General features: G+C 75.4%; 37 protein-coding genes and 4 pseudogenes. 22 read left to right on the top strand and 19 right to left on the bottom strand.

Translation table 11 applies throughout. From position 1 onward, the window contains the following. A partial coding sequence (locus KME75_RS14910; RefSeq protein ID WP_219415245.1) for an ROK family transcriptional regulator occupies positions 1 to 918 on the bottom strand: 918 nt, incomplete at its 3' end. A 46-nt stretch (positions 919 to 964) separates the two neighbouring features. On the opposite strand from KME75_RS14910, the gene KME75_RS14905 reads away from it, so the two are divergent. Then, positions 965 to 1615, top strand: coding sequence for an HAD-IA family hydrolase (locus KME75_RS14905; RefSeq protein WP_308282789.1), 651 nt, complete (start codon positions 965 to 967; stop codon positions 1613 to 1615). 13 nt (positions 1616 to 1628) lie between these two features. Beyond that, positions 1629 to 2826, top strand: a pseudogene (locus tag KME75_RS14900) (epoxide hydrolase family protein). A gap of 40 nt (positions 2827 to 2866) precedes the next feature. Here KME75_RS14900 and KME75_RS14895 read toward each other — a convergent pair. Together KME75_RS14895 and KME75_RS14890 are read right to left on the bottom strand one after the other, a co-directional pair. Further along, positions 2867 to 3358: an NAD(P)/FAD-dependent oxidoreductase gene (locus tag KME75_RS14895; RefSeq protein WP_219415237.1), complete on the bottom strand. Its 492-nt coding sequence runs from the start codon at positions 3356 to 3358 to the stop codon at positions 2867 to 2869. After that, positions 3355 to 4149, bottom strand: coding sequence for an FAD-dependent oxidoreductase (locus KME75_RS14890; RefSeq protein ID WP_219415236.1), 795 nt, complete (start codon positions 4147 to 4149; stop codon positions 3355 to 3357). The genes KME75_RS14895 and KME75_RS14890 overlap by 4 nt, the downstream gene beginning before the upstream one ends. Here KME75_RS14890 and KME75_RS14885 point away from each other — a divergent pair. Next, positions 4148 to 6805: pseudogene (locus KME75_RS14885) on the top strand (helix-turn-helix transcriptional regulator); the annotation flags it as partial. The gene KME75_RS14890 and the pseudogene KME75_RS14885 sit on opposite strands and share 2 nt — an antisense overlap. A gap of 36 nt (positions 6806 to 6841) precedes the next feature. On the opposite strand, the gene KME75_RS43140 reads toward KME75_RS14885, so the two are convergent. Then, positions 6842 to 7309: an FAD-dependent oxidoreductase gene (locus KME75_RS43140; RefSeq protein WP_246632128.1), complete on the bottom strand. Its 468-nt coding sequence runs from the start codon at positions 7307 to 7309 to the stop codon at positions 6842 to 6844. 61 nt (positions 7310 to 7370) lie between these two features. Between KME75_RS43140 and KME75_RS14880 the strand changes: the two genes are divergently transcribed. The 5 genes from KME75_RS14880 to KME75_RS14860 all read left to right on the top strand — a co-directional run bounded on the left by KME75_RS14880 (position 7371) and on the right by KME75_RS14860 (position 9870). Further along, entirely contained in the window at positions 7371 to 7940 is a 570-nt protein-coding gene (locus tag KME75_RS14880) for a TetR/AcrR family transcriptional regulator (protein WP_219415233.1), read from the top strand. Positions 7941 to 8012: 72 nt separating this feature from the next. Continuing rightward, positions 8013 to 8348 carry an ArsR/SmtB family transcription factor gene (locus tag KME75_RS14875; RefSeq protein WP_219415232.1) on the top strand — a complete coding sequence of 112 codons (336 nt, stop codon included), beginning with the start codon at positions 8013 to 8015 and terminating at the stop codon, positions 8346 to 8348. Beyond that, entirely contained in the window at positions 8341 to 8787 is a 447-nt protein-coding gene (locus KME75_RS14870; protein WP_219415231.1) for an SRPBCC family protein, read from the top strand. The genes KME75_RS14875 and KME75_RS14870 overlap by 8 nt, the downstream gene beginning before the upstream one ends. Further along, positions 8784 to 9437 (top strand): DUF899 domain-containing protein, encoded by a 654-nt coding sequence (locus KME75_RS14865; RefSeq protein ID WP_219415230.1) that lies wholly within the window; start codon positions 8784 to 8786, stop codon positions 9435 to 9437. The genes KME75_RS14870 and KME75_RS14865 overlap by 4 nt, the downstream gene beginning before the upstream one ends. Next, complete coding sequence (locus KME75_RS14860; protein ID WP_219415229.1) at positions 9427 to 9870, top strand: DUF1579 family protein; 444 nt, start codon at positions 9427 to 9429, stop codon at positions 9868 to 9870. Before KME75_RS14865 ends, KME75_RS14860 begins: the two co-directional genes overlap by 11 nt. 5 nt (positions 9871 to 9875) lie before the next feature. On the opposite strand, the gene KME75_RS14855 is transcribed toward KME75_RS14860, so the two are convergent. Both KME75_RS14855 and KME75_RS14850 read right to left on the bottom strand, forming a co-directional pair. Beyond that, positions 9876 to 11465 carry a bifunctional 3'-5' exonuclease/DNA polymerase gene (locus tag KME75_RS14855; RefSeq protein ID WP_219415228.1) on the bottom strand — a complete coding sequence of 530 codons (1590 nt, stop codon included), beginning with the start codon at positions 11463 to 11465 and terminating at the stop codon, positions 9876 to 9878. Further along, positions 11462 to 13018, bottom strand: coding sequence for an FAD-dependent oxidoreductase (locus tag KME75_RS14850; protein ID WP_308282788.1), 1557 nt, complete (start codon positions 13016 to 13018; stop codon positions 11462 to 11464). Before KME75_RS14850 ends, KME75_RS14855 begins: the two co-directional genes overlap by 4 nt. A gap of 168 nt (positions 13019 to 13186) precedes the next feature. On the opposite strand from KME75_RS14850, the gene KME75_RS14845 reads away from it, so the two are divergent. Beyond that, complete coding sequence (locus KME75_RS14845; protein WP_219415227.1) at positions 13187 to 14026, top strand: LLM class F420-dependent oxidoreductase; 840 nt, start codon at positions 13187 to 13189, stop codon at positions 14024 to 14026. Between the two features lie 127 nt (positions 14027 to 14153). Here the strand turns inward: KME75_RS14845 and KME75_RS14840 are convergent, their stop codons facing one another. Continuing rightward, positions 14154 to 15644 (bottom strand): MFS transporter, encoded by a 1491-nt coding sequence (locus tag KME75_RS14840; RefSeq protein ID WP_219415226.1) that lies wholly within the window; start codon positions 15642 to 15644, stop codon positions 14154 to 14156. 357 nt (positions 15645 to 16001) lie between these two features. Here KME75_RS14840 and KME75_RS14835 point away from each other — a divergent pair, with 357 nt between their 5' ends. From KME75_RS14835 to KME75_RS14825, 3 genes are read left to right on the top strand one after another with little or no spacing between them, the layout of a single operon-like run. After that, positions 16002 to 16925: a L,D-transpeptidase gene (locus tag KME75_RS14835; RefSeq protein ID WP_219415225.1), complete on the top strand. Its 924-nt coding sequence runs from the start codon at positions 16002 to 16004 to the stop codon at positions 16923 to 16925. Positions 16926 to 16969: 44 nt separating this feature from the next. Beyond that, positions 16970 to 17320, top strand: coding sequence for a BlaI/MecI/CopY family transcriptional regulator (locus KME75_RS14830; RefSeq protein WP_219415224.1), 351 nt, complete (start codon positions 16970 to 16972; stop codon positions 17318 to 17320). Between the two features lie 19 nt (positions 17321 to 17339). Beyond that, on the top strand, positions 17340 to 18245 hold the full coding sequence (locus tag KME75_RS14825) for a M56 family metallopeptidase (protein ID WP_219415223.1): 906 nt from the start codon (positions 17340 to 17342) through the stop codon (positions 18243 to 18245). A 7-nt stretch (positions 18246 to 18252) separates the two neighbouring features. Here the strand turns inward: KME75_RS14825 and KME75_RS14820 are convergent. Further along, positions 18253 to 19288 (bottom strand): annotated as a pseudogene (locus tag KME75_RS14820) (fatty acid desaturase family protein). 185 nt (positions 19289 to 19473) lie between these two features. On the opposite strand from KME75_RS14820, the gene KME75_RS14815 reads away from it, so the two are divergent. Next, on the top strand, positions 19474 to 20325 hold the full coding sequence (locus KME75_RS14815; protein ID WP_219415222.1) for an FAD:protein FMN transferase: 852 nt from the start codon (positions 19474 to 19476) through the stop codon (positions 20323 to 20325). A 69-nt stretch (positions 20326 to 20394) separates the two neighbouring features. Here the strand turns inward: KME75_RS14815 and KME75_RS14810 are convergent, their stop codons facing one another. Together KME75_RS14810 and KME75_RS14805 are read right to left on the bottom strand one after the other, a co-directional pair. Next, on the bottom strand, positions 20395 to 21729 hold the full coding sequence (locus tag KME75_RS14810; protein ID WP_219415221.1) for an MFS transporter: 1335 nt from the start codon (positions 21727 to 21729) through the stop codon (positions 20395 to 20397). A gap of 48 nt (positions 21730 to 21777) precedes the next feature. Further along, the gene (locus tag KME75_RS14805) at positions 21778 to 22818 is read right to left on the bottom strand and encodes a zinc-binding dehydrogenase (protein ID WP_219415219.1); all 1041 of its coding nucleotides are present in this window, start codon (positions 22816 to 22818) and stop codon (positions 21778 to 21780) included. A 176-nt stretch (positions 22819 to 22994) separates the two neighbouring features. On the opposite strand from KME75_RS14805, the gene KME75_RS14800 reads away from it, so the two are divergent. Then, entirely contained in the window at positions 22995 to 24329 is a 1335-nt protein-coding gene (locus tag KME75_RS14800) for an ATP-binding protein (RefSeq protein WP_219415217.1), read from the top strand. Further along, positions 24322 to 26271 carry a vWA domain-containing protein gene (locus KME75_RS14795; protein WP_219415216.1) on the top strand — a complete coding sequence of 650 codons (1950 nt, stop codon included), beginning with the start codon at positions 24322 to 24324 and terminating at the stop codon, positions 26269 to 26271. The genes KME75_RS14800 and KME75_RS14795 overlap by 8 nt, the downstream gene beginning before the upstream one ends. Positions 26272 to 26366: 95 nt before the next feature. Here KME75_RS14795 and KME75_RS14790 read toward each other — a convergent pair whose 3' ends face one another. Genes KME75_RS14790 through KME75_RS14775 form a run of 4 tightly spaced genes read right to left on the bottom strand, consistent with a single transcriptional unit; the run spans position 26367 to position 30221 of the window. After that, complete coding sequence (locus KME75_RS14790) at positions 26367 to 27002, bottom strand: TetR/AcrR family transcriptional regulator (RefSeq protein ID WP_219415214.1); 636 nt, start codon at positions 27000 to 27002, stop codon at positions 26367 to 26369. A 59-nt stretch (positions 27003 to 27061) separates the two neighbouring features. Further along, on the bottom strand, positions 27062 to 28240 hold the full coding sequence (locus KME75_RS14785; protein ID WP_308282786.1) for an N-acetylglucosamine-6-phosphate deacetylase: 1179 nt from the start codon (positions 28238 to 28240) through the stop codon (positions 27062 to 27064). After that, positions 28237 to 29259, bottom strand: coding sequence for an SIS domain-containing protein (locus KME75_RS14780; protein WP_219415252.1), 1023 nt, complete (start codon positions 29257 to 29259; stop codon positions 28237 to 28239). Before KME75_RS14780 ends, KME75_RS14785 begins: the two co-directional genes overlap by 4 nt. Before the next feature lie 32 nt (positions 29260 to 29291). Further along, entirely contained in the window at positions 29292 to 30221 is a 930-nt protein-coding gene (locus KME75_RS14775; RefSeq protein ID WP_219415213.1) for an N-acetylglucosamine kinase, read from the bottom strand. A gap of 103 nt (positions 30222 to 30324) precedes the next feature. Between KME75_RS14775 and KME75_RS14770 the strand changes: the two genes are divergently transcribed. Both KME75_RS14770 and mshC read left to right on the top strand, forming a co-directional pair. Then, positions 30325 to 30492 (top strand): hypothetical protein, encoded by a 168-nt coding sequence (locus KME75_RS14770; RefSeq protein WP_219415211.1) that lies wholly within the window; start codon positions 30325 to 30327, stop codon positions 30490 to 30492. Positions 30493 to 30563: 71 nt separating this feature from the next. After that, entirely contained in the window at positions 30564 to 31808 is a 1245-nt protein-coding gene (mshC, locus tag KME75_RS14765; RefSeq protein ID WP_219415208.1) for a cysteine--1-D-myo-inosityl 2-amino-2-deoxy-alpha-D-glucopyranoside ligase, read from the top strand. 6 nt (positions 31809 to 31814) lie between these two features. On the opposite strand, the gene KME75_RS14760 is transcribed toward mshC, so the two are convergent. Together KME75_RS14760 and KME75_RS14755 are read right to left on the bottom strand one after the other, a co-directional pair. After that, entirely contained in the window at positions 31815 to 32645 is an 831-nt protein-coding gene (locus KME75_RS14760) for a trypsin-like serine peptidase (protein WP_246632116.1), read from the bottom strand. A gap of 77 nt (positions 32646 to 32722) precedes the next feature. Beyond that, a complete protein-coding gene (locus KME75_RS14755; RefSeq protein WP_219415207.1) occupies positions 32723 to 32878 on the bottom strand; it encodes a hypothetical protein in 156 nt (51 codons plus the stop codon). 61 nt (positions 32879 to 32939) lie between these two features. Between KME75_RS14755 and KME75_RS14750 the strand changes: the two genes are divergently transcribed. After that, complete coding sequence (locus KME75_RS14750) at positions 32940 to 33338, top strand: hypothetical protein (RefSeq protein ID WP_219415206.1); 399 nt, start codon at positions 32940 to 32942, stop codon at positions 33336 to 33338. 52 nt (positions 33339 to 33390) lie between these two features. Here KME75_RS14750 and KME75_RS14745 read toward each other — a convergent pair whose 3' ends face one another. Both KME75_RS14745 and KME75_RS14740 read right to left on the bottom strand, forming a co-directional pair. Next, on the bottom strand, positions 33391 to 34545 hold the full coding sequence (locus KME75_RS14745) for an MFS transporter (RefSeq protein WP_219415205.1): 1155 nt from the start codon (positions 34543 to 34545) through the stop codon (positions 33391 to 33393). A 15-nt stretch (positions 34546 to 34560) separates the two neighbouring features. Next, positions 34561 to 35442: a PAC2 family protein gene (locus tag KME75_RS14740; RefSeq protein ID WP_219415204.1), complete on the bottom strand. Its 882-nt coding sequence runs from the start codon at positions 35440 to 35442 to the stop codon at positions 34561 to 34563. An 84-nt stretch (positions 35443 to 35526) separates the two neighbouring features. Between KME75_RS14740 and metH the strand changes: the two genes are divergently transcribed. The 4 genes from metH to hisG all read left to right on the top strand — a co-directional run bounded on the left by metH (position 35527) and on the right by hisG (position 41194). After that, positions 35527 to 39093, top strand: coding sequence for a methionine synthase (gene metH, locus KME75_RS14735; protein WP_219415249.1), 3567 nt, complete (start codon positions 35527 to 35529; stop codon positions 39091 to 39093). 67 nt (positions 39094 to 39160) lie between these two features. Beyond that, entirely contained in the window at positions 39161 to 39814 is a 654-nt protein-coding gene (locus tag KME75_RS14730; protein WP_246632118.1) for an HAD family hydrolase, read from the top strand. A 175-nt stretch (positions 39815 to 39989) separates the two neighbouring features. After that, complete coding sequence (locus KME75_RS14725) at positions 39990 to 40253, top strand: phosphoribosyl-ATP diphosphatase (protein WP_219415246.1); 264 nt, start codon at positions 39990 to 39992, stop codon at positions 40251 to 40253. Positions 40254 to 40285: 32 nt separating this feature from the next. Continuing rightward, positions 40286 to 41194 (top strand): ATP phosphoribosyltransferase, encoded by a 909-nt coding sequence (hisG, locus tag KME75_RS14720; protein ID WP_219415200.1) that lies wholly within the window; start codon positions 40286 to 40288, stop codon positions 41192 to 41194. Positions 41195 to 41202: 8 nt separating this feature from the next. Here hisG and KME75_RS14715 read toward each other — a convergent pair. After that, positions 41203 to 42007: pseudogene (locus tag KME75_RS14715) on the bottom strand (thioesterase family protein). Positions 42008 to 42436: the final 429 nt, after the last annotated feature.

Genomic DNA, 42436 nt, shown 5'->3' with positions numbered 1-42436 from the left:
GCCGGGGGCGAGGGCGTTGACCAGGCCGGCGACGCCCGCGCCGAGGCTCGCCGCCGCCGCGTCGACGGCGGCGCGGGCGGCGGCGTCGGGACGGGCGAGCACGGCCCGGGCGTACGTGCGGGGATCCCGGGGCGGGGCGTCGCCGAGGTGCCGGGCGAGCGCGCGGCCGTCGACGGTCAGGTCCCAGCACCCGAGTGCCCCGCACGGGCAGCGCAGCCCGCGGTCGCCCAGCGGGAGGTGCCCGAACTCGCCACCCGCGCCGGTCGCCCCGCGCAGCGGGCGGCCGTCGACGACGAGCGTGCCGCCGATGCCGACCTCCACGGTGATGTGCAGGGCCGTGGCCGCGCCCGCCGCGGCCCCGCCGCGGGCCTCGGCGACGCCCGCGAGTGTCGCGTCGTTGTCGACGACCATCGGCACGCCGACGCCCGCGGTGAGCGGGCCGAGGTCGACCGGGCCCCAGCCGAGCGACGCGGCCTGGACGACCCGGCCGCGTTGCACGGTCGCGGCGACGGCGATGCCGACCGCCTGGACGCGCATGCCGTGGACGTCGTGGATCTCCTCGACCGCGCGGCGCACCGCCTCGATCACGTGGTCGGGCTCCCGGCTGGCGTGCGCGCCGGCCGCGACGATCTCGGGGCGGCCGTCCAGCGGCGTGACCGCGCAGCGCCAGTCCTCCTGCCGGAGGTCCACGGCGATGACGACCGGCCCCTCCGGGTGCGGCCGGAGCACGGTGGTCGGACGGCCGCGCCCCGTGGTGGCGGCAGGCGCCTCGGTGACCAGGGCCAGCTCCCGCAGCCGTGCGGTGATCTCCGTGGCCGATCCGCTGCTCAGGCCCAGCCGCTGGGCGACGGCGGCGCGGGTGACGCCCGGGTTCCGGCGCATCTCCGTCAGCACCGCGATCGGGCCGTGCCACCGCATGGCATCCTCCTTTATGCTCGACCACGAGTTTAATCGGGAGGCTGCGGTGCGACGACCCCTGGACCCGGCGACGATCGCCGCCGTCCTGCTCGACATGGACGGCACCCTGGTCGACTCCGATGGCTCGGTCGAACGCGCGTGGACGACCTGGTCGCGTGAGCACGGGTTGGACCCGGCGCCCGTGCTCGCGGTGGCGCACGGCAGCCCGTCGGACCGCACCGTGCGCCGGCTGCTGCCCGCCCTCGACGACGCCGCGGTCGCCGCAGCCGCGCAGCGACAGCTGGACCTGCAGTACGACGACCTGTCCGACGTCGTCGCCGCGCCCGGGGCGCACGCGCTGCTGGCCGCGCTGGACCGGCTCGGCCTGCCGTGGGCGGTCGTGACGAGCGCGGACGTGCGCCTGGCGAAGGCGCGGCTGGGAGCGGCCGGCATCGCCCCGTCGCTGCTCGTCACCGTCGAGGACGTGCGGGTGGGCAAGCCGGACCCCGAGGGCTACCTCCGGGCCGCCGCCCGGCTCCGGGTCGACCCGGCTGCCTGCCTGGTCGTCGAGGACAGCGAACCGGGGCTCGCCGCGGGCCGCGCCGCCGGGATGCGGACCGCCGCGCTGCGCGGGCTGGACGGCGACCTGCGGCTCGCCGACCTCGGCGAACTGACCGACCTGCTGGCGCCGCTGCACGTCCGGGGGAGGAGGACCTGACGTGTCCGAGGCCGTGACGCCGTTCCGGCTCGAGGTGCCCGATGCCGACCTCGCCGACCTGCGCGAGCGCCTGGCCCGCACCCGGTGGCCGGAGGCCGAGACCGTGGACGACTGGTCGCAGGGCGTGCCGCTGGCCTACCTGCGCGAGCTGTGCGACCACTGGGCGCACCGATACGACTGGCGGGCCACCGAGGCCCGGCTGAACGCGCTGCCGCAGTTCCGCACCGAGCTCGACGGGCTGAGCATCCACTTCCTGCACGTCCGGTCGCCGCACCCGGACGCGTTCCCGCTCGTGCTCACCCACGGCTGGCCGGGGTCGGTTGTCGAGTTCCTCGAGGTGATCGGCCCGCTCACGGACCCGCCCGACCCGCGCGACGCGTTCCACGTGGTGTGCCCCTCGCTGCCCGGGTACGGCTTCAGCGACCGGCCGGCGCGGCGGGGCTGGACCGTGCAGCGGATCGCCGCGGCGTGGACCCGGCTGATGGCCCGCCTCGGCTACGCCCGCTACGGCGCGGTTGGCGGCGACTGGGGTACGAGCATCACCACGTTCTCACTGGTGGCTGTCCGCCTGCTTCGCGACGGCGTTCAGCCACCAGACATGCATAGGCCACATCGGCATCCAGGACCCCGAGCACGTGGCCGGCATCCACCTCAACCCGCCGCTGGCCGCCCCCGATCCGGCCACCTTCGACGACCTCACCGCCACCGAGCGGGCCGCCCTCGCCCAACTCGAGCACGGCCGGGAGTGGGAGGACGGGTACTCGCTCGAGCAGTCCACCCGCCCGCAGACGATCGGGTACGGGCTGGTCGACTCGCCCGCGCTGCTCTGCGCGTGGATCGTCGAGAAGTTCTGGGCGTGGACCGACCACCGGGGGCACCTCGAGAACGTCCTCGGCCGCGACGCCGTGCTGGACAACCTGATGCTCTACTGGCTGCCCGGCACCGGCGCGTCCGCCGCCCGGCTGTACTGGGAGAGCTTCAAGGACATCCAGCGGACGTTCAGCACCGCCACCACGGACGTCGTGCGGGTCCCGACCGGCTGCTCGATCTTCCCTCGCGAGAACCCGCGGCCGTCGCGGCGCTGGGCACAGAAGCGGTTCCCCGACATCCGGCACTGGAACGAGCTCGACCGCGGCGGCCACTTCGCGGCCTTCGAACAGCCCGAGCTGTACGTCGACGAGCTGCGCGCCTTCTTCCGGCTGGTGCGCTGAGCGGCGCCCGTGCTGTGACGGCGGGCTGCGACGGGCCACGTCAGCCCGGGGCGACGTCGGAGCGGGCCGGCGCCGGGCGCGGTGCCGGCGGGGCGGGGGCCCGGCGCGCCACCCACGCCGAGCGGGCGACCACGGCCGGGTTGAGCAGCTCGGTCACCGGCGCCGCCCGCATCGCGAACCGGTAGACCCGGCGCGCCACCCACGGATCGTGGACGGCGGCGGTGCGGATCGCCCGCTGGACGGGGTTGGGCGGCTGCGCCCTGGCCTCGTCGCGGTCGAGGCGGTCGTGGCGCTCGGCGAACCGGTGGGCCCGCCGGTAGCCGCGCAGTGCCCGCTGCAGCGCAGCGTCGGACGCGCCGTCCCGCAGCGCGGCGGCGGTGGCGTCGGCGAGCCATTCGGCGGACCGGAACGCCCACCCGCAGCCGACCGCAGGCACCGGGTCGCCGACCATCGCGGCGTCCCCGATCAGCGCCAGCCCGGGCCGGGGGAGCGGGTCCCGTCGGACGATCGGGTGGTCGGCGGTGCCGATCACCGCGGAGACCCGCCGGGGCCGGACAGGTCGGGCCCGTCGGGCAGCCGGCGCAGGAACGCCTCGAGTCCGCCGGCGAGGTCTGGCCGGAACGCCGGGAGGTGGTCCTTGGTCGGGAAGGCGCCGAGCAGGGTCAGGCCGTCGTCGGTGGGGGTGGAGACCACGACGTCCTCGTCGAGCTGCCAGATCTGCGCGTGCCCGGGGCCGCGGGGGACGACGCCGCGGTAGTAGGCCCAGTACAGGAACCGGCCGTTGGGGGCGACGTCCTCGGTGGCGCGCGCCAGGCGCGCGACCGTCGAGCGGTGCCCGTCGGCGCCGACGACGAGCCGCGCGGTCAAGACCCGCTCGGCGGCGTCGGCCGCGCGCACCCGCAGCCCGGTGACGCGGGGACCGTCCGCGAGCAGGCCGGTGACGGCCGTGCCGAGCAGCAGGTCCACCCCGGGGGTGGCGGCCGCGGTGGCGCGCAGCAGCGGGTCGAGCCGACTGCGCCGCAGGCTGATGGTGGGTGGCAGGTCGTTCCCGGTCGCGACCATCCACCCGGCGGCGCCGCGGACCGCGGGGGTCCCGACCGCGGCACCCGCCTCGACCATCCGGTCCCACAGCCCGAGCCTGCGCAGCGTCGGGCCGGTCCCGCCGAGGATGGAGTGTCCGCACAGCGCCTTCGCCGTGCTTGCGCTGCGGTGCTTCTCCGCGAGCGCGACCCGCAGGCCGGCGCGCCCGAACAGGATCGCGGCGGTGCAGCCGGCGATGCTCGCACCCGCGATCGCGACGTCGTAACCCCTGGTCTCGTCCATGCGGCGACGGTCCACGCCGTCCGGCCGACGGGCCTCCGCATCCGGTTGCGTAGTTCCCGCCCGCCGGGCTGCCGAGTACCGTCTCCACCTCATGGGATGGCCGATGGTCGGCCGCCGCGAGGTGCTCGACCGGCTCCTGCGCGCGATGTCCGCGCGCGCTGGACCGGCCGGCGTGGTGATCACCGGGCCGGCCGGGGTGGGCAAGACGCGGCTGCTGGTCGAGGCGCGCCGTCGGGCGCTCGCCGCGGGCGCGCACGTCCCGCTCGCCGTCGCGACCCCGGCCACCGCCACGATCCCGTTCGGCCCGCTCGCCCACCTGCTCCCGCCCGGTGCGGCCGGCGACTTCCCGGCGGTCGTGGCGGCGGCCACCGGGCACCTGCGCGGGGACGGCAGGCGGGCGGTCGTGCTCGCCGTCGACGACGCGCACCTGCTCGACCCCGGTTCGCTCGCGCTGGTGCAGCACCTCGCCCTCGGCGGTGCCGTCGGCGTGGTCGCGACCGCCCGGGCCGGCGAACCGGGCGCCGACGCCCTCGCCCCGCTGTGGCGGTCCGGGCTCGTCGAGCGGCTCGACCTGGCCGGGCTGGACGACGACGAGGTCGCCCAGGCCGTCACGGGCGGGCTCGGCGGCGCGGTGGAGGGCGTGCTGCTCGGCAGGCCCGCGGCGCTCAGTGGGGGCAACCCGCTGCTGCTGCGCGAGCTGGTCGACGCGGGCGTGGCGGACGGGGCCATCGCCGAGCGCGGCGGGCTCTGGCGGGCGACGGGGCCGCTGGTCGGAGCCGGGTCGCTGCCCGCGATGATTGCCGCCCGGCTGGACCGCCTCGACGCGCGGGCCCGCGCCGCCGCCGAGCTCGTCGCGCTCGCCGAGCCGATCGGCGCCGGCGTGCTCGAATCGCTGCTGCCCGCCGACGCGGTCGCCGCGCTCGAGGACGCCGGCCTGCTCGCCCCGGTGCCCGACCGGCGCCGCCAGCAGGTGCGGCTCGTCCACCCGCTCTACGCCGAGACGCTGCGGGCCACCGTCCCGCCGCTGCGCGCCCGCGAGCACCGACGCAGGCTCGCCGACGCCCTCGCGGCCACCGGGATGCGCCGGCAGCGCGACCGGGTGCAGGTCGCGCTCTGGCGGCTCGACGCCGGCCGGCGCGACGACCCCGACCTGTTCCTGCAAGCGGCCCGCGAGGCGTCCGGTGCCCGCGACCACGCGCTCGCCGCCCGGCTGGCCGAGGCGGCAGTGGCTGCGGGCGGCGGGTTCCCCGCCGAGCTCGCGCTGATCGCCAAGCTGCCCTACGAAGGCCGCGCCGAGGAGGCCCTGTCCCGGCTGGCCGCGCTCGAGCCCCTCGCCCCGGACGAGGCCGCGCGGGCCCGGATCGCCCAGCTGCGCGCCCACCTGTACCTGCTGCGCGGCGACGCGGCGCGCGCAGACGCGGTGCTGGCCGCCGCCGTTGCGTACGCCGCTGACCCCGAGCAGGCCGACTGGCTCCGGGCCGACCACGCCGGGCAGGCGTTCGCACTCGGCGCGGTCGCCCGGTCGCTGGAGCTCGGGGAGCCGGTGCTCGCCCGGCCCGCGGCACACCCGGGTGCGGTCGGGCTGCTGGTCTGCAGCCGGGTGCGGGCGCTGTGCTGCGCGGGCCGCCCGCTTGACGCGCTCGCGCTCGTCGACCACGGCCTCGACCTGGTCGACGACCTCGGCCCGCGCGGCGCGGCGCGGGCCGCGGAGCTCGAGATGACCCGGCTGCAGGCACTGCCCTACGCGGGCCGCCCGCGCGAGGCCCTCGTCCTCGCGGGCCGCCGGGTCGCCGACTGTCGCTCGGGCACCGACGCGGCCCGCCTCCCGTACTGGGAGCTCGACCTGGGCCACGTGCTGCGCATGGTCGGGCACGCGGCCGAGGCACGGCGCGCGTTCCGCGAAACCCTCGCCACGACGCCCGTCGACGGCGTCCCCGCCAGCTGGCAGCTGTGGGGCCTCGACGGGCTCGCTGAGGCATGCGCGCTGCTCGGCGCCGACGCGGAGGCCGCGGCGGCGGTGGCCCGGCTGGAGGCGGTCCTGCCGGCCGGCGTCCACGCGCTGACCCGCAGCGGCACGGTGTGGACGGCCGCGGCCCGCGGCGAGCTCTCCCTGGCCCGCGACCTCGCCCGCCGCTACGCCGACGAGCTGGGCGAGGCCGGGGCGCTGATGCAGCGGGCGTGGACGTTGCACGACGCCGCCCGGCTCGGCGCCGACGTCGTGGCCGAGCTTGCCGACGTCGCCGAGCGGTGCCAGGGCCCGCTCCCGAGCCTGTGGGCGGCGCACGCGGCCGCGCTCGCCGCGGGGGACGCGGCCGGTCTCGACCGGGTCTCCGCGGCGTTCGACGAGCGCGGTTTCGACCTGTGGGCCGCGGAGGCGGTCGCGGCGGCGGGCCGGCTGCACCGCCGCGCCGGGCGCACCGGGTCCGCGCTCGCCGCGGAGCTGCGCGCCGCGGAGTGCGCGGCGCGCTGCCCCGGGGTCCGCACGCCGCTGCTGGCGCAGCGCGACGGGTCCACCCCGCTCACCGCGCGGGAGCACGAGGTCGCAGGCCTCGCCGCGCGGGGGTTGTCCGACCGGGACATCGCCGCGCGCCTGCACCTGTCGGTGCGCACGGTGCACACGCACCTGCACCAGGCCTACCGCAAGCTCGACGTGGCGGGCCGCGCCGAGCGCGCAGCTGCTGGGCGGCGAACGCTAGCGTCGTGGCTCCGTCCGCGGGAGCGGCGGCGGGTCGAACCGGAACTGCGCCGCCAGCGCCCGCGTCGCCAGGGCGGCCGGAACCCGGCGCAGCGCGGCGTCGCGCAGCCGGGCCCGCGGGCCGCTCAGCCCGAGCAGGCGGTTCGCCCGGCGTGCCGCCCGCTGCAGCGTCGCGACGCGGCCCGCGCGCCGGGCGTCGTAGGCGCGCAGCGCCGCCGGCACGTCCGCCGCCCCGGTCAGGACCGCCCCGAGCACCGCGGCATCCTCGAAGGCCTGTGCCCGCACCGGCTCGCCCAGCCCGAGTGCGTCGAGCGCCAGTACGCCGTTGGGCATGATCCCGATGCCCGCGCCGGTCTCGCGCACGGCCGGGGCCCGCTCGAGCACGGTGACGGCGTGCCCGGCGCGGGACGCGGCGACTGCTGCGGCCAGACCACCGAGGCCCGCCCCGACCACCACCACGTCCATGGACCACCTCCTCTACTCTTGTAGAGACCCTGCCGCATCTGGCTCTACAGGAGTAGAGGACGTGCCCGACCGCCGCACCGAGATCCTCGACGGAGCGCTGCACGTGCTGGCCGAACACGGAATGCGCGGCCTCACCCACCGCGCCGTGGACGCCGCCGCCGGCATCCCGCCGGGCAGCACCTCGTACTACTTCCGCAGCCGCGCCGCGCTCGTCGCCGGGTGCTGTGACCGGCTGCTCGAGATCGACCTCGCCGTCGAGGTGCCCGCGGTGCGCGCCGCGGCCGACCCCGGCGCGCTCGCCGAAGTGCTCGCCGCCGTCGGCGTCGCGATGGCGACGGCGCAGCGGCACCGGACGCTCGCCCGCTACGAGCTGAGCCTCGCCGCCGTGCGCGACGCGGCGCTGCGCGAGCGTCTGGTGGAGGGCGGGAGCACGATCCGCGCGCTGGGGGCGGCGGCGCTGCGCGCGCTCGGCGCCACCGACCCGGACGTCGCGGCGGACGAGCTCGCCGCGACGCTCGACGGCCTCGTGCTCACCGCCCTGGTGCGCGGTCCGCGCGACCCGTCCGCGCTCGCCGCGCGGCTGCGCCCGCCGCTGGAGCGCATGCTGCGTGCGCAGCCGGGCGTCGGCTGATCGGCCTTCGAGGGCTTGACGGCGACCCTATGCTGAACCTTGTCGTTAATTAACCGACAGGTTTGGCAGGTCATGGCAGACGATCCACTGAGCCTGACGTTCGCGGCACTGGCCGACCCCACCCGCCGGGCGATCCTCGGGCGGCTCGCCGCGGGGGAGGCGAGCGTCACCGAGCTCGCCGAACCGTTCGCGATGAGCATGCCCGCGGTCTCCAAGCACCTGAAGGTGCTCGAACGGGCCGGGCTGATCACGCGCGGCCGGTCGGCGCAGTGGCGGCCGTGCCGGCTCGCGGCCGAGCCGCTCGCCGACGTCGCCGAGTGGGTGCAGCACTACCGCGCGTTCTGGGACGGCAGCTTCGACCGCCTGGACGACCACCTCCGCGAGATCCAGGGGGCGACGGATGGGTGAGCGCGAGTTCACGATCACGCGGGTGCTGGACGCTCCGCGCGAGCTGGTGTTCCGCGCCTGGACCGATCCGGCGCACCTCACCCGGTGGTTCGGCCCCCGTGGGTGCACGACCCCACGCTCCACGATCGCCACGGACGTGCGCGCCGGCGGCAGCTGGCGCGCCACCATGATCCGCGACGACACCGGGGACGAGTACCCGACCGGCGGGTTCTACATCGAGGTCGCCCCGCCGGAGCGGCTCGTCTTCACCTGGACCGAGCCGGGGGGCAGCGGCGGTGAGTCGGTGTGCACCGTCGTCCTCGCCGAACTCGGCACGCGCACCGAGATGACCTTCCACCAGTCCGGCTTCGTCAGCGACGCGACCCGCGCCGGAGTGCACGACGGGTGGTCGAGCGCCTTCGACCGCCTCACCGACCACGTGAAGGAGAAGGCCCCGTGAACACGTCCACCACCGCACTTCCGCCCGTCGTGACGGCCGAGGAGTGGGAGGCCGCGTCGGCGCAGCTGCGGGCCGCCGAGAAGGAGCACACCCGGGCGCGCGACGCGCTCGCCGCGCGCAGGCGGCGGCTGCCGATGGTCGAGTTCGGCCCCTACACGTTCACCGGCGCCGACGGGCCGGCGACGCTGCTCGACCTGTTCGAGGGCCGGCGGCAGCTCGTCGTCTACCAGTTCATGCGGGGCCCGGCGTGGTGCGAGGGCTGCTGCATGTTCACCGACCAGCTCCCCGAGCTCGCGCACCTGCACGCCCGCGACACGTCGCTGGCCGTCGTGTCGCTCTCGCAGTGGCCCGACCTCGCCGCCCTCCGGGAGCGCATGGGCTGGTCGGTGCCGTTCTACTCCAGCGCCGGCAACGACTTCGCCGCCGACTGCGGCACGGCCGAGGGGTTCGGCCTCAGCGTGTTCCTCCGCGACGGCGACCGCGTCTTCCGCACGTACTTCACCACCGGCCGCGGCGTCGAGGCGCTGGGCAGCGTGTGGACGTTCCTCGACCTCACCCCGTTCGGCCGGCAGGAGGACTGGGAGGACACCCCGGCGGGCCGGCCGCAGACGGCGCCCTACCAGTGGTGGCGGCTGCACGATGAGTACTGACGCGACGGGCACCGCCCTGGCGGCGCTCGACGTCCTCGTCGGGCGCTGGACCTCGTCCGGGCGGACGGTCGCACGGCCGGGCGAACCGTCGATCGCGATCACCGGCACCGACACCTACGAGTGGCTGCCCGGCGGTCACTTCCTGGTCCACCGCGTCGACGTGCGGGTGGGCGAGGAGCAGGTGGACGTCCTGGAGGTGATCGGTCGCGACGAGGACGGGACGATCGCGATGCGCTCCTTCGACCACCGCGGCGACAGCGCGGTCATGCACGCGAGCGTCGACGCGGCCGGGACGTGGACGTTCGCCGGCCCGGCCGAGCGCGCCCAGCTCGTGGTGGCCGAGGACGGCCGGTCCATGTCGGCGCGCTGGGAGCGGCGCGCGGGCAACGGGTGGGAGCACTGGATGGACATGGAGTTCCACCGGACCGCCTGACGCCGCTAGCGCTCGTCGTAGCCGTCGACGATCCGCACCTGCATCGGGAAGCGCACCGGCGTGTCGAACAGGCGGCGGCCGGCCGTTGCCGCTGCATCGTGGACGGCCTCGGCGGTGGCGGCGGCGGCCTCGGCAGGGCTGTGCAGCATCACCTCGTCGTGCTGGAAGAACACCAGCCGGGCCGGACTGCCGGCTGCCCGCAACCGCTGTCGCAGCTCGGCCAGCAGCACCAGCGCCCACTCGGCTGCGGTGGCCTGCACGACGAAGTTGCGGGTGAACCGGCCGCGGGCCCGTGCCGCGGCGGGCTGCTCGTGGCCGGGTCGGGCCGGAGGACAGGTGCGGCCCAGGTGGGAGCGCACCAGCCGGCCCTCCTCGCCCGCCCGGGCGGCGTCCTCGAGGTAGGCTAGCGCGGCCGGGAAGCGCCGGCGCAGCCCGGCCAGCAGCGCACCCGCCCCACCCGAGGTCTGCCCGTACATCGCCGACAGCAGCGCGAGCTTGGCCTTCGCCCGGTCGCCGCCGAACTCCCGCGCCGCGAGCGCCGTGTAGAGGTCCTCCTCGCCCGGGGCGAGCGCGTGGTCACCGGACAGCGCCGCGAGCACCCGCGGTTCGAGCTGGGCGGCGTCGGCGACCACGAGTCGCCGGCCCGGGTCGGCGCGCACGGCGGCGCGCACCGCCCGCGGGATCTGCAGCGCACCACCGCCGCGGCTGGCCCACCGGCCCGACACCACCCCGCCCACGACGTACTCCGGCCGGAACCGGCCCTCGCGCACCCAGCTGCGCAGCCACGACCACCCGTGCGCGGCGTGCAGCCGGGCCAGCTCCTTGTAGGCCAGCAGCGGCTCGACGGCCGGGTGGTCGACCCGCCGCAGCTCCCACGAGCGGGTCGTCTCCAGCTCGTGGCCCGCGCGGGCGAAGGCGCGCAGCACCTCCGCGGGGGAATCCGGGTTGACCGGGCGCCCGCCGAACGCGGCCGTGACCGCCTCGGCGAGCGCGGCGAGCTTGGGCGGACGGCCGCCGAGGACCGGCCGCGGCCCGAGTAGGTCGGTGAGCAGCCGGTCGTGCACGTCGGCCCGCCACGGCAGCCCGTGCGCGGTCATCTCCTCGGCGACGAGCGCACCGGCCGACTCCGCGGCGGCGAGCAGCCGCATGGCCGGGCCCGCCGCCGCCAGCGCGCGCTGCTGCGCGGCGTGCACCGCGACGACGCCGGCCAGCTCGTCGCCTGCCGGGCCGGCCTCGAACAACCCGGGCGGTCCGTCGCCGGCATCCGGCGGGTCGGGCTCGGGCTCGCGCCCCTCCAGCCGGGCCACCGCGGCGGCCAGGCCGTGCGGCTGCCCGTACCGCCCGGCCGCGGCGACGACCAGGCCCTCGACCAGCTCCACGTCGTGCGCCCTGGCCACCTCCACCCCGGCCTCGAGCAGCCGCCGGTAGGCGCGGGGGCGGGCGAACACCCAGCGCGGCGCGTGCTCCCGCTCCAGCGCGGCCACCGCAGCGAGGTCCGCCAGCACCTCCACGGGGCCGGCGGGCGCGCCGTCGTCGGCGAGGAGTTGCACCCGCGCGGGCCCGTCCCGCGGCCCGGGGTCGAGCGCGATCCTCACCGGTGGGACGCGCGCGCCGGCAGCAGCCCGGCGAGCAGCCCGCGCTGCGGCACCCCGCGGATCTCCTCCGGTCCCGCGCCGACCTCGGCGAGCACGTCGTTGGCCGCGAGCACACCGGTGACGGCGGCGCGCTCCATCAGCCCGGTGAGCAGCGGGGTGGCGACGAAGTCGCCGGCCAGCCGCACCCCGCGGGCGTCGGAGGTGACGCCGGGCCGGGTGCCGGCCGACCCCGGCGGGAAGGTGGGGGCGGTGGCCTCCATGCGCTGCTGCAGGTGCACGACGCCTGCGGCGGCCGTCTCCGGCCACAGCGCGGCGAGCTCCGCGCGCATCCGGGCCGTGGCGGTGTCGACGTCCGGTGCGTCGCACGCGTAGGAGTGCAGCTCGACGACCGAGCCGCCGGTGCGGGCCGCCCACTCCGCCGACGGGCGCTCCAGCCGCGAGTACACGGTGACCGAGTCGAGCGTGGGTTCCCGGCTCACCGCGTTGAACGTGGCCCGCTGCGGGGCGACGTCGCGGTCGAGCCAGAGCCGGGCGACCGCGAACGGCGGGGCGATGCTGAGCGCGGCGGCCTGCGCCGCCAGCCGCGGTGCGACGGCGGCCGCCGCGGGAGAGGCCGCGACCAGGTCGCGCAGCGCCCCGGGGTCGGCGGCGAGCACCAGGTGACGAGTTTCCAGGGGCGGCCCCTCGGACGGCTCGACGCGCCAGCGATGCCCGTCGACCGGAGTGATCGACCGCGCTGCGGTGCCCGTGCGGACCTGCGCGTCGTGCTTCTCCAGATAGGCGCGCAAGGGCGCCCAGATGCAGGTGAGGTGGTCGGTGTCGGGGGCGTCGAACCCGATGCCCTCGCGGTTGCCGAGGAAGTAGTAGTGGAACATCGCGATCAGCTCGGCGGCCGACAGCGCCCCCGGGTCGGCGAAGAACGACCGCGCGAACGCCTCGAACAGCATGGCCTGGGCGCGGTCGGACATCCCGAGCGCGGCGAGGAACTCTCCCGCCGGCACGGCGTCGAACGCCGCGGCGGTGCGCGCGCGGTCGTAGGCGAGCAGCTGCGCGGCCAGCGCCTGGTCGGAGCGCAGCAGATCGCCCAGCCCGAGGCTGGGGGAGCGGGCGAACAGCGCCAGCAGGTTGAGCGGCGGGGCGCCGGGCAGGCCGGTGAGATCCTCCGGCGGCCACTCGCGCGAGATCACCGGGTAGCCGCCGACCGGCCGGAGGAAGCCCAGCTGCGGGTCGATCCTCCGCAGCACCGACCGCCAGGTGTAGTAGTGCCGGAAGAACGCGTGGAACCCGTGCTCGACCACCTGCTCGGTGCCGTCGGGCAGCGTGTGCGGCCAGGCCCCGAGCCGCCCGCCGAGGGTGGGCGCGGCCTCCAGCAGCGTGACCGCGACCCCGCGCTCGGCGAGGACAACGGCCGCGCTGATCCCGGCCACCCCACCGCCGACCACCACCGCCTCGGTGTCGACCGGCGCGCCGCGGGGCAGGCGGGGGTCGGCGGGCACGAGCACCCGGGGACGCATCCGCAGCGGCGCGGCCCGCGTGGTCAGTTCACGGCTCACGGGCGGAACTGTATGTGCGCCCACCGACAGCGGCGCGCCTCCGCGCCGGCGCCCGTGCCTCCCGGCGCCGGCAAGGTGGCCTTACTGCCGTCCAGTGACAGTATTGCCACCTTGCTGGCGTTCGAGGCCTGACGGAATGGCGCCGCGCCGCGAGCGGTTGCCCGGATCATGAGCATTGAACTGGGCCGGTACGGCATCTGGCGGCACGCGGGCGGGCTCGACCCGGAGTTCGCGGTGGAGGCGGAGGCGCTGGGCTACGGCGCGATCTGGATCGGCGGGTCGCCGTCCGGAGACCTGCAGCTCGCCGAGGACATGCTCGCCGCCACCGAGCGGATCGCGGTGGCCACGGGCATCGTCAACATCTGGGCGACCCCGGCCGAGGAGGCCGCCGCCTCCTACCACCGCATCGAGGCCGCGCACCCCGGGCGGTTCCTGCTCGGCGTCGGCATCGGCCATCCCGAGGCGACCAGCGACTACCGCCGCCCGTACGCGACGATCGTGGACTACCTCGACCGGCTCGACGCGGCGGAGGTCCCGGTCGCCGGACGCGCGCTGGCCGCGCTCGGGCCGAAGGTGCTCGCGCTGGCCGGCGAGCGGACCGCGGGCGCCCACCCCTACCTGACCACGCCGGAGCACACCCGCCAGGCCCGGGAGCAGCTGGGGGAGGGGGCCCTGCTCGCCCCGGAGCAGAAGGTGGTGCTGGAGACCGACCCGGAGCGGGCGCGAGCGATCGGGCGGCCGCCCGTCCGCAAGCCCTACCTGGGCCTGCGCAACTACACGTCGAACCTGAAGCGGCTGGGCTGGACGGACGCCGACATCGCCGACGGGGGCAGCGACGCGCTCATCGACGCGCTCGTGGCGCACGGTGACGCCCAGGCGGTGGCGGCGCGGCTCACCGAGCACCTCGATGCGGGCGCCGACCACGTCTGCGCGCAGGTGCTCACCGAGGGGTGGACCGACCCCCTCCCGGCGCTGCGCGACCTGGCGAAGGCGCTGGACCTGGTCTGAGCCGACCGCGCCGCCGGCGCTGTGTTATTGATTCGCTCGCTGACGCTCGCTCAACGCTCGCCCTCGCTGGCGCTCGGGCGGCGCTTCGCGCGGGCGCTGTGTTGTTGATTCGCTCGCTGACGCTCGCTCAGCGGCGCGGGTGCACCTGCGGGCCCGTCACGCCGCAGTGCGCGCACTGCTCGATCCGGACGCGCCGTGGCTCCGGCCGGGGCTCCTGCGGCTCGCCGAGCGGCCGGCGGACCAGCACGAACGCCACCACGGCCGCCGCCGCGAGCAACCCCGCGCCGATCACCATCGCGGTGCGGAAGCCGGTGTCGAAGGCGGCGGGGTCGGTGTAGTCGGCCCCGCCGATGCCGGCCAGCCCGGGGATCACGGCCACGGCGAGCAGGCCCGCGGCGCGCGCGACGGCGTTGTTGACGCCCGACGCCGCCCCCGCGTAGCGGTCCGGGGCGGCGTCGAGCACAGCGGCCGTCAGCGGGGCCACGGTGAGCGCGAGGCCTGCGCCGAACACGAGCACGGCGGGCAGCAGGTCGGTCAGCCATGACGTGGTGGCGTCGACGCGGAGCAGGAGCAGCAGCCCGCCCGCACTGATCAGGGGGCCGAGCGTCAGCGGCAGCCGCGGGCCGATCCGGCCGGCCAGCGCCCCGGCCCGCGCGGAGAACACGAGCATGACCAGTGTGACGGGCAGCAGCGCAGTGCCCGCGGCGAGCGGGCTGAACCCGGCGACCGTCTGCAGTTGCAGCACCAGCAGCAGGAAGACCGTCCCGAGCGCCGCGTAGATCAGCAGCGTGACACCGTTGGCCGCGCTGAACGTGGCATCCCGGAACAGCGACGGCGGCACCAGCGGGTGCCGGGATCTCCGCTCCACCAGCACGAACGCGACGAGCGCCGCGACGCCGGCGGCGAGCCAGCCGAGCAGCGCCGGGTCCGGGCCGGTGTGGCCGAGCCCGGTGAGCGACCACGTCAGCGCGCCGAGCCCGAGCACGGCGAGGCCGGTGCCGGCGAGGTCGAGGCCGGGAGCGGACCCCGGGTCCTTGCTCTCCGGGACGTGCCGCAGGGCCACCACGACGATCAGCGCCGCGAGCGGCAGGTTGACGAGGAACACCGCCCGCCAGCTCCACTCCACCAGCCAGCCGCCGAGGAACGGGCCGACGGCGCCGGCGATTCCCCCCAACCCGGACCAGGCCCCGACAGCGGCGGCGCGGTCCGGGCCGTGGAACGACGCCGAGATCAGCGCGAGGCTGCCCGGGGTGAGCAGCGCGCCGCCGACGCCCTGCAGCGCCCGCGCCCCGACGAGCGTCTCGATGTTCGGGGCGAGCCCGCACAGCAGCGAGGCCAGTGCGAACCAGACGACGCCGGCGAGGAACACCCGGCGGCGCCCGAAGTGGTCGCCGAGGGAGCCCCCGAGCAGGATCAGCGCGGCGAGCGTGAGCGTGTAGGCGTTGACCGTCCACTGCAGGCCGGTGAACCCCGCGTCGAGCTCGGTGCCGATGCGCTCCAGCGCGACGTTGACGACCGTGCCGTCGATCATCACCAGACCGGAGCCGAGCACCGTGGTGGCGAGCACCCAGCGCCCGGCCGCCGTGCCCATCCGCAGTTCGCCGGCACCTGCCGTCATCGTCGCCTCCACCCGCCGGCCGCCGCCGGCCGCTGCCCGGTGGTCGATCGTGGCAAGGGTGCCGTCGGCCGCGCCACCGTGTTCGTCCGGTTTCTCACGCTGCGTTCACGCGCGGCGAAAGCGGTCCCGCGCCGGGTGCGCCGGGTCGAGCGGGCGACCACTCCGCGCTGCGAGGCCCGGACCAGCGGGAACGCCCCGCCGTCCGGATCTTGTGGTACGCGGCGGCCGGCGGGGGTGGGATCTCCGTGGGGCTGCTGTGGGTGACGGGAAGCTGCCACGTATGGTGAGCGGCGCGTGACCGGCCGTCACCTTCAGGGGTCGGGATCGTTGGTCCCGATGACCGAGGAGAGGACGTCGATGGGAACTCACGCACGATCCGGTGCGCGCCGCACGTCCGCCGTTCGGGCCGCCGGGGTGGCGGCGCTGCTGGCGGTCACGGCCTCCGTGCTGATCGGCGTGGGTTCTGCGCAGGGCGCGGCCGACGCGCCCGCCGGCCACGCCGACACCCCGCCGGCGGCCGGCCTCCTCGCTCCCGCCCTGGAGCCGCTCACCGCCGGGCCGGTGGAGGCGCCGCGGGCTGCGGTCGCCGCGGACCAGGCAGCCCCCGCGCCGAGCGCCCCCCGGCCGGCCCAGCCTGCCGAGTCAGAGCCCGCCGAGTCAGAGCGTGCCGAGTCAGAGCCTGCCGAGCAGCCGGCCCGGTCGCAGCCCGCCGGGCCCCTCGCCGGCCTCCCGGGCCTTGCCGCGCAGGATCCAGCCCAGGACCCCACCGAGGACCCCGCGCCGGAGCCCACCGCGGCACCGGCCGCCCCCGCCCCCGCCGCAGCGCCCGCGACCGCGGACGGCGCCGCGCCCACGGAGTCGCCGCTGCGCACCCTCCCGGTGCGCGGCGGGGCCGCCCCCGCCGACGCTCCGTCCACCCCCGGGCTCGTGACGGGCACGCCCTGCACGGCCACCGCCCGGGCGTGCGTGAACCTCGCCGCCCGGCAGGCGTGGCTGATCGACGCGGGGAAGGTGGTCCGCGGCCCGGTCCCGATCCAGACGGGCGACCAGGACACCCCGACCCCGCGCGGCACCTTCCAGGTCCAGTGGAAGGCCGAGCAGTACACCAGCCGCGAGTACCTCACCCAGATGCCCTACTCGGTCTTCTTCGCCGAGGGTGGCATCGCGTTCCACGAGGGATGGCAGGACACGCCCTCGGCGGGCTGCGTGAAGCTCGTCCACGCGGACGCCCTGGCGTGGTTCGACTTCCTGCAGGTCGGCGACGAAGTCCAGATCCACTGAGCTACCGCATGGACGCGTGCAGCTTCGCTTCTACCTCCAGTAGAATGGGTTCCGTGCCGACATTGGGTGAGCTCGAACGCGCCGTGATGGAAACTCTCTGGTCGGCTGCCGCGCCCGTCACCGCCCGCGACGTGCAGGACGCCCTCGCCAACCGCGACCTCGCCACCACCACAGTGCTCACCGTGCTCGGGCGCCTCGAGCGCAAGGGCCTCGTCACCCGCGAGCGCGAGGGGCGGGCCCACCGCTACCGGTCGGTGGCGAGCCGCGAGGACCACGTCGCCGAGCTGATGCGCGACGCGCTCGACGCGGCGCCGGACCGGGGCGCGGCACTGGCCCGGTTCCTCGGTTCGATCCCGGCGGACGAGCGCGCCGCCCTCCGCGACCTGCTCGACTGACGCAGGCGCCGGCCTAACCGTGGAGCTGACCGCGCTCGGCCTGCTCGTGCTCGGCCTGTTGCTGGCCGAGCCGGTCAGCCGGGCACTGTCCGCGGCGCACTGGCCCGCCCGCGACCCGGTCGGCGCGCTGCTGTTCTGGCAGGCCGTCGGTCTCGCGGGCGGGCTCGCGCTGCTCGGCTCCGGCGTGGTCTACGGTCTGGCGCCGCTCGGCCCGACGCTGTCGGACGCCGTCCCGAACGCGGTGGACGCGCTGGCCGAGGGCGAGCTGGGCCTGCGGCTCGGCCTCACCCACGTGCTCGCGCTGCTCGCGGCGCTGGCGCTCGCGCTGCGGCTCGTCGGCGTGCTGGTGGCGGTGACCGTGCGGACGCTGCGGGCCCGGCGCCGCCACCGGGACCTGCTCGACCTGCTCGGCACCCCGTGGCCCGCGGCGCCCGGGGCGCGGGTGCTCGACCACCCGGTGCCGGTGGCGTACTGCCTGCCCGGGCTGCGGTCGCGGCTGGTGCTGTCCGCGGGGGTCCTCGACGCGCTGGACCCGCCCGGGGTGCGGGCCGTCCTCGCCCACGAACGCACCCACCTGCGGGAGCGCCACGACCTGGTGGTGCTCCCGTTCGTCGCGTGGGGGGCGACGGCGCCGTTCGTGCGCGGCATGGTGTGCGCGCAGCTCGCGGTCGCGGCGCTGATCGAGATGCGGGCCGACGACGTCGCCGCCTCCCGGGTGGAGCCGGCCCAGCTCACCGGGGCGCTGCGGGCGATGGGTGGGGCGGCCCCGGCAGCGGCGCTGAGCTCGTTCACCGACGCGCTCGACCGGCGCCTGCACCGGATCGCCGCGCCGCCGCCGCCCCTGCCGCTCGGCGTGCGGGTGTTCGTCCGGCTGGCCGCGCTGGCGCTCGTCGCGGTGCCCACCGCGGCGCTGCTGCTGAGCTGAGCAGCGGTCACGCGCGCGTCCGCAGCGGGGCGCTGGCCCGGCGCAGCTGACCCAGCGACTCCGCCCACGACCGCACCAGCCCGGTCTCGTGGTAGGGCACCCCGATCTCCGCGCAGTACTCGCGCACGATCGCGCGCGCTCGGCGCACGTGCGGCGTCGGCATGCTCGGGAACAGGTGGTGTTCGATCTGGTGGTTCAGCCCGCCCATCGCCACGTGCAGCAGACCGTCGGTGAGTCGGCCGCCGCCCACGGGAAGTGAGCACCTGCTTGCGCAGGAAGTCGAGCTTCTCCTGCGGCATCGCCATCCCCTTGTGGTTGGGTGCGAAGATCGAGCCGAGGTAGACGCCGAACAGGCCCTGGTGGATCGCGAAGAACGCCAGCGCGAGCCCCGGCGGCAGCACGAGGAACAGCGCGGCGAGGTAGCCGACGGCGTGCGCGGCGAGCAGTGCGAACTCCGGCCACCGCAGCCGCACCCGGGCGCCGCGCTCTCCCATGAGGCCCTGCACGCTGGACTTGCGCAGGTCGAGGCCGGCGAGGGTGAGCAGTGGGAAGAACAGCAGGGCCTGGTGGCGGTTGACGAACCGGGTGACCCCGCGGCTCGCGGAAGCCTGCTCGGGCGTCCAGACGAGCGCGCCGGGGTCGACGTCCGGGTCGAGCCCCTCGTGGTTGGGGTTGGCGTGGTGGCGGGTGTGCTTGTCCTGCCACCACCCGTAGGACATGCCGATGCCGAGGTTGCCCATGATCCGGCCGGCGAGCTCGGACGCGCGCCTGCCGCGGAACACCTGGCGGTGGGCGATGTCGTGCGCGAGCAACGCGATCTGTCCGTAGGCGACGGCGGCGAGGGCGGCAACGAGCAGCTGCCACGGCGAGTTCCCCAGCAGGACGAACGCCGCGATCAGCGCGGCCACGCCGGCGCCGACGAGCGTGCAGCGGACCGTGTAGTAGAGGGGTGCGCGGCCCATGAGCCCGGCGTCCGCGACGCGCCGGGACAGGCGGGCGAAGTCGCTGCCCGCCCGCTGCGCTGTGGTGTCGGTGATCGTCATGGTGATCAGCCTTCGCCGGAGGGGCCGCCGTCGTGAGCCGGTGCGCCCCCCGGCACCAGGTGGGGCGCACCCCCGCCGCGACCTGGGGAGGTCCTTCTTCAGCGTCGTCCCGTCTTCAGCGTCATCACAGCGACGTCATGCCAAGGTGACGCGCCCGTGACCCGAGATCCCGGAGGCGCTCGACGATGACCGTCCCGCTGCACACCGGCGATCGCACCGTGACGGTCTGCTCCGAGTGGTCGGTCTGGGACACCCGCTGTCGTCTGGTGGTGACCGATCCGTGGGCCATGCACCGGGCCCGCCGGGTGCTCGAGGAGCAGCTCACGGCGGTGGATCGGGTGGTGAACCCGCGCCGGGCGGGATCGGTGGCGCGGCGGCTGCGCCGGGACGGCTCGGCGGTGCCGGTCGGCGTGCTGCTGGCCGAGCTGCTGGGCAGGCGCCCGACGGTCCGCACGGCCGAACCCGCGCCGTTCCCCTACGGGCTCGCGGCGGTCCCCGACGGGGTCGACGTGCACCATCCCGCGCTCGAGCCCTGGCAGCTGGCGTTGGACGCCCGCGACGGGCTGCACCTCGAGCCGGGGCCCTCGCCGCGGGCATGGACGGCGCAGCGGTGCGCGGAGCTCGTGGCCGAGGCCACCTCCTGCGGCGTGCTCGTCGCGGTGGGCGGCGATGTCGCGACCTCCGGCCTGGCCCCGGTGGGCGGGTGGCGCGTGCAGCTGCGGGACGCGCCTGCCGGCCCGGCCACCGTCGTCGCCGTCGACGGCGGGGCGATCTCGCAGATCACCACGGTGCGGGTGGGGCGTGGCCGCTCGGAGCTGCACCGGGTCGTCGTCCCGGCGACCGGCCGCACCGTCGTGCCGGAGTGGCGGTCGGTCGCCGTGGCGGCGGCCGACGGCCCGGCCGCGAGCGCGGCGTGCCGGGGGGCACTGCTGCGCGGCACGGGAGCCGCGGGCTGGCTGGCCGATCTCGGGCTGCCCGCGCGGCTCGTGGACCGCGCGGGTGAGGTGCATGCCGTGGGCCGCTGGCCGGTCGACTGAGCGGATCCTGCGGAGCGATCGGGCGGCGCTGAGCGGATCCTGCGCAGCGATCGGGCGGCGGCGCTGGGCCTATGCCGGGGCGACCTCCCGGTCGGGTCCGCCGGCGAGCAGCGCCACCAGCCCGGCCACGGGGAGCACCACGAGCAGGCAGAACGCGGCGGGGATCCCGACGACGGTGGCGAGCCCGCCGACGAGGGCCGCGCCGACGCTCGCGCCGGTGAGGAACACGAGCGTGGCGATGCCGAGCGCCACGCCGCGCTGCCCGACGGGCACGGCCCTGCTGACCGAGGAGATCATCGCGGGCTGCCCGGTGCCGAACGCGACGGTGACGAGCGCGACGGCGAGCGCGAGCAGGACCGGGGACGCGAATGCCCCGCCCGCGGCCGCCACGAGCAGCGCGACCACGGCCGTGGGGCAGGCCAGCGCGATGCAGCGGCGGGAGCCGAACCGCGTCAGCAGCGTGCGGGAGATCGACGGCGACACGAGGCCGACCGCCGCCGCCGGGACGAGCAGGAGGCCGGTCGCGAGCGGCGTCCAGCCCCACGAGGCCGCGGCGAGCGGCACCCCCAGCAGCAGCGCGAACCAGCTCGCCGGCACCGCGGCCGTCGCGAAGGCGCTGCGCAGCACGGTGGTGTTGGTGACGATGTCGCGGGGCAGGAACCCGTGCGGGCGGGCCCGGACGCGCAGCGCGAGCAGCGGTGCGCCCACGACGAGCAGCACCGCCCCGACGGTCCCGGCCACGGCCCCGGCCGACGGCGACTGGAGGAGCAGCACCAGCCCGGAGGCGGCGAGCGCGACGAGCACGGCGCCGATCCGGTCGATCCGCTCGCCGGTCCCGCCCGCGGGGGCCGCCCGCCACAGCGGGGGGATCGCGAGCGCGCCGATCACCGGTAGCGCCACCGCCCAGCGCCAGCCCCCGACCGCCTCGAGCGCGCCGCCGAGCAGCGGCCCGAGCGCGCTGAGGATGGCCGACACGCCCGCCACGCGGCCCAGCGCGGCCCCCTGGGTCGGCCCCGACCACCGCACGCTGATCAGCGCCGTGGCCAGCACCGGGATCGTGGCGGCCCCGGCGCCCTGCACGACGCGCGCGACCATGAGGACGGTGAAGTTCGGGGCGAGCGCGGCGACCAGCGCCCCCACGGACATCGCCCCGATACCGAGGCACAGCGGCAGCCGGATGCCGAGCATGTCGGCCAGCCGCCCGTGCGTGGGCGTGGCGACCGCGAGCGCCACGGCGTAGCCGCTGACCATCCACGCCGCCGTCGCCGCGCTGATCCCCAGATCCCCGGCGAGCTCGGGCAGCGCGACGGTGACCGCGGACGTCGAGGTGCCCGCGAGACCGAACAGGAGACCGAGGAGGACGGCGGAACGACCGGGGGATACCACGTGTCCGGGCAACACCATGATCGCTGCTCCTATTCCCTCGGCACGATGGTCGCTCCGCGGCTCCGCTCAGCGCCGAGGGGGAGTGGCAGCAAGGTGGCAATGCTGCCACTGGACGGCAGTACTGCCACCTTGCTGGCGTCGGGAACGCGCGCTGCTCAGGGGGCCAGCACCACCTTTCCCGTCGTGCGGCGCGACACGAGCGCACGGTGGGCCTCCGCGGCGTCGGCGAGCGGGAACGGCGGGTGGACCAGCGGCACCAGCCGGCCGGCGGCCGCCTCGGCGAGCGAACTGCGTCTCCAGCCTGCGCAGCCCGCCGTAGCGCTTCATCATGCGCGGCCCGGCGACCCAGACGACCGACAGGCTGCCCGCGGCGATGTCCGCGCTGGTGAACTCGGTGACCGACCCGGAGGTCCAGCCGAACATGACGATCCGCCCGGCCACGTCGAGCATCTCCAGACCGGCCCGGCCGACCTCGCCGCCGACACCGTCCAGCAGCACGGTGGGCCTACGGCCGTCCAGCGCCGTGAGCACGCGCTCCGGCCAGCCCGGCTCCCGGTAGTCGACGGCGACGTCCGCGCCGAGGGCGCGGACGCGCTCCACCTTCTCCCGCCCACCGGCCAATCCCACGGCGACGGCGCCGGCGTTGTGCGCCGCCTGCACGAACAGCGAGCCCAGACCACCCGCCGCGGCGGGGACGAGCACCACGTCGCCCTCCTCGACCGCGGCGGCGTCGAGGATGCCGACCGCCGTGCGGCCCGTCCCGATCATTGCGACGGCCGCCTCCGGCCCGAGGCCGTCGGGGATCGCGTGCAGTGCCGCCACCGGTGCCACCGCCAGCGCCGCGTACCCGCCGCCGGCCATGCCGAGGTGCGCCACAACCGAGCGGCCGACCCAGGAGCCGTCGACGTCGGCCCCGACGGCCGCGACGACGCCCGCCACCTCCCGGCCCGGCGTCATCGGCAGCGCCGGCAGCGGGAACGGCCCGCCCGAGGTGCCCGACCGGATCACGGTGTCGAGCAGGTGGACGCCCGCGGCCGCGACCTCGATCAGTACCTCGCCCGCCCCGGGTCTGCCGGGGCAGTGGCAGCGAGGTGGCCATACTGTCACCGGACGGCAGCATCGCCACCTTGCTGCCGCCGAAGCTGCCGTCGAAAGTGCGGGGGCGGCGGCCGTGTTGCGGGCGTAACGTTGATTACGTGCACAGTGATGATGTTCGCTCCGCTGGCGCTCCGCTCGGCGATCTTCCCCGCACCCTCGGCGCGCTCCGCGCGTCCGGCCATGAAATGCGTGGTGTCAAGGACGAGATCCGCCACAACCTGCTCACCGCGCTCCGGGAGGGGCGCGACGCCTGGCCCGGCATCGTCGGGTTCGAGTCCACCGTGCTCCCGCAGCTGGAGCGCGCCCTGATCGCCGGGCACGACGTCGTCCTGCTCGGCGAGCGCGGCCAGGGCAAGACCCGCCTGCTGCGCTCGATCGTCAACCTGCTCGACGAGTGGACGCCCGTGATCGAGGGCTCCGAGCTCGGCGAGCACCCGTACGCCCCGATCACGCCGGGCGCTCGCCGGCGGGCGGCGGAGCTGGGCGACGACCTGCCGGTCGCCTGGCGCCACCGCGACGAGCGCTACACCGAGAAGCTCGCCACCCCCGACACCGCCGTCGCCGACCTCATCGGCGACGTCGACCCCGTCAAGGTCGCCGAGGGCCGCTCGCTGGGCGACCCGGAGACCATCCACTACGGCCTGGTGCCGCGCGCCCACCGCGGCATCGTCACGATCAACGAGCTGCCCGACCTGGCCGAGCGCATCCAGGTGGCGCTGCTCAACGTGATGGAGGAGCGCGACATCCAGGTGCGCGGCTACACGCTGCGGCTTCCGCTGGACGTGCTGCTGGTCGCGTCGGCCAACCCCGAGGACTACACCAACCGCGGGCGCATCATCACCCCGCTCAAGGACCGCTTCGGCGCCGAGGTCCGCACGCACTACCCCCTCGAACTGGCCGACGAGATCGCGCTGGTCCGGCAGGAGGCGGCGCTCGTCGCGGACGTGCCGCGGCACCTGGTGGAGGTCGTCGCCCGGTTCACCCGCTCGCTGCGCGAGTCCAGCGCCGTCGATCAGGGCTCCGGCGTGTCGGCGCGGTTCGCCGTGGCCGCCGCCGAGACCGTGGCCGCCGCCGCCCTGCGCCGGGCCGCGATCACCGGTGAGGAGCGGCCGGTCGCACGCCCGGTCGACCTGGAGTCGGTGCCGGCGGTGCTGCGCGGCAAGCTGGAGTTCGCCTCCGGCGAGGAGGGCCGCGAGAGCGAGCACCTGGAGCACCTGCTGCGCCGGGCCACCGCCGACACCGCCCGGTTCCGGCTGCGCGGGATCGACCTCGACCCGCTCGCCGAGGCCGTCGCGGGCTCCCCGGTGCGCACGGGGGAGCGGGTGCCCGCCGCGGAGGTGGTGGCGGCGCTGCCGGCCGTCGACGCACTCACCGAGATCGCCAAGCGCCTCGACGCGGGCGGCACCGAGGACCCCGGCCCGATGGCCAGCGCCGCCGAGCTGGCCCTGGAGCTGCTGTTCCTCACCCGGCGGCTCGCCAAGGACGAGTCCGACGACGGCGACACGGTGAGCTATGGCTAGACGCGCACGCAAGTACGCCTACGGCCCGTACACCGACGGACCGGACCCGCTCGCCCCGCCCGTCGACCTCCGCGCGGCCCTGGACGAGATCGGCCGCGACGTCATGGAGGGCGCGTCGCCGCGCTCGGCGCTGCAGGAGCTCCTGCGCCGCGGTACGCAGGATCGGCGAGGGCTCGACGAGCTCACGCGCGAGGTGTGGCAGCGCCGCAGCAGGCTGCAGCGGGAGAACCGGCTCGACGGCACGCTGCAGGAGGTCCGCGAGCTGTTGCAGCGTGCCCTGGACGCCGAGCGCGACGTCCTGGCGCGCCAGGACACCGACGATGCCCGGTTCCGGGAGATGACCCTCGACGCGCTGCCCTCCGACACCGGCGGCGCGGTGCGGGAGCTCGACTCCTACGACTGGCAGTCCTCCGATGCGCGCGAGGCCTACGAGGAGATCCGCGACCTGCTCGGCCGGGAGATGCTCGACCAGCGCTTCGCCGGCATGAAGCAGGCGATGGAGAATGCCACGCCCGAGGACGTCGAGCGCATCCGGGAGATGCTCGACGACTTGAACAACCTGCTCGCGAACCACGCGGCCGGGCAGGACACCACCGAGCAGTTCCAGCAGTTCATGCAGCGGCACGGCGAGTTCTTCCCGGAGGACCCGCAGAGCACCGAGGAGCTGGTGGACCTGCTCGCGCAGCGGGCGGCCGCGGCCCAGCGGATGCTCAACTCGATGACGCCCGAGCAGCGCGCCGAGCTGATGGAGCTGTCGCAGCAGGCGTTCGGCGACCCGCGGCTCGCGCAGGCGCTCGCGCAGCTGGACGCGCAGCTGCAAGGGCTGCGGCCCGGCGAGGACTGGGAGGGGCAGGGGCGCTTCCGCGGCGACAACCCGCTCGGCATGGGCAAGGCGACGCGGGCGATGGAGCAGCTCGGGCAGCTCGACGCCCTGGCCGAACAGCTGTCGCAGAGCTACCCGGGCGCGCGGATGGAGGACATCGACCTCGACGCGCTCGGCGAGCACCTGGGCGACCAGGCGCGCGTCGACGCCCGGGCGCTCGCCGAGCTGGAGCGCGAGCTGCAGCGCCAGGGCCTGTTCGAGCGGGCGCCGGACGGGTCGCTGCAGCTGTCGCCGAAGGCGCTGCGGCGGCTGGGGGAGTCGGCCCTGCGTGACGTCGTCGACAGGATCGGGGCCCGCCGCGGCGAACGGGAGGACCGGCGCTCGGGCGCGGCGGGCGAGGCCACCGGCGCCACCCGGCCGTGGGCGTTCGGTGACACCGAGTCCTGGAGCGTGCCGCGCACCCTGCTCAACGCGCAGCTGCGCCGGGCAGGCGGCGACGACCGGCGGCTCGACGTCACCGACGTGGAGATCGTCGAGACCGAGCAGCGGTCCCGGGCGGCGGTGGCGCTGTGCGTCGACACGTCGTGGTCGATGGTGCAGGACGGGCGCTGGGTGCCGATGAAGCGCACAGCGCTGGCGCTGCACCAGCTGATCTCCACCCGGTTCCGGGGCGACGACCTGAAGCTGATCACGTTCGGCCGGCACGCGCGGTCGGTGGAGCTGGGCGAGCTGGTCGGCCTGGAGGGGGCGTGGGAGCAGGGCACCAACCTGCACCACGCGCTGCTGCTGGCCGGGGAGCACCTGCGCCGCAACCCGGACGCCCAGCCGGTCGTCCTGGTGGTCACCGACGGTGAGCCCACCGCGCACCTGGAGCCCGACGGGGAGGCGGTGTTCGACTGGCCGCCGAGCCGGGAGACGCTGCGGGCCACGATCGGAGAGCTGGACCGGGTCACGGCGTTGCGGCCGTCGATCACGTTCTTCATGCTCGGCGACGACCCGCGGCTCGCGGTGTTCGTCGACGACGTTGCCCGGCGTTGCGGCGGCCGCGTGGTCGCCCCGACGCTCGACGGATTGGGCGCCGAGGTGGTGGCCGACTACCTGCGCACCCGCCGCCGCTGACCACCCCGCGAGTCGGCACGATCTGGCGGGTGAGTCGCGACGTTCCGGCGCCGGTTCGTCGCCACTCGGCCGCCGGTCTGTGCCGACTCGCGGGGTCAGCGCACGGCGTACTCGCCCAGGGCGGGTTCGAGCAGGTCGTACACGCGGCGCGCGGAGGCGGTCACGGCCGCGGCGATCGCCTTGCCGGCCTGTCCGCCGAGGGTGCGGCGCACCACCTCACCGAACAGCACCCGGTCCGCGGCGCCGAGCTGGGCGGCGACGGCGCGGGGGGTGACGTCGTCGGGTTCCGCGTCGGTCTCGGCGGCCAGGACGTCGGCGAGGGCCGCCTCGCGCAGCTCGTGCAGCTCGCGCAGCCGTGCGGTGAGCGTGGGGCTCTCGGTGATCATGTGGGCGAACGCCCGCCCGGAGAACCCGATGACGGGGTCGTGCCGCTGCGCGGCGGCGAGGAAGGCGGCCCGGAGCGCGGCCAGCGCCGACTCGCCTGCCCCGCGCCCCGCCACCGTCCGGGCGAGTCCGGCCGTGAACTCCTCGTGCCGGTCGAAGGCGAGGTCCTCCTTGCGCGCGAAGTAGTTGGTGACGGTCTTCTTCGCGACGCGGGCGGCGGCGGCGATGTCGGCGATGGTCGTGTCCTCGAACCCGCGCTCGAGGAACAGGTGGGTGGCCCGGTCGGAGATCAGCTGTCGGGTCTCCTGCTTCTTGAGCTCGCGCAGCCCCGGGGTCTCGGTGGTCACCTCCCCAGGCTCCCATATCCCGGAGCGAAAGTTACCTCCGGAGTAAATTTCTCCGCGCGTCACCGCACCTCGGCGAGGGCGAGCCGCTCGCCCGCCCGGTAGACGTCGCGGACCAGCAGGTCGGCGTCGAGCACCACGAGGTCGGCCCGGCGGCCCGGCGCGATCTCGCCGACGTCGGCGAGCCCGAGCGCGCGGGCGGGCGCCGTGGCGGTCATCGCCACCGCACGCAGCAGCGCTTCGTCGCGGGGGAGCGCGGCGTGCCGCACGATGTTGGCGAACAGGGCGTCCGTGGTGGCGGTGCTGCCCGCGATCGGGCCGCCCTCCGCGCTGCCGTCGGCCACCCGGGCCACGCGGTCGGTGACGGTGACACCGAGTGCGCCCAGCCGGTACTCGCCGTCGGGCATGCCCGCGGCCGCCATCGCGTCGGTCACCGCCGCCACGCGCTCGCCGTCGGTGCTGCGCAGCACGTGGTCCCACAGCGCCGGGTGGACGTGCAGCCCGTCGGTCACCAGCTCCACGGTGACCCGCGCGTCCTCCAGCAGCGCCACCGCGGGTCCCGGCTCGCGGTGGTGCACCGGGGCCATCGCGTTGAACAGGTGCGTGCCGACGCGCGCCCCCGCCGCGATCGCCGCCCGCGTGAGCGCGTAGCTGGCGTCGGTGTGGCCGAGCGCGGCGATCGCGCCCGCGCCGACGATCCGCCACACCGCGTCCAGGCCGCCGGCGCGCTCCGGCGCGAGCGTCACCATCCGCACTGCACCGCCGCCGGCGGCGAGGAGCTTGTCGAGCTCCGCGGGGTCGGGGTCGCGCAGCTGTCCGGGGTCGTGGGCCCCGCAGCGGGCCGTGGCGAGCCAGGGGCCCTCGAGGTGGACGCCCGCGAGCTCGCCGTCGGTGACGAGGTCGGCGAGCGCGTCGACGGCCCGCAGCAGCTCCGTGGGGCCGGCCGCGACGAGGCTCGCGACCAACGTGGTGCTGCCGTGGGCGCGGTGGAACCGCACGGCCCGCAGGGCCTCCTGCGGGTCGCCGTCGGGGAACGCCGCCCCCGCGCCGCCGTGCACGTGCATGTCGACGAACCCCGGGACGAGCACGGCGTCGCCGAGGTCGGCGTCGGCGGGCCGGGGTGGCTCGCCGGTACCGACGGCCGCGATGCGCTCGCCCGCGACCTCGACCCAGCCCGGTCCGGCCCGCCCGTCCGCGACGACGGTGCCGGCCCGCAGCAGCGTGGACCGCCCGCTCGTCACAGCGTCTCCGTGATCTTGCTCAGGCCTCGCGGGGCGTCCGGGTCGCCGCCGCGGCCGACCGCGAGGTGCAGCGCGAGCAGCTGGAACGGGACGATCTCCAGCAGCGGGGACAGCACCTCGGGGGCGCCGGCGGGCAGCGTGAACCCGGTGGCGGCGGCCTCGACGGCCGCGGGGTGGCCCACGCAGCAGACGTCGGCCGAGCGCTCGGCCAGGCGGGGCAGCACGTCGCGCATCGCGGTGCCGCCGACGCCCTCGGCGACCACGGCGAACACCGGAACCTGCGGGTCGACCAGCGCGAGCGGGCCGTGCAGCAGGTCGGCGCCGGAGAACGCCTGCGCCGAGACGTAGGAGGTCTCCATCAGCTTCAGCGCCGCCTCGCGGGCCGTGGGATAGGAGTAGCCGCGCGCGGTGGTGAGCATCCGCTGGGCGAACCGGTAGCGCTGGGCGAGCGCGGCGATCTCCGCGTCGCGGGCCAGCAGCGCATCGCCCAGGTCGGGCAGCGCGGCGGCGACCGAGGTGTCGGCGCCGCGCACCCGCTCGAGCAGCAGGTACAGCGCCAGCAGCTGGGCGGTGTAGGACTTGGTGGCCGCGACCGACCGCTCGGGTCCGGCGAGCACGTCCACGTGCGCGTGGGCGGCGGCGGCGAGCGGCGACCCCGCGCTGTTGGTGACCGCGACGGTGAGCGCGCCCTGGGCGCGGGCGACCTCGAGCGTGCGGACCAGGTCGGGGGACCCGCCGGACTGGCTGATGCCGATCATGAGCACGTCCCGCAGGTCCGGGCGTGCACCGTAGGCGGTCATCGTCGAGGGCGAGACCAGCCCGGCGGGCAGGCCGTGCCGGATCTCCACGAGGTACTTCGCGTAGAGGGCGGCGTGGTCGCTGGTGCCGCGGGCGACGAAGAGCACGGTGCGGGGGGCGCGGCTGCGGATCAGGTCCGCGGCGGCGTCGATCCCGGCGGCGTCGATCCCGGCGAGCAGGCGCCTCCACGCGGCGGGCTGTTCGGCGATCTCGGCCGCCATCAGGTGGCCGGGACGATGCGGTGCCACGGTGGTCACGTCAGCTCCTTCGAAGCGAAGCTCGCGGAGCGAGCGTCGGTGCTGTGCGGGTGGGGAGGGCGAGTCGCGGCCGCGAGCCGCACGGCGCCCGTGACGGGGGCATCGGTGAGCACGCGCACCTCGGTGCCGGGAAGCCGCTCGCGAATCGCGCGCTGCAGCAGCGGTTCGTGGACGGCGAAGCCGCCGGCGAGCACGACGGGGCCCGGCCGGTCGAGCCGGTCGAGCACGCGGCGGGCGAGCGCGGCGAGCGCGTCGGCGGCCCGGCCGAGGATCGCGCAGGCGGCCCCGTCGCCGCGGGCGGCGAGTGCGGTGACGACGCCGGCCCGCTCGGCCCAGTACCGCCGGTCCTGGGTGGTGTACACGTGGTCGATCAGCTGCTCGGGCCCGGTCAGGCCGCAGCGCTCGAGCAGCGCGGCGGTGAGCGCATCGACGGGCGCGCAGGCGTCCATCCGGTCCAGCGCGTGCCGCACGACGTCGAGCGCGACCTGGTAGCCACTGCCCTCGTCGCCGAGCAGGTGTCCCCAGCCGCCCGCCCGGGCATCGGTGCGGTCGGCGCGCGCGCCCCAGGCAACCGAACCGGTGCCGGCGATGACCGCGACGCCGGCGTCCAGCCCGGCCGCGGCGAGGACCAGCCGGGCGTCGTGCACGATCCGGACGGTCGCGCCGGGCACGCGCTCGCCGAGCAGGCGCATCAGCATGCCGACCGACTCGGCCCCGTCGGCGCCCGCCGCTCCCGCGCAGATCGCGCTCACCCCGTCGGTGCCGAGGGCGGTCAGGACGGCGTCGAGCTGGCGCCCCGCCTCGGCGGCGCCGACGGAGGCGATGTTCGCGCTCCCGGCGACGGCCTCGGCCACGGCCACCCCGTCCTCGGAGCGGATGCCGTGGGTCTTGGAGCCGCCGATGTCGAGCCCGATGACGGTCAGCACGCGTCTCCTCGCTCAGCTAGATGTTTGGTCTAGACGACTTGACTCAGGTTGTCAGACCGCGATCGTGGGAGCAAGGGGGCGTGCCGCGGGCCATGCTGGAGGCATGGAGACCTGTCAGCTGTGCGGTGCGGTGCGCGACCCGGCCGAGCCCACGGCGCTGGCGTGGGCGTGCGAGCGCGACCGGGACGGGTGGGCGCGCTGGCTGTGCCCGGAGTGCGCCCGGCGCCACGTCCGTGACATCGAGGCGAAGCTTCCGCGCGAGTGGTGGTGAGCCCGGGGGGTGACGTGGGTGACGCCCGCGCTGGTCGGGTGGGTCGGACCGGGCCGCGTAAGTTGGACGCCATGCAGACCTGGGCATCCGTCGACGTCCCGCGGCTCCCCGGTGGCGGCCCGCCACTGCGCCTGTACGACACCGCCACCGCCCGGGTCCGCCCGACGGCGCCGGGCGCCACGGCGTCGATGTACGTCTGCGGGATCACCCCCTACGACGCCACCCATCTCGGGCACGCGGCGACGTACCTGGCCTTCGACCTGGTCAACCGGGTCTGGCGCGACCTCGGGCACGACGTGCACTACGTCCAGAACGTCACCGACATCGACGACCCGCTGCTGGAGCGCGCGGCCCGCGACCAGGACGACTGGGTCGTGCTGGGCATGCGCGAGACCGCCCTGTTCCGGGAGGACATGGAGGCGCTGCGGGTGCTCCCGCCGCGGCACTTCATCGGGGCCGTCGAGGCGATGGGGGAGATCGCCGAGCTGGTCGGCAAGCTGCTCGCCGGGGGTGCGGCGTACCGGATCGACGACCCGGAGTTCCCGGACGTCTACTTCGACTGCGCCGCCACCGGCCACTTCGGCTACGAGTCGAACTACGACGCGCAGACGATGATCCAGCTGTCCCGCGAGCGCGGCGGCGACCCGGACCGGCCCGGTAAGCGTCACCCCGCCGACGCCCTGCTGTGGCGGATGGCGCGCGACGGGGAGCCCTCTTGGGAGTCGGACCTCGGTGCGGGCCGCCCCGGCTGGCACGTGGAGTGCGCGGCGATCGCCCTCAACCGGCTGGGCACGCAGATCGACCTCAACGGCGGCGGCTCCGACCTGATCTTCCCGCACCACGAGTTCGGTGCGGCGCACGCCGAGGCGTTCACCGGCATGCACCCGTTCGCCCGGCACTACACGCACACCGGGATGATCGGGCTGGACGGGGAGAAGATGTCCAAGTCCAAGGGCAACCTCGTGTTCGTCTCCAAGCTGCGCGCCGAGCGCGTCGACCCGGACGCGATCCGGCTGGCGCTGCTCGCCGGCCACTACCGCACCGACCGGGCCTGGACCGACGCGCTGCTCACCGAGGCCCGGGGCAGGCGCGCCCGGTGGCGCGAGGCCGTGGCCCTGGCCGCCGCCCCCGCCGCCGACGACCTCGTGGCGCGGCTGCGCACGCATCTCGCCGACGATCTCGACAGCCCTGCCGCGCTCGCCGCCGTCGACGGGTGGGCCGCGCAGGCGCTGGAGCGCCGCGGCGGCGACGCCAACGCCCCGGCGCTGGTCCGGGACGCCGTCGACGCGCTGCTCGGGGTGCGGCTGGGGAGCTGACCCCGGTTACAGGATCGGGTCGAACGGCTCCGTGCCGAGCTCGAGCGTGAGGGTGCCGAGCCCGCCGTGCTCGTTGGCGTAGGCGAGCTCGCGGGACAGGTCCGACACCCCGTTGCTGCCGGCGAGCGGCGCGAGCTGCACCGTGCTGAGCGTGCCGAGCGCCTCGCCGGTGGACGAGAGGACGGCGCTGCCCGAGTCGCCCGGGATGCCGGGGCTGACCGTGTAGATGTCGTGGGTCCAGCCGTCACCGGCGGTGCCGACGCTGGTACCGGCTTTCGGGCTCAGCGGCTCGAGCCCCAGGCGCAGCGACGAGTTGCCGTAGCTGTAGACGCGCTCGCCGACGGTGGTGCCGTCGTCGTCCAGCCCCACCGGCCCGCCGAAGAACGGCACGGTCGGGTTCACGGCGGCGACGTCGGCGGGGTCGATCCGCACCAGTGCGAAGTCGTTGTAGGCGCAGGCGTTCTCGTCGGTCTCGCCGTTCGCCTGCATCGCGAGCCACGAGCTGTAGGCCAGCACGCCCGGCCGGCTCGCGCCCTCGATCTCCACCTCGGTGCCCAGTGGCAGGGAGCCGGCGTCGCAGCCGTCGGTCTCCGTGGCCGTCCCCGTGCCCGCGCAGTGCGCCGCCTGCCCGATGAACACGTCGTCGCCGCTGGTGAAGACGAAGTTGGCCGTGCACTGGGCGCCGTCGGTGTAGGTCATCACCCCGGGGTGGACGGTGGCCTCGTCGGCCGGGGCGAACTCCGGTGCGGCGAGAGCGGGGGCAGGCGCGGCGACGGCCGTCGCCACCACCACCGCCGCGACCACCCCTCCGGAGCCGAGCAGCGACCGACAGCGCATGGTTCCTCCTGGGATCACTCGATCAGGTGGAATCCTTCCTACTTGTCGGTAACCGCGCACGCGATAGGCCGAACGGGTCAGTCCGGCGGCTCCGGCGCGACGGTGTCCGGATCGACGTCCTCGTTGTCCGGGACCACGCGCCGGTCCCCGGTCTCCACGGGAACGTCCAGGTCCAGCTCGGGGGTGCCGGGCGGACGGGGCGCTTCCGGGTCGGGCTGCTGTGGTTCCGTCATGCCGGTGGGCTACCCGTTCTGGTTGGGTGGGGCACATGGCCGGGACGGCGGTGAGAGTTCGATGATCACGGTGGAGCTGGCGTTGCGGCTGCGTCGCGCGGGCCTGGAGTGGAACCCGGCGTCCGGGGACCGGTTCGTCATCCCGGGCCGCGGGATGGACGCCGACGTGTTCGTGGTGAGCGAGCTGACCATCGACGTGCACGAGGCCCCCACCGGCCCGCTGCTGCGGTTCAACGGCACCACCGAGTGGGCCCTCGACAGCGTCGAGCAGGACGCCGTGGTGTGGCTCCCGTCGGAGGGGCAGCTGCGCGACGCACTCGGCCCGCGGTTCCAGGCGCTGGAACCGGTGGGCGACGGCTTCGCGGTGGTGATCGAGCGCAACGGCGGCACCGAGCGGCACGTCGACGTGGACGCCGAACGGGCCTACGCCCGAGCCCTGCTCGCGGTCCTCGCGGGGTGACGATCGGTACTCCTCGATCGCCCGCGGTCGGACGCGTTGCGCGGTGCGGGGCCTATCGCTTGGCACCCGCCGGTCGGCCGCCGCCTGTCCCCCGCGGCAGCGCCGCCGGCACGGCCACGGCCAACAGCACGGCGGGCAGGAGGAACCCGGCCAGCGGCTCGGCGTGGTAGATCGGCGTGACCACCACGGGGCTCGCCGCTCCGCCCCCGAACCGCACGGCCTGCACCACCGACATCGCGCCGCCGCGGTTCGCCGTGCCCGACCCCAGCACCATCGCGTTGACGCCCACGAGCACGAGCTGCGTGGCGACCCCGCCGAGCGTCCACACCGCGGCCACCAGCCAGACGGTGGGCGCGAGCCCCACCCCGACGACCACGAGCACGCCCAGCCCGCTGCCGAGCAGGACGCTGCGCCGGGGGCCGATCCGGTCGACGCCGCCGCCGACGAGCCGGGCGGTGAGCAGCCCCGCCACCCCGAGCCCGGTGAGCACGAGCCCGCGGGCGCCCGCACCGACGCCGAACTCCTCCTCCAGTCGCAGCGCGACCAGGAAGTTCAGCCCGGCGAGGCAGCCCCAGCCGATCGCGGCCACCAGCCCGGCCCGCAGCACCGCGGGACGCCACGCGCTGCGCAGCGCGGGCCGGGCGGCCCCCGCCGCCCTGTCGTCGGCCGGGATCCCGATCGCCACCAGCACCACGGCCACGGCCGCGACGCCGGCGAACGCGAGCCGCCAGTCCACCTCGGCGGCGAACCCGCCCAGCAGCGGGGCCGAGGTCTGCCCGGCCGCCTGCAGCGACCCGAACCAACCCAGCGCCCGGCCCAGCCTCCCGACGGGCACCGCGGCGGCCAGCGCGGACAGCAGCAGGGGAGTGATGAACGCGTTGGCCGCACCCTGCAGCGCCCTCGCGGCGAGGAACAGCGGCAGCGTCGTCGCGAACGCGCACGCCACCGACGTGACCACGTAGCCGACGTAGGCGATCGTGACCGTGCGCCGCCTGCCCCAGCGTTCACCGAGCGTGCCGGACACGAGCATGACGGCGGCGAACGGCAGCAGGTAGGCCGTGACCGACAGCGACGCCGTGGCCGCGGAGACCCCGAACGAGGCGCCGAGCTCGGGCAGCATCGCGACGGTGATCCCGCCGCCGAAGGGGCCGAGGAACGCCCCGGCGTAGAGCCCGCCGCGCGCGAGACCGCCGCGTCCGCCTGCCACGCAGGTCTTACCCGCTCAGCTGCCCGTACCCCCGGTGCCGCGGCGGCGCAGGTAGCGCTCGAAGTCGGCGGCGATGGCGTCGCCGTCGGCCTCGGGGACGTCGGCTGCGGCCTCGGCCTGCTCCTCGAGCTGGCGCACGTACTCGCGCACCTCGTCGTCGGCGTCGGCCATCTCCGAGACCGTGCGCTCCCACTCCTCCGCGCGCTCGGGCAGCCCGCCGAGCGGCACCTCGACGTCGAGCACCTCCTCGACCCGGTGCAGCAGTGCCACGGCCGCCTTGGGCACCGGCGCCTGCGAGACGTAGTGCGGAACCTCGGCCCAGAACGACATCGCGGGCACGCCGGCCTCCACGCACGCCTGCTGGAACACCCCGACGATCCCGGTGGCACCCTGGTACGACGTCGGCTCGACGCGCATCTTGCCGGCGGACGCCTTGTCGTAGGAGGCGCCCTTCACCGGAGTGGGCCGGGTGTGCGGGATGTCGGTGAGCAGCGCCCCCAGCGTGATGACCTTCGTCACGCCGAGCGTGTCGATGTAGTCCAGCAGCTCCGCGCAGAAGGTCCGCCAGCGCAGGTTCGGCTCGATGCCGTTGAGCAGCACGACGTGCCGCTCGGTGCCCGGCAGGGTCGCGACCGACAGCCGCGTGGTCTGCCACTCGACCTTGCGCGTGACGCCGTCGGTGAGCCGCACGTGCGGCCGCGTGACCTGGAAGTCGTAGTACTCCTCGGGATCGATCGCGAGAAGCGGCTCCGCGTCCCAGCTCAGCTCGAGATGCTCCAATGCCGTGCTGGCGGCCTCCCCGGCGTCGTTCCACCCCTCGAACGCGGCGATCATCACCGGGTCGACGAGGCGGGGCAGGTCGGTCTCCGCTCCGGGTTCCGGCTGGCGATCGGTCATCGGTCCAGCCTACGGCCGCGGGCCATCGCGCGACGGGCCACACCCCGGGGCGACTACCGTATCGGTGTGCCATCCCAACGCGATATGCAGCCGCATGCGTTCGACACCACCTTCCTGGACACGCTCGACCAGCGCGTGGTGCTCGCCGACGGAGCGATGGGCACCATGCTCCAGGCCGCCGAGCTGACCCTGGACGACTTCGCCGGGCTCGAGGGCTGCAACGAGATCCTGAACGACACGCGCCCCGACGTGCTCCGCCGCATCCACGCCGCGTACTTCGAGGCGGGCGCCGACGCCGTCGAGACCAACACCTTCGGGGCGAACCTGCCCAACCTCGCCGAGTACGACATCGCCGACCGGATCCGCGAGCTCGCCGAGAAGGGCGCGCAGCTCGCCCGTGGCGTCGCCGACGAGATGGCCACGCCCGACCGTCCGCGCTACGTGCTGGGCTCCGTCGGTCCCGGCACCAAGCTGCCGACGCTGGGCCACGACACGTTCGCCCGGCTGCGCGACGCCTACACCGAGTGCGGCCGCGGCCTGCTCGCGGGCGGCGCCGACGCGCTGATCGTCGAGACCTGCCAGGACCTGCTGCAGGTCAAGGCCGCCGTGCTCGGGCTGAAGCGGGCGATGGAGGTCGAGGGCCGCCGGATCCCGCTGATCACGCAGGTCACGGTGGAGACCACCGGCACCATGCTGCTGGGCAGCGAGATCGGCGCCGCCCTCACCGCGATCGAGCCGCTCGGCGTCGACCTCATCGGCCTCAACTGCGCCACCGGGCCCGCCGAGATGAGCGAGCACCTGCGCACGCTGTCCAAGCACGCGCGCATCCCGCTGTCGGTGATGCCCAACGCCGGCCTGCCGCAGCTCGGCCCGAACGGCGCCGAGTACCCGCTCACCCCCGACGAGCTGGCGGAGGCGCTCCGCACGTTCGTGCGCGACTACGGGCTGCGGCTCGTGGGCGGCTGCTGCGGCACCACGCCGGAGCACATCCGCGTCGTCGCCGACGCCGTGCGGGACCTGGAGCCCGCCGACCGCGCCCCGCGCCCCGAGCCGGGCGTCAGCTCCCTGTACTCGGCCGTGCCGTTCCGCCAGGACACCTCGGTGCTCATGGTCGGGGAGCGCACCAACGCGAACGGGTCCAAGAAGTTCCGCGAGGCGATGCTCGCCGAGGACTGGGAGGCCTGCGTCGCGATCGCCCGCGACCAGACGCGCGACGGCGCGCACCTCATCGACCTCTGCGTCGACTACGTCGGCCGCGACGGCGTCGCCGACATGGCCGAGCTCGCCGGGCGGCTCGCCACGGCGTCCACGCTGCCGGTCATGCTCGACTCCACCGAGCCCGAGGTGCTGCGGGCCGGCCTGGAGCGCCTCGGCGGCCGCTGCATCGTCAACTCGGTGAACTACGAGGACGGCGACGGGCCCGGCTCGCGGTTCCAGCGCGCGATGGAGCTGGTCCGCGAGCACGGCTGCGCCGTCGTCGCCCTGTGTATCGACGAGGAGGGCCAGGCCCGCACCGCCGAGTGGAAGGTCCGGGTGGCCGAGCGGCTCATCCGCGACCTCACCGAGAACCACGGCATGCGCGTGTCCGACATCGTCGTCGACACCCTCACCTTCCCGATCACCACCGGGCAGGAGGAGGTGCGCCGTGACGGGTGCGAGACGATCGAGGCGATCCGCGAGCTCAAGCGCCGCCACCCCGAGGTGCAGACCACCCTCGGTGTCTCCAACGTCTCCTTCGGGCTCAACGCCGCGGCCCGCCAGGTGCTCAACTCGGTGTTCCTGCACGAGGCCGTGAACGCCGGGCTGGACACCGCGATCGTGTCGGCCGCGAAGATCATTCCGATGTCCAAGATCCCCGACGAGCAGCGGTCGGTGGCGCTCGACCTGGTCTACGACCGCCGCCGCGAGGGGTACGACCCGCTCAACCGCTTCATGGAGCTGTTCGAGGGGGTCACGGCGTCGTCGGCCAAGGCGGGCCGCGCCGAGGAGCTGGCCGCGCTGCCGCTGTTCGAGCGGCTGGAGCGGCGGATCGTCGACGGCGAGCGGAACGGGCTGGAGGCCGACCTCGACGAGGCGTTGCAGTCCCGGCCCGCCCTGGAGATCATCAACGACACGCTGCTGTCGGGCATGAAGACCGTTGGTGAGCTGTTCGGCTCCGGCCAGATGCAGCTGCCGTTCGTGCTCGCCTCCGCCGAGGTGATGAAGACCGCGGTGGCCCACCTCGAGCCGCACATGGAGAAGACCGAGGACGACCAGGGCAAGGGCACGATCGTGCTCGCCACGGTCAAGGGCGACGTCCACGACATCGGCAAGAACCTCGTTGACATCATCCTCACCAACAACGGCTACACGGTCGTCAACCTCGGCATCAAGCAGCCGATCTCCACGATCCTGTCGGCCGCGCAGGAGCACCGCGCCGACGCCGTCGGCATGTCCGGGCTGCTGGTCAAGTCCACGGTGATCATGAAGGAGAACCTCGAGGAGATGAACTCCCGGGGCGTGGCCACGGCGCTGCCGGTGCTGCTCGGCGGCGCCGCGCTCACCCGCTCCTACGTGGAGAACGACCTCGCGGAGGTCTACGTGGGCCGGGTGTCCTACGCCCGCGACGCGTTCGAGGGTCTGCGGCTGATGGACGCCACGATGGCACGCGCCCGTGGGATCGCGCCCGCCGTCGATCCCGAGGAGGAGGCGAAGAAGGCCGAGCGCAAGGCCCGCCACGAGCGGTCGCAGCGGGTCGCGGCCAAGCGGAAGGCTGCGGAGGCCGAGGCGGCGGGCCCGCGCCCGGAGCGTTCGGACGTCACGCTCGACAACCCGCTGCCCACCCCGCCGTTCTGGGGCACCCGCGTGGTGAAGGGCGTCGCGCTGGCCGAGTACTCCGGCATGGTCGACGAGCGCGCGCTGTTCCTGGGCCAGTGGGGGCTGCGCGGCGCCAAGGGCGGGTCGGGCCCGAGCTACGAGGAGCTCGTGGAGACCGAGGGACGCCCGCGGCTGCGGTACTGGCTGGAGCGGCTGGCCACCGAGGGCGTGCTCGCGCACGCCGCCGTCATCTACGGGTACTTCCCGGCGGTGTCCGAGCGCGACGACCTCATCGTCCTGGACGAACCCGAGGCCGACGCGCCGGAGCGGTTCCGCTTCACGTTCCCGCGCCAGCGCCGCGACCGGCACCTGTGCCTGGCCGACTTCTGGCGTCCGCGCCCGACCGCCCTGGAGCACGGCGAGGTGGACGTGCTGCCGCTGCACCTGGTGACGATGGGGCAGCCGATCGCCGACTACGCCAACGAGCTGTTCGCCAAGGACGCCTACCGCGACTACCTCGAGGTGCACGGCCTGGGCGTGCAGCTCACCGAGGCGCTCGCCGAGTACTGGCACCGGCGGATCCGCGAGGAGCTGACGTTCCCGTCCGGCGTCGCCGTCGCCGCCGAGGACCCGGGAGGAGTCGAGGAGTTCTTCAAGCTCGGGTACCGGGGGGCGCGCTACTCCCTCGGCTACGGCGCCTGCCCCAACCTCGAGGACCGCACGAAGATCGTCGAGCTGCTGGAGCCCGGCCGGATCGGGGTGGAGCTGTCCGAGGAGCTGCAGCTGCATCCCGAGCAGTCCACCGATGCCCTGGTCGCGCACCACCCGGAGGCGAAGTACTTCAATGCAGGATGACCTCGTGAGGGGAAACCGTCGTCCCGGCGACGTTCTGCACTCACGGCCGGCTGCCGTCCTGTGGGACATGGACGGCACGCTCGTCGACTCCGAGAAGGTCTGGACCGTGTCGCTGCAGGACACCGCGGCGTGGCTGGGCGGGGAGCTCAGCGCGGCGGCGCGGGAGGACATGGTGGGCTCGAACATGGCCCGCACGCTGCGGATCATGTTCGACGACCTCGGCCTCGAGCGCGACCCGGCCCGGGTGGCCGCGGCCGAACAGTGGATGACGGCCCGCACCGGCGAGCTGTTCGCCGCGGGCCTGGAGTGGCGGCCGGGGGCGCTCGAGGCGCTGCGGGTGGTCCGCGCGGCGGGGTGGCCCACGGCGCTGGTCACCAACACCCTGCGGTCGCTCACCGAGATGGCGCTGGAGGGCATCGGCCGCGAGCACTTCACGGTCACGGTGTGCGGCGACGAGGTGCCGCGCGGCAAGCCGGACCCCGACCCGTACCTGCGGGCCGCGGAGCTGCTCGGCGTCGCGGTCGAGGACTGCCTGGCGGTGGAGGACTCGCCGACGGGGTCGCTCGCCGCCGAGCGGGCCGGGGCCGCCGTGCTCGTCGTGCCGTGCGAGGTGCCGGTCCCGCTCGGGCCGGGCCGGGTCCATCGCGACTCGCTCGTCGGCCTGACCGCCGACGAGGTGCATGGCGCTCACGTACAGGCACGGAGTGATCGCGCAGCGTAGCCGCTCGTCCCGGCAGACGGTCCGTTCGCCGAAACACCGGCGCGGCGCGCACCATCGGTGGTGGACGGCCGTTGCACCACCCGGCGCATGTCGGGAACCGGGCGCAGCACCAGGCCGTGGCCGGTGCCTTCGCCCCATGACAGAAGATGACACTGGTGACGTGAAGGGGAGACCTGTGAAGACCTTCGAGGAGCTGTTCGCCGAGCTGGCGGACAAGGCGGCCACCCGGCCGGCCGGGTCGGGCACGGTCGCCGCGCTCGACGCCGGTGTGCACGCGCAGGGCAAGAAGCTGCTCGAGGAGGCCGGCGAGGTGTGGCTGGCCGCCGAGCACGAGGCCGACGACGCGCTGGCCGAGGAGATCTCCCAGCTGCTCTACCGCATCCAGGTCCTCATGATCGGGCGCAAGATCTCGCTCGAGGACGTCTACAAGTACCTGTGACCCGCCGAAACGGCACTACCGAGGAGAGCACCATGCTCCGCGTCGCACTCCCGAACAAGGGGACGCTGGCCGAGCCGGCCGCCATGATGATGCGGGAGGCGGGGTACCGGCAGCGGTCGGACCCGCGCGACCTCAGCATGATGGACGAGGAGAACGCGATCGAGTTCTTCTACCTGCGGCCCAAGGACATCGCCACCTACGTGGGGTCGGGCGACCTCCACCTGGGCATCACCGGCGCCGACCTGATGGACGAGTCGGGCAGCCAGGTGAAGCGGGTCATCGAGCTCGGGTTCGGGCAGTCGAAGTTCCGGTTCGCGGCCCCGGAGCGCAACCCCGAGGACCGCGACTGGAAGCTCGAGGACCTCGAGGGCAAGAAGATCGCCACCTCCTACCCGCGGCTGGTGCGCGCGCACCTGGCCCGCAACCGCGTGCGCGCCGACATCATCAAGCTCGACGGCGCCGTCGAGATCTCGGTGCAGCTCGGGCTGGCCGACGCGATCGCCGACGTGGTCTCCTCCGGGCGCACGCTGCGCCAGCACGGGCTGAAGGCGTTCGGCGACCCCATCGCGGAGTCCGAGGCCACCCTCATCGAGCGGGAACCGCGCCCGGACCGGCCTGAGACCGAGGAGGCGAAGGCCGCCAAGCGGGTGTTCACCAACCGCCTGCAGGGCGTGGTCTACGCGCGGCAGTACCTGATGCTCGACTACGACTGCCCGAACGACGTGCTCGACGAGGCCAAGCGGATCACCCCCGGCATGCAGGCGCCCACCGTGGCGCCGCTGTCGCAGCCGGGCTGGTCGGGCGTGCGTTCGATGGTCCGCAGGCAGCGGGCCAACAAGGTGATGGACGACCTCGCCGCCCTCGGCGTCCGCGCGATCCTGACCTCGGAGATCCGCTCCTGCCGGGCCGTCGACCTCGGCGACGACCTGGGCCCCCGGTAGCAGTTCTCCTAGCGGGGGCGCACCACGAGGGCCTGCGTGCTGCGCCCGGTGTGTCCCCGCCTGTCGAACAGCAGCCCGGACACCGTGCCGAGCCCGTCGGGGCCCACCACGGTCTGCGCGTCCACACCCATCCACTCGCCCACCGGCGCGCGGTGCACGTGGATGGTCAGCTCGGTGTTGACGAAGAGCCACTCGCGCAGGTCCAGCGGGGCACCGACACCGTTGGCGGAGTCGGCCACCACGGCGAGCCGCTGCAGCGGGCTGGGCTCCTCGCCCTCCACCAGCGGCACCCGCAGCCGCGCCCACGGCCGTGCCCGGCCCCTGCTCGCCGAGCCAGCCGCGCACCCACCGCCATTCCAGGGCGTCGAGGAACCCCGGCAGCCACCCCGTCGGGCGCTCCGGGCGGGCCTGCGCCTCCTGCGGCGGGGGCAGCGGCGCGACCTCCCCGACGGCGACGGCGGCGGTGTCGCCGACGGCCAGCCGCCACGCCCGCGCCCGCAGCACCGCCCGCCCACCCGCGGACATCTCGGCGGCGAGCAGCTCGACGGACCGGCCCGGCCGCTCCACCGCGGCGGACACCTGCACCTCCCCGGCCGGGACGGGCCCGAGCACCTCCACCGTGACCCGGGCCAGCTGCGTGCCGGGCCACGGACCGCACCGCTCCAGCGCCCGCACCAGCAGCGCCGACGGCGGCCCGACGTGCTGGGCGTCGGCGAACCACGGCCCGGTGGTGGACGCGGTCGCATGGAACTTCAGTCCGTCGGGGCCGTCGAGCGGGCGGTAGAAGGGTTCGAGGGGGAGCGCTTCGGTCACGCCGCCGATCGTGCCCGATCCCGCCGGCCGCCCCGCACCCCCGCCCCGGGCGCGGTTCGGATGATCGCCGCAAGACTGCAGTTGTTGCGGTGCCGGGTGCGGAAACTGCGCGCTCGCGGTGATCTTGGCGTTCGCCGGGGTCGGTGATCGTCGTGAGTTCGCCGTCGTTGCGGTTCCCGCTGCGATAAGTGCAGTCTCGTGGCGATCATGCTGCCGCTCGGCCGATGATCGTCGTGAGGTTGCGGTTGTTGCGGTGTGGGGTGCGGAAACAGCGCGCTCGCGGCGATCTCGGCGTAGATGATCGCCGTGAGATCGCCGTAGCTGCGGTCCCCGCTGCGATAAGTGCACTTTCACGGCGATCATCCACGCCCGGCCGAACCCTCACCCCCGGCTCCCCGGCTCCCCGGCTCCCCGGCCCCCCGGCCCCCC

This window comes from Pseudonocardia nigra (genome assembly GCF_019396355.1).
Lineage (GTDB): Bacteria > Actinomycetota > Actinomycetes > Mycobacteriales > Pseudonocardiaceae > Pseudonocardia > Pseudonocardia nigra.
This window is presented reverse-complemented; position numbering and strand designations above follow the sequence as displayed.

Excerpts from the sequence above, each read along its gene's own strand:
- mshC (WP_219415208.1), top strand. The coding sequence starts at position 30,564 with ATGCAGACCTGGGCATCCGTCGACGTCCCGCGGCTCCCCGGTGGCGGC.
- KME75_RS14860 (WP_219415229.1), top strand. The coding sequence starts at position 9,427 with ATGAGTACTGACGCGACGGGCACCGCCCTGGCGGCGCTCGACGTCCTC.
- KME75_RS14795 (WP_219415216.1), top strand. The coding sequence starts at position 24,322 with ATGGCTAGACGCGCACGCAAGTACGCCTACGGCCCGTACACCGACGGA.
- KME75_RS14840 (WP_219415226.1), bottom strand. The coding sequence starts at position 15,644 with ATGACGGCAGGTGCCGGCGAACTGCGGATGGGCACGGCGGCCGGGCGC.
- KME75_RS14875 (WP_219415232.1), top strand. The coding sequence starts at position 8,013 with ATGGCAGACGATCCACTGAGCCTGACGTTCGCGGCACTGGCCGACCCC.
- KME75_RS14780 (WP_219415252.1), bottom strand. The coding sequence starts at position 29,259 with ATGGCGGCCGAGATCGCCGAACAGCCCGCCGCGTGGAGGCGCCTGCTC.
- KME75_RS14870 (WP_219415231.1), top strand. The coding sequence starts at position 8,341 with ATGGGTGAGCGCGAGTTCACGATCACGCGGGTGCTGGACGCTCCGCGC.
- KME75_RS14830 (WP_219415224.1), top strand. The coding sequence starts at position 16,970 with ATGGGTTCCGTGCCGACATTGGGTGAGCTCGAACGCGCCGTGATGGAA.
- KME75_RS14835 (WP_219415225.1), top strand. The coding sequence starts at position 16,002 with ATGGGAACTCACGCACGATCCGGTGCGCGCCGCACGTCCGCCGTTCGG.
- KME75_RS14770 (WP_219415211.1), top strand. The coding sequence starts at position 30,325 with ATGGAGACCTGTCAGCTGTGCGGTGCGGTGCGCGACCCGGCCGAGCCC.
- KME75_RS14730 (WP_246632118.1), top strand. The coding sequence starts at position 39,161 with ATGGACGGCACGCTCGTCGACTCCGAGAAGGTCTGGACCGTGTCGCTG.
- KME75_RS14755 (WP_219415207.1), bottom strand. The coding sequence starts at position 32,878 with ATGACGGAACCACAGCAGCCCGACCCGGAAGCGCCCCGTCCGCCCGGC.
- KME75_RS14760 (WP_246632116.1), bottom strand. The coding sequence starts at position 32,645 with ATGCGCTGTCGGTCGCTGCTCGGCTCCGGAGGGGTGGTCGCGGCGGTG.
- KME75_RS14800 (WP_219415217.1), top strand. The coding sequence starts at position 22,995 with ATGCGTGGTGTCAAGGACGAGATCCGCCACAACCTGCTCACCGCGCTC.
- hisG (WP_219415200.1), top strand. The coding sequence starts at position 40,286 with ATGCTCCGCGTCGCACTCCCGAACAAGGGGACGCTGGCCGAGCCGGCC.
- KME75_RS14810 (WP_219415221.1), bottom strand. The coding sequence starts at position 21,729 with ATGGTGTTGCCCGGACACGTGGTATCCCCCGGTCGTTCCGCCGTCCTC.
- KME75_RS14845 (WP_219415227.1), top strand. The coding sequence starts at position 13,187 with ATGAGCATTGAACTGGGCCGGTACGGCATCTGGCGGCACGCGGGCGGG.
- KME75_RS14740 (WP_219415204.1), bottom strand. The coding sequence starts at position 35,442 with ATGACCGATCGCCAGCCGGAACCCGGAGCGGAGACCGACCTGCCCCGC.
- KME75_RS14750 (WP_219415206.1), top strand. The coding sequence starts at position 32,940 with ATGATCACGGTGGAGCTGGCGTTGCGGCTGCGTCGCGCGGGCCTGGAG.
- metH (WP_219415249.1), top strand. The coding sequence starts at position 35,527 with ATGCAGCCGCATGCGTTCGACACCACCTTCCTGGACACGCTCGACCAG.
- KME75_RS14815 (WP_219415222.1), top strand. The coding sequence starts at position 19,474 with ATGACCGTCCCGCTGCACACCGGCGATCGCACCGTGACGGTCTGCTCC.
- KME75_RS43140 (WP_246632128.1), bottom strand. The coding sequence starts at position 7,309 with ATGGACGTGGTGGTGGTCGGGGCGGGCCTCGGTGGTCTGGCCGCAGCA.
- KME75_RS14890 (WP_219415236.1), bottom strand. The coding sequence starts at position 4,149 with ATGGACGAGACCAGGGGTTACGACGTCGCGATCGCGGGTGCGAGCATC.